Annotated in this window: 41 protein-coding genes, 5 pseudogenes and 1 riboswitch (1 of these 47 only partly in view); of the genes and pseudogenes, 12 read left to right on the top strand and 34 right to left on the bottom strand. The window is 36.3% G+C overall.

Features of this window, described 5'->3' with window-relative positions:
* Positions 1-89: 89 nt before the first annotated feature.
* From HCJ50_RS00520 to HCJ50_RS00475, 8 genes and pseudogenes are all read right to left on the bottom strand, one after another.
* Positions 90-818, bottom strand: a complete 729-nt coding sequence (locus HCJ50_RS00520) for an amino acid ABC transporter ATP-binding protein (RefSeq protein WP_185346948.1) — start codon at positions 816-818, stop codon at positions 90-92.
* Positions 811-2253 (bottom strand): amino acid ABC transporter substrate-binding protein/permease, encoded by a 1443-nt coding sequence (locus tag HCJ50_RS00515; RefSeq protein WP_185346950.1) that lies wholly within the window; start codon positions 2251-2253, stop codon positions 811-813. The genes HCJ50_RS00520 and HCJ50_RS00515 overlap by 8 nt, the downstream gene beginning before the upstream one ends.
* Positions 2254-3053: 800 nt before the next feature.
* Positions 3054-3155, bottom strand: a pseudogene (locus tag HCJ50_RS00510) (helix-turn-helix domain-containing protein); the annotation flags it as partial.
* A 147-nt stretch (positions 3156-3302) separates the two neighbouring features.
* Positions 3303-3752 (bottom strand): hypothetical protein, encoded by a 450-nt coding sequence (locus HCJ50_RS00505; protein ID WP_185346952.1) that lies wholly within the window; start codon positions 3750-3752, stop codon positions 3303-3305.
* 4 nt (positions 3753-3756) lie between these two features.
* Positions 3757-5286, bottom strand: a complete 1530-nt coding sequence (locus tag HCJ50_RS15670) for a T7SS effector LXG polymorphic toxin (protein WP_260443046.1) — start codon at positions 5284-5286, stop codon at positions 3757-3759.
* Between the two features lie 329 nt (positions 5287-5615).
* Positions 5616-6758 (bottom strand): excinuclease ABC subunit UvrC, encoded by a 1143-nt coding sequence (gene uvrC / locus HCJ50_RS00485; protein WP_376698126.1) that lies wholly within the window; start codon positions 6756-6758, stop codon positions 5616-5618.
* A 59-nt stretch (positions 6759-6817) separates the two neighbouring features.
* Complete coding sequence (locus tag HCJ50_RS00480; protein WP_185346956.1) at positions 6818-7921, bottom strand: 5-methyltetrahydropteroyltriglutamate--homocysteine S-methyltransferase; 1104 nt, start codon at positions 7919-7921, stop codon at positions 6818-6820.
* A gap of 94 nt (positions 7922-8015) precedes the next feature.
* Positions 8016-8113: riboswitch (SAM riboswitch) on the bottom strand.
* A gap of 63 nt (positions 8114-8176) precedes the next feature.
* On the bottom strand, positions 8177-8554 hold the full coding sequence (locus HCJ50_RS00475) for a RidA family protein (protein WP_185346958.1): 378 nt from the start codon (positions 8552-8554) through the stop codon (positions 8177-8179).
* 80 nt (positions 8555-8634) lie between these two features.
* On the opposite strand from HCJ50_RS00475, the gene HCJ50_RS00470 reads away from it, so the two are divergent.
* Positions 8635-8892, top strand: a complete 258-nt coding sequence (locus HCJ50_RS00470; RefSeq protein WP_185346960.1) for a DUF1294 domain-containing protein — start codon at positions 8635-8637, stop codon at positions 8890-8892.
* Between the two features lie 305 nt (positions 8893-9197).
* Here the strand turns inward: HCJ50_RS00470 and HCJ50_RS00465 are convergent, their stop codons facing one another.
* From HCJ50_RS00465 to HCJ50_RS00455, 3 genes are all read right to left on the bottom strand, one after another.
* Complete coding sequence (locus tag HCJ50_RS00465) at positions 9198-10010, bottom strand: Cof-type HAD-IIB family hydrolase (protein ID WP_185346962.1); 813 nt, start codon at positions 10008-10010, stop codon at positions 9198-9200.
* Positions 10011-10104: 94 nt separating this feature from the next.
* Entirely contained in the window at positions 10105-12753 is a 2649-nt protein-coding gene (locus HCJ50_RS00460; RefSeq protein WP_185346964.1) for a calcium-transporting ATPase, read from the bottom strand.
* A 162-nt stretch (positions 12754-12915) separates the two neighbouring features.
* Positions 12916-13881, bottom strand: coding sequence for a DMT family transporter (locus HCJ50_RS00455; protein ID WP_185346966.1), 966 nt, complete (start codon positions 13879-13881; stop codon positions 12916-12918).
* A 116-nt stretch (positions 13882-13997) separates the two neighbouring features.
* On the opposite strand from HCJ50_RS00455, the gene HCJ50_RS00450 reads away from it, so the two are divergent.
* From HCJ50_RS00450 to HCJ50_RS00440, 3 genes are all read left to right on the top strand, one after another.
* Entirely contained in the window at positions 13998-14876 is an 879-nt protein-coding gene (locus HCJ50_RS00450; RefSeq protein ID WP_185346968.1) for a LysR family transcriptional regulator, read from the top strand.
* A gap of 58 nt (positions 14877-14934) precedes the next feature.
* Positions 14935-15408 (top strand): MarR family winged helix-turn-helix transcriptional regulator, encoded by a 474-nt coding sequence (locus HCJ50_RS00445; protein ID WP_185346970.1) that lies wholly within the window; start codon positions 14935-14937, stop codon positions 15406-15408.
* Between the two features lie 239 nt (positions 15409-15647).
* Positions 15648-16874, top strand: a complete 1227-nt coding sequence (locus HCJ50_RS00440) for an MFS transporter (protein ID WP_185346972.1) — start codon at positions 15648-15650, stop codon at positions 16872-16874.
* A 94-nt stretch (positions 16875-16968) separates the two neighbouring features.
* Here the strand turns inward: HCJ50_RS00440 and HCJ50_RS00435 are convergent, their stop codons facing one another.
* Both HCJ50_RS00435 and HCJ50_RS00430 read right to left on the bottom strand, forming a co-directional pair.
* Positions 16969-17655 carry a hypothetical protein gene (locus HCJ50_RS00435; protein WP_185346974.1) on the bottom strand — a complete coding sequence of 229 codons (687 nt, stop codon included), beginning with the start codon at positions 17653-17655 and terminating at the stop codon, positions 16969-16971.
* Between the two features lie 438 nt (positions 17656-18093).
* Positions 18094-18450 (bottom strand): annotated as a pseudogene (locus tag HCJ50_RS00430) (ATP-binding cassette domain-containing protein); the annotation flags it as partial.
* Here HCJ50_RS00430 and HCJ50_RS00425 point away from each other — a divergent pair.
* Positions 18450-18574: pseudogene (locus tag HCJ50_RS00425) on the top strand (phosphate-starvation-inducible protein PsiE); the annotation flags it as partial. The pseudogenes HCJ50_RS00430 and HCJ50_RS00425 sit on opposite strands and share 1 nt — an antisense overlap.
* Positions 18575-18834: 260 nt before the next feature.
* Here HCJ50_RS00425 and HCJ50_RS00420 read toward each other — a convergent pair.
* Positions 18835-19806, bottom strand: a complete 972-nt coding sequence (locus HCJ50_RS00420) for a leucine-rich repeat domain-containing protein (protein WP_185346976.1) — start codon at positions 19804-19806, stop codon at positions 18835-18837.
* 173 nt (positions 19807-19979) lie between these two features.
* Between HCJ50_RS00420 and HCJ50_RS00415 the strand changes: the two genes are divergently transcribed.
* Together HCJ50_RS00415 and HCJ50_RS00410 are read left to right on the top strand one after the other, a co-directional pair.
* Positions 19980-20891 (top strand): AEC family transporter, encoded by a 912-nt coding sequence (locus HCJ50_RS00415; RefSeq protein ID WP_003719018.1) that lies wholly within the window; start codon positions 19980-19982, stop codon positions 20889-20891.
* Positions 20892-21002: 111 nt separating this feature from the next.
* Positions 21003-22964 carry a fructose-1,6-bisphosphatase gene (locus tag HCJ50_RS00410; protein ID WP_185346978.1) on the top strand — a complete coding sequence of 654 codons (1962 nt, stop codon included), beginning with the start codon at positions 21003-21005 and terminating at the stop codon, positions 22962-22964.
* Positions 22965-23216: 252 nt separating this feature from the next.
* On the opposite strand, the gene nifJ is transcribed toward HCJ50_RS00410, so the two are convergent.
* From nifJ to HCJ50_RS00395, 3 genes are all read right to left on the bottom strand, one after another.
* On the bottom strand, positions 23217-26867 hold the full coding sequence (gene nifJ, locus HCJ50_RS00405) for a pyruvate:ferredoxin (flavodoxin) oxidoreductase (protein ID WP_185346980.1): 3651 nt from the start codon (positions 26865-26867) through the stop codon (positions 23217-23219).
* A gap of 160 nt (positions 26868-27027) precedes the next feature.
* The gene (locus HCJ50_RS00400; RefSeq protein WP_185346982.1) at positions 27028-28662 is read right to left on the bottom strand and encodes a Na/Pi cotransporter family protein; all 1635 of its coding nucleotides are present in this window, start codon (positions 28660-28662) and stop codon (positions 27028-27030) included.
* Between the two features lie 298 nt (positions 28663-28960).
* Positions 28961-29380, bottom strand: a complete 420-nt coding sequence (locus tag HCJ50_RS00395) for a MerR family transcriptional regulator (protein ID WP_185346984.1) — start codon at positions 29378-29380, stop codon at positions 28961-28963.
* A 195-nt stretch (positions 29381-29575) separates the two neighbouring features.
* On the opposite strand from HCJ50_RS00395, the gene HCJ50_RS00390 reads away from it, so the two are divergent.
* Entirely contained in the window at positions 29576-30433 is an 858-nt protein-coding gene (locus HCJ50_RS00390; RefSeq protein WP_185346986.1) for an aldo/keto reductase, read from the top strand.
* Positions 30434-30473: 40 nt separating this feature from the next.
* A complete protein-coding gene (locus HCJ50_RS00385) occupies positions 30474-31010 on the top strand; it encodes an acyltransferase (protein ID WP_203573204.1) in 537 nt (178 codons plus the stop codon).
* An 18-nt stretch (positions 31011-31028) separates the two neighbouring features.
* Here the strand turns inward: HCJ50_RS00385 and HCJ50_RS00380 are convergent, their stop codons facing one another.
* Positions 31029-31901: a LysR family transcriptional regulator gene (locus HCJ50_RS00380; protein WP_185346988.1), complete on the bottom strand. Its 873-nt coding sequence runs from the start codon at positions 31899-31901 to the stop codon at positions 31029-31031.
* A 117-nt stretch (positions 31902-32018) separates the two neighbouring features.
* On the opposite strand from HCJ50_RS00380, the gene HCJ50_RS00375 reads away from it, so the two are divergent.
* Positions 32019-32591, top strand: coding sequence for a DapH/DapD/GlmU-related protein (locus HCJ50_RS00375; protein ID WP_185346990.1), 573 nt, complete (start codon positions 32019-32021; stop codon positions 32589-32591).
* Between the two features lie 82 nt (positions 32592-32673).
* Here the strand turns inward: HCJ50_RS00375 and HCJ50_RS00370 are convergent, their stop codons facing one another.
* The 4 genes and pseudogenes from HCJ50_RS00370 to HCJ50_RS00355 all read right to left on the bottom strand — a co-directional run bounded on the left by HCJ50_RS00370 (position 32674) and on the right by HCJ50_RS00355 (position 36853).
* Complete coding sequence (locus HCJ50_RS00370) at positions 32674-33951, bottom strand: hydroxymethylglutaryl-CoA reductase, degradative (protein WP_185346992.1); 1278 nt, start codon at positions 33949-33951, stop codon at positions 32674-32676.
* 39 nt (positions 33952-33990) lie between these two features.
* Positions 33991-34959 carry a winged helix DNA-binding domain-containing protein gene (locus HCJ50_RS00365; protein WP_185346994.1) on the bottom strand — a complete coding sequence of 323 codons (969 nt, stop codon included), beginning with the start codon at positions 34957-34959 and terminating at the stop codon, positions 33991-33993.
* Positions 34960-35041: 82 nt separating this feature from the next.
* Positions 35042-35143: pseudogene (locus HCJ50_RS16050) on the bottom strand (LPXTG cell wall anchor domain-containing protein); the annotation flags it as partial.
* An 18-nt stretch (positions 35144-35161) separates the two neighbouring features.
* Complete coding sequence (locus HCJ50_RS00355) at positions 35162-36853, bottom strand: SpaA isopeptide-forming pilin-related protein (protein WP_185346996.1); 1692 nt, start codon at positions 36851-36853, stop codon at positions 35162-35164.
* Positions 36854-37565: 712 nt separating this feature from the next.
* Here HCJ50_RS00355 and HCJ50_RS00350 point away from each other — a divergent pair.
* The gene (locus HCJ50_RS00350; RefSeq protein WP_185346998.1) at positions 37566-42527 is read left to right on the top strand and encodes a LapB repeat-containing protein; all 4962 of its coding nucleotides are present in this window, start codon (positions 37566-37568) and stop codon (positions 42525-42527) included.
* Positions 42528-42590: 63 nt separating this feature from the next.
* Here the strand turns inward: HCJ50_RS00350 and HCJ50_RS00345 are convergent, their stop codons facing one another.
* The gene (locus HCJ50_RS00345; RefSeq protein ID WP_003719008.1) at positions 42591-43415 is read right to left on the bottom strand and encodes an aldo/keto reductase; all 825 of its coding nucleotides are present in this window, start codon (positions 43413-43415) and stop codon (positions 42591-42593) included.
* 119 nt (positions 43416-43534) lie between these two features.
* Between HCJ50_RS00345 and HCJ50_RS00340 the strand changes: the two genes are divergently transcribed.
* Positions 43535-43924 (top strand): MerR family transcriptional regulator, encoded by a 390-nt coding sequence (locus HCJ50_RS00340; protein WP_185395443.1) that lies wholly within the window; start codon positions 43535-43537, stop codon positions 43922-43924.
* Between the two features lie 13 nt (positions 43925-43937).
* Here the strand turns inward: HCJ50_RS00340 and HCJ50_RS00335 are convergent, their stop codons facing one another.
* The 11 genes and pseudogenes from HCJ50_RS00335 to HCJ50_RS00285 form a co-directional block, all read right to left on the bottom strand.
* Entirely contained in the window at positions 43938-44597 is a 660-nt protein-coding gene (locus HCJ50_RS00335) for a protein with hydrophobic anchor (protein ID WP_185347002.1), read from the bottom strand.
* Between the two features lie 17 nt (positions 44598-44614).
* Complete coding sequence (locus HCJ50_RS00330) at positions 44615-45172, bottom strand: GNAT family N-acetyltransferase (protein WP_185347004.1); 558 nt, start codon at positions 45170-45172, stop codon at positions 44615-44617.
* 110 nt (positions 45173-45282) lie between these two features.
* Positions 45283-46137 (bottom strand): hypothetical protein, encoded by an 855-nt coding sequence (locus HCJ50_RS00325; RefSeq protein WP_185347006.1) that lies wholly within the window; start codon positions 46135-46137, stop codon positions 45283-45285.
* A 15-nt stretch (positions 46138-46152) separates the two neighbouring features.
* Positions 46153-48782 (bottom strand): annotated as a pseudogene (locus tag HCJ50_RS00320) (cation-translocating P-type ATPase).
* Between the two features lie 392 nt (positions 48783-49174).
* Positions 49175-49561, bottom strand: a complete 387-nt coding sequence (locus HCJ50_RS00315; protein WP_185347008.1) for a hypothetical protein — start codon at positions 49559-49561, stop codon at positions 49175-49177.
* Between the two features lie 241 nt (positions 49562-49802).
* Entirely contained in the window at positions 49803-50732 is a 930-nt protein-coding gene (gene fabK, locus HCJ50_RS00310) for an enoyl-[acyl-carrier-protein] reductase FabK (RefSeq protein WP_185347016.1), read from the bottom strand.
* Positions 50733-51204: 472 nt separating this feature from the next.
* Complete coding sequence (locus HCJ50_RS00305; RefSeq protein ID WP_185347018.1) at positions 51205-52929, bottom strand: MucBP domain-containing protein; 1725 nt, start codon at positions 52927-52929, stop codon at positions 51205-51207.
* A gap of 340 nt (positions 52930-53269) precedes the next feature.
* Positions 53270-54298, bottom strand: coding sequence for a DUF389 domain-containing protein (locus HCJ50_RS00300; RefSeq protein ID WP_185347020.1), 1029 nt, complete (start codon positions 54296-54298; stop codon positions 53270-53272).
* A 51-nt stretch (positions 54299-54349) separates the two neighbouring features.
* A complete protein-coding gene (locus tag HCJ50_RS00295; protein WP_185347022.1) occupies positions 54350-55048 on the bottom strand; it encodes a hypothetical protein in 699 nt (232 codons plus the stop codon).
* A gap of 106 nt (positions 55049-55154) precedes the next feature.
* The gene (locus HCJ50_RS00290) at positions 55155-55595 is read right to left on the bottom strand and encodes a hypothetical protein (protein ID WP_185347024.1); all 441 of its coding nucleotides are present in this window, start codon (positions 55593-55595) and stop codon (positions 55155-55157) included.
* A gap of 764 nt (positions 55596-56359) precedes the next feature.
* On the bottom strand, positions 56360-57671 hold the 3' portion of the coding sequence (locus HCJ50_RS00285; RefSeq protein ID WP_185347026.1) for a sialate O-acetylesterase. Its footprint extends 113 nt past the window's final position; only the last 1312 of its 1425 coding nucleotides appear in the window; the start codon falls outside the window, past its right edge; its stop codon occupies positions 56360-56362.

Here is a 57671-nt window from a genome sequence, read left to right as displayed (position 1 = left end):
TTTTTTCTAGATGTACTGTTTCAGACCAAAAAAAACAGAAATTCTCTATTGGTTACTAAAGAGAATTTCTGTTTTTAGTGATTATTTTTTTACAAAACTTTATCTAAAAAGCTAATCGTTCTTTGATTTGTTGGATGGTCAAATATATCTGCTGGTTTACCTTCTTCAACGATATAGCCACCATCCATAAAGATAACCCGATCGCCAACTTCACGAGCAAATCCCATTTCGTGCGTTACAATCATCATTGTCATCCCGCCTTTAGCCAGCTCTTTCATAACGGCTAGTACTTCTCCGACCATTTCTGGATCGAGTGCAGAGGTTGGTTCATCGAATAGCATAATATCTGGATCCATTGCAAGAGCTCTAGCAATCGCAACCCGCTGTTTTTGCCCCCCAGAAAGTTGACTTGGGTATTCATCTGCTTTTTCTTTTAGACCCACTTGTTCTAATAAACGAAGCGCATTACTTTTCGCCGCTTCTTTATCCATTTTTTTCAGTTCTACCGGAGCAAGCGTGATATTTTCTAAGACGGATAAATGTGGGAATAGGTTAAAATGTTGAAACACCATTCCGATATTTTCGCGTACTTTGTTAATATCTACTTTTTTATCAGTAATGTTAAAATCATCGACAATGATTTCTCCGGCTGTAATTTCTTCTAAGTTGTTCATGCAGCGAAGGAAGGTGCTTTTTCCGGAACCAGATGGCCCAATTACGCAAACCACTTCGCCTTCTTTCACTTCGATATCAATGCCTTTTAGCACTTCATTCGCGCCAAAACTTTTTTTAAGTCCGGTTACTTTGAGTTTAGTCATTTCGTACCCTCCTTTCTAAACGATCCGACACTTTTGTTAAAATGGTAATTACAATCAGGTACATGATTCCAATGATAAGCCATGTCCATGTACTTTCAAAGGTACGCGCCATGATAATTTTTCCAGATTGTGTTAATTCAACTAGTCCGATTGCCGACATAATCGAGGTATCTTTTAAAGTGATAACGAACTGATTAATAAAGGATGGAATCATCATTCGAATAGCTTGTGGTAAAACGACTTTTAACATCGCTTTTTTATGTGGTAAACCTAGACTTCTAGCTGCTTCCATTTGGCCCTTGTCGACCGATTGAATTCCGCCACGTACAATTTCAACCATATAGGCTCCCGCGTTTAAGCTAAGCGCAATCACCCCGGCTAGAAATACTGGCATCCTAAAATCAAGTGCTGCTGGAATACCAAAATAAAAGAAGAATGCTTGTACAATTAGCGGCGTTCCGCGGAAAATATCCACATAAACAGTAGCAATTCCACGTAATATTTTGCTGTTACTAACTTTCATAAAGCCAAAAGTAATACCAATAATAAAGGCAATAATTAATGAAACAACTGCTAAGCGAATTGTTAACCACATTCCAGCTAAAAGCGCTGGCCAGGAAGATTTAATAATTCCCATAAAACCTTTTTCTGTGGTGTTTTCTTTTACAGCATCTTTACCTAAATAACTTTTAAGAATATCATCATATTCACCGCTTGCTTTGATATTTACTAAACCAGCATTGAATTTTTCTAGTAGTTCTTTGTTTTTGCCTTTATTAACAGCAAATCCATAAGAATTACCTTTTTCTTTTTTAGTAACAATTTTTAAGCCGTTTCCTGTTTGAACGCCATAAGCTAGTACAGGATAATCATCGAAACATGCCACGGAATTTCTTGTTTTAACATCATCATACATTTGGGCTGAATCATCAAAAACAACAATATCAAAATCATATTTATCTTTAATTTTTTCTGCAAAGGCATAACCTTCTGTACCTGTTTTAACAGCTACTTTTTTCCCTTTAAGGTCATCATAACTTTTGATTTCGTCGTTATCTTTTAAAATTCCCATAACAACTCCGGAATCAAAGTATGGATCAGAGAAATCAAATTTTTGTTTTCGCTCATCGGTAATACTCATTCCAGCAATAACACCGTCTACTTGATTGGCTTCAAGCGCTTGAACTGCTGCATTGAATCCCATTGCTTTAATCTCGTATTCAAAATTTTGATCTTTGGCGATGGCTTTAAGGATATCCATATCAATCCCTACTTGCTCACCGTTTTTCTCAAATTCAAAAGGGGCAAAGGTTGTATCAGTTCCAATTAAGTATGTTTCTTCGGCCGCTTTTGCATTTACCCCGTTTCCTGTGAAAATGAACATGGCAACACATGCAATCGCCATTATAAGTATGAAGCGTGAAAATTTCTTCATAGTTTGTCCTCCCTCTATGTTTCTTTTGCTTTGATTTCTGTATTTTATGTAGCATTAAATTTTTTCCGTACTCGTAAGATTTTACCATAAGGCAAGGTTATTGACCATAGTTAATTATGATAAGATTTTCAATATCTCAAACAAAAGAAGCCAATGGAAAACCGTTATCTTAGTAGGAAAGTACGGTATGAAATGGACTAATTATCTCGGACTTTCGAAAATAACACTGCTTACTTTTGCAACCATAAGCCTGAAAAAGATGACTAATTGGCTATGTAAAAGGCTGTACCTTTGTCTATAATAAGGAAAAAAAGAAAGTTCTCATTGTTTAACCTTTGAGAACTGAGGTGCTCGATGCGTGGCTTTAAATTTGTATTTTTCATGTTTTTTTATGGGTTTTAAAGCCAAAATGGGCATACAAAATTTGAATTCAAATAAAAGAACAAACCAAATTTAAGTGGTTTGTTCTTCTAAATTTGGGTTCGCCCCTGCTATCCTAGCAATTATCATTTATTACTAGCCTGATGATAAAGCACCTTTTCATTTAATTTACTTTATGTTTAACAATTTCTTAGCTATGTCAAGCTCGTTATCTCTAAAAAACAAATCTTCTCCAAACGATTCTACAAAAATCAACTTTAAGGTGTTAGCTAGATTTCCCTCATTTAGTAATGATTATCCTTACTGAATGTTTTTATAAAAAAAGGAAAGCACTCAAAACGTGTGCCTTCTCATTATTTTTCCATATTAACCGTGTCGTAAGGGATATTATCTTTATCTCTTATGTCCCTTTCTCTATTTCATTGGTAAAAACATTTTAAATCGCACATTAAAATTTCGCTTAAAATAACGGCATTTTGATGTGAAAGTCTTACTGTTCCTTTTTCTATGTTACTGTACCCGCCAAGTGTACTTGTCAAGAACCCTATAATTTTATGATACGAGTGGCTGCATTTAGACAATCAAAATACGCCCCAAAGTTAGATTTTTTTGTCTAACTTTTGGGACGCACCACAATCAGATAGTAAAGTGCCTTTTTATTTTATTGATTATTCGTGATTTTGTTCTGTTGTTTTTTTCATGTAATCATGGTAAGGATCTTCTACATTATCTCCTACCTCTTCAATAGTATCTTCTATTTCTTCAAGTATTTCTGAAGATATATTTGAAGTGTCTTTAATGGATTCTTTCATTTTGTTATAAGTCTTTTTCAATCCCAGATTTATTAATAATGATGTAATTATATCCACATCATCATAATTTTCTGTATTCCATAAGCTGCATAAAACATCGTCTAATTCACTTCTTAGAGGTTCTTTCAAATTTTCGTAAGTATCCCCTTGTCTCATCATCAATTCATCTAAAATATCAAAAAATTCTTTCTTAGTTAATTTTTCATTTTTAAAGTCCATAATAGCTTGTTCAAATAACAAATAAAGTTTATCTACAGACATCCATGGCATTTCAGAGTAATCCTCTTTTTTCATGACTTTTTCCATTCTATTACCTCCCTTGAATTGGAACATGAACTTCATTCGAATTTTGTTTTTTCGTCCATAATCCATCAACAGTTACTTGTTTATTCCCTATCTTAATTTGAGCAGTCCAACTTGAGCCTGATGCTGAGTTAGGAAATTTCGCTGCTGCAATAGGGTCTGGTTCATGCCATCTAATAATAGCCTTCTGACCATCAGATAATTGGAATTCATATTTCGCCCCATTTTTTATAGCATCTGTAGGTTTAAATGTATTTGGGGTTCCTTCTGGCACCATATTTTGTAAATCTTTTAAACTTATTTCTCCATTGTCTAAAAGATTTTCAACTACTGTCCTAGCTTGGTCTCTATTTAAAGTTTCTACAGAATATTTCCCAATCTCTGTTCCAGCCCCACTAGCTTTCTTCGTACTCTTTTCTGCCTCTTTCACCTTGTCTGCTTTTTTATGAATCTTATTTGCGTCTTCTATGCCTTCGTAAACAAATTTAAACCCTTTGCTCCCATATTTGCCTACTTTCGCAAGTGGAATGATAAATAACAAGGAGAGTCCTCGTTCGCCCCATGACAGCTTGTCTCCGGTTATCGGGTCTTCTCCTGTCACCACTCTAGCACCGTCTCCTATTGGTGTAAAGAGGTCGGCTATTTCTTTTATTGCTTTCACTGGGTCAAAGTCTTTTGCTTCGGCTTTCATTGCTTCTGCTTGGGCTAGCATTTTTCCTAAGCCACCATCTTTTCCTGCCCATTTATCATGTTTTACGGTGAATTGAATATCGTCTTGGGTCAGTGTACGGCCATCTTTGGACCATGCCCATATGTATGTCCCGTTTCCTAAGTCTATTCGTGTATAGGTTCGGCCCGTCGTATCTGGTTCTTCTTGCGCCTCTTTTTTCTGTTGAAAAGCTCGAATGGTATTGGCCCACCCTAGTTTTTCTTGACTTGGAATCATAAAGGTACCCGTTGTCGGATTCCATGCGGTCTTTGTTTGGGCTAGCCCTTGATCAATCGCCTGTTTCAAACTCGCAATTTCGGAAAAAATACTGGGCGAACTTGCGTGAAAGGCGATTAATTTTTGAAGCTTTTCTTCTAGTTCTTGTTTGCTTGTTTGATACGCTTCCAGTAAGGCTTGATTAAGTTGCAGCTGGATTTGCTGATCTGTTTCAGATAATGGGGATTGCCTCACTTGGTTCTCTAGGTCATTCGCTTGGTGGATGAGTTCATTGACTCGTCGTATTTGTTCTTCTAGTTCGGACTGTTTGAGATCCCCACTGTCCACTTCACTTTGGTACCGTTCTGGAAATTTTTTGACGGCCTCCTCGGTCGCTTCGGTTAACAAAATCCCTCCCTGCACGAGGGGATAGAGCACGGTGCTATAATAAGCTTTGGCCGAATCATATGCTTTTCCTTTTAAAAAAGGCTCGAGGGTGAACTGACTGATTGCTTGTTGGATTGCTTCATAGCCTTCTAAATGTTGCTGGCAAACTTGGCTGGTACTCGTCGCTTGGGCTTTGGATTTTGATACGTACATATCGATACTCATAGTTTTTCCTCCCGTTGCATGTATTCGTATCCTCTCTTCTTTTGTTAGGAGTCCATTCTCCTGTTCTTATTATATCATTCACAAATGGGAATGCTAGAAAAAACATGGAGCAAGACGCCTAAAAACATTTATGATTGACGTATTTTTTTGCATAAAAAAAGACCTAACAGTGACGTTAGGGGCTCAAAGTAAATGAGAAATTGCTATTAATTTAATGGAAGCTTCCAGGAATCGCCAATTAGGTAATAGAAAATCTCACCAGCACTGTCATTGTAGTCAATTCCCAAACATTTTTCTACAATCTGAGCCAATGAATAACCCGTTAGCTTCTAAGTATTTTTTAATTGATTTTCAAAATCGTATTCTTTCATTTTAGTATATGCAATATATGTGCTCTTCGCATTTTCGACTGCTAAATCTATTTGCTTCTTTTTTCCGCCTTTTTGTGGAAATGAACTTGCTTTTTGAAGATTGGTTGATAAAGAATTTTTATTTAGTTTTTCTGCAATTAATAGCTCTTTAGGCCAGATGTTATTCGGATCTTGATAAAATTGATTGATAAAATCCGCTAAATCTTCTTGTAGTGATTTTTGAATTTGAAAAACGTGCCACTTAGTCCCGTTAATTGCACCATTACGAACAAAAAAGACAAAAACGCTTAAATAATTATCTTCTGTGTAGCAACCGATAATATCACGATTTTTTAAACCCGGAAAAATAATATGCTGCTTTTCAATTGTTTCATTAATAGCGTGAATAGTATCTCGTAGTTCTGCCGCTCGTTCAAATTGTAATTTTTCTGTCGCGATTTGCATATCTTCTGTTAATTTTGCTTTGATATCTTTAACATCACCTTCTAAAAATCGCGAAATTTTTTGAATTTGAGCTTGATATACAGCCGGTTCAATTTCTGCTTGGCATGGGCCTAAGCATAATCCTAAATGATAATATAAACAAGGACGGCCTGGTTTTCCTTCACATCTACATAATGGGAAAAGTTTTTCTAATAATGCCACCGTTTGCCTTACAGAATAACGGCCTGGATAAGGACCAAAATAGTGTGCACCATCTGCTTTTGTTTCTACCACTACTTCAATATGCGGATTTTTTTCATTTGTAATTTTAATATATGGGTAGCTCGGACCTTCCTTTAACATAACATTAAAGGGCGGCTGGTATTTTTGAATTAAAATCATTTCTAGTAGCAATGCTTCTTTTTCTGTCGTTGTAATAATAAGCTCTAAATCGCTAATTTGCCGGACAAGTCGAGCTGTTTTACCAATTTGCTTACCAGTAAAATAAGACTTTACACGGTTTTTTAGACATTTAGATTTGCCGATATAGAGAATTTCTTGCTTTTCATCTTTATATATATAACAACCTGGTGAATCAGGTAATAAAGTTAGTTTTTGTTGTAATTGAATATTCAAAGGAAATACCTCCTCTAGAACACTTATTCTAGCGCTATCCATACCATTTGTAAAGATAAAAAAGAACTAGCTGAAAATTTCCAACTAGTTCTTTTGCTTATTTAATCTCCCCATACCTCGTTTGCTAATTTAACTATATAACGTAATTTATTCCATTGCTCTTCTTCTGTTAAAATATTGCCTTCTTCGGTGGAAGCAAACCCGCACTGTGGGCTAAGTCGTAATTGGGTGAGCGGAACTATTTTACTAGCTTCTTCAATACGCGCCTTAATTGTTGCCGCCTCCTCTAACTCACCTGTTTTAGAGGTAACTAAACCGAGAACAATTTTAAGATCCGGTCGGTTAACATATTGTAAAGGAGCAAAATCCCCAGAACGTTCATTATCATACTCTAAAAAGAAACCGTCTATATGTAACTGGCTAAATAAAGTTTCAGCTACAGGTCCATAGCCGCCCGAAGCAATCCAAGTCGAACGGAAATTTCCACGGCAAATATGCATCGTAATGACCATATCAGCTGGCTTATATTTCACAGCTTCATTTATTAAGGTTTTATATGTTTCCTGTAATGTATCTGGGTCAAAACCTCGCTTCCGAACCACTTCTCGCTGTTCATCAGAGCATAAATAACTCCATGAAGTATCGTCTAGTTGTAAATACCTGCAACCCGCATCATAAAAGGCTTGTATCGCTTTTTGATATGCTACTGCTAAATCGCTAGCAAATTTTGTAGCATCGTCTAAATATGGCTGATATTCAATATCTCCGCGGTAATGGAGCATCGCTGGACTTGGAATCGTTTGCTTAGCTACATGGTTTTCGCCAACTTGCTCTTTTAAAAACTGAAAATCAGCTATAAAAGGATGGGTTGTAAAGTCGATTGGACCTGTAATTTTTACTGAATGTGATTTAGTTTGCACCTGGCTAAACTGAATACCACCTTCCGCATCGTACCCTTCTACACCATCTAAATTCTCTAAGAAGTCAAAATGCCACCACGCCCGGCGGAATTCGCCATCTGTAATTGCTTTTAAGCCAACATCTTTCTGCTTCTCCACAATATATTTTATTTCTGTGTTTTCAACTGTACGAAGTTCTTCGGTTGAAATTTCACCCACTTCAAATTTCTTTCTCGCTTCTTTAATCGCCTTTGTTCGTAAAATACTCCCAACGTGATCTGCATAAAATGGTGCTACTTGCTTCATTTTCTTCGCCTCAATTCTAGTTATTTTTATGTACAAAAAAACTTCCCCTTAAAAGACAGCTTTTGAGGGAAAGAGAAATTCACCTGATTCGCATGCCTTATCTGTCAGTATTACCTGCTGGATTTGGCACCGTGAAAACTCCGGTTGCCAAGGTTTCATTGGGCCAGAACCCTCCACCTTTCTTGATAAGTTGCTATGTAATTGATTATTATTATATCGTTTCGTCTAATTGATTGTCAAATTTTTTCTGAATATTTATGCTTCTGCGATAACTTCGATTTCAATTTCAGCATCGAGGGGTAATTTCGCTACTTGGAAAGCACTTCTAGCTGGGAAATCATTGGAAAAGAATGTCGCATATACTTCATTAACTGCTGTAAATTGGTTTAAATCTTTGAAAAAAACCGTGGCCTTGGTAATTTTATCTAATCCTGATCCCGCTTCTTCTAATACAGCGGAAAGATTTTGAAAGGCTTGTTCTGCTTGTTTAACCGCTCCCTCAGCTAATTCTCCTGTTTCCGGATTAATTCCAAGCTGTCCAGATGTAAAAATAAAATTATTTACTTTTACCGCTTGTGAATAAGGTCCGAGTGCTTTTGGCGCATTATTTGTTTGAATAATTTCCTTTGCCATTTTATCCCTGCTTTCTTTTGTGGTATGCTTTTATTCTAATCAATAAAGTTTATTTTAGCAATTTAAAGGGGGAGTTCCTAATGGTTTTAACTATTTATTTAATCGCGATAACCGTTATTTCATTTCTAATGTTCGCTATTGATAAACGAAAAGCAATCAAGCATGCCTACCGTATCCCAGAATCTGCTCTTCTTCTTACAGCGTTTCTCGGCGGAGCATTCGGCAGTTGGATGTCGATGCAACTTTTTCATCATAAAACACAAAAAACAAAGTTCCGGATTCTTGTTCCGCTAGCGATGGTTTGGACAGTTGGTGTAGTTATTTGGTGGGTATATTAAAGGAGGACTATAGATGCGCCTCCGTTTTGTCCAGTTGCTATTATATGATAAAGCGATTGATTTACAGGCTAGTTCCCATCAGAAATAAGTAGCAACACATGATATTTTCTTGTCACTACGCTAGTTATTTTCTTTTATTATTAGAACCAAAAGAACGCAACCATTCTTTCCATGGAGGTCTGCTTTTGGTTATATTTATATATTGGGTATTATAAAGGATTCACTAATAACCAGGGTGTTACTTCACTATAAATTTTCTCTTTTTGGCACAGTTCATTTTATTTACAATACAAACAAGTAGCTGCTTACTTTTCTTTTTCTGCATTTAAATAATATTCTATCGTTGTTAATACTCCTGCTTCCTTATTTGAAGGAGTCACATACTTAGCTCTTGCAAGCACTTCTTTGCTACTTTCCTTCATCGCGTAGCTAAGAGGGGTAAGCTCAAGCATTTCTAAATCATTATTTGCATCTCCAAAAGCAAGTAGCTTTTCACTACTCATGTTCCATTCTTTCAAAAGCTGCTTGATTGCACTTCCTTTTGTTACGCCTGGAATAATAATATCAATGCTACCATGTCCACTTGCTACTGCGCGAATATCGCCTTGAAATGTCTGATTCAGTTGTTCGACAATTTGCGCTGTTTGGTCAATTGCTACATCTAAAGCAAATTTAATAAAAGTGTCCTCTGGCAGCGTGACAAAAGATTCCACTTCTTTTAATTCAACATAATATTTTTTGGCAAATTCTTTAAAAGTAGGATTAGCTGCTTTAAGTAAATAGGCACTCTTCACCCCGCAAAGAATCACTTGTAAATCTTGGTATTCTTGAGTCAATGTATAGAGAATTTTTTCAACTAAATGTTTTGGAAATTGATTGACAGTTATTAACGCTTCATTGTGAAAAATCACAGCTCCATTTTCGGCAACATAATAAATCTCTCTATCTTTACCTGGAAAGAAAGATTTAAGTTGATAGTATTGATTGCCACTCGCCACGATAAACTTCATTTCTTTTTCTAACAAATTCGCATAAATTTTTTCAAAACGTCCACGATCATATTCACCATGCGCATCTAAAAAAGTGCCATCCATATCTACTGAAATAGCTTGAATCATTTTTTCTCTCCTTTATCGGCTTGTCTTTAACGCCATTATAGCATACTAAAAAAGCAGAAACCCCCTTGGTTCTAGCTGGGAATTTCTGCTTTTCTTATGCTTCTTTGAAAAATTTGTTTTGAATCACTTTGATAATCTCCATCATAATGACTGCTCCGAGTGCAAGTCCAGCTGCAATCGACCATTCGTGTAGCCCGAATGATGCCGGGATAGAGAAGATTTCGCGGGCTCCTGGTAAAACAGTAACTCCATATAATACGAAACAAAGTAATACTGCACCGATAACATATTTGTTGCTGAAAAATCCTGCGCCAAATGCAGTTTGGACATTGGAACGAGCAGCAAATGTTTGCAACGTACGAGCTAAGATAAGTGTCGTAAAGGCCATTGCCACGCTCATCTCTGGTGAAATTTGCATACCGATGTATTGTGAAATAATAACTGCAACACCAATTAACACTCCGCGACTAATGACCGCGCGCATCGTTCCGCCAGCAAAGATTCCTTCATTAATATCTCTCGGTTTGCGTTTCATCACATCAGGTTCCGCTTTCTCCATACCAAGGGCAATCGCTGGCAAGGAATCATTGACTAAATTGATAAATAGTAATTGTAATGCTGTAAATGGATTAATCCAATCTAGTACGAGCGCAAATAAAATCGCAATAATTGCTCCCAGGTTGCCTGCAAAAAGATACGCAATCGATTTTTTAATGTTGTCGAAAACAGTACGACCAACCCCAACTGCGTCCACAATCGATACAAAATTGTCATCCGTTAGAATCATTGCCGCCGAGTCTTTAGCAACGTCCGTTCCGCTCCCCATCGCCACGCCAATATCGGCTTGTTTCAGAGCGGGAGCATCGTTCACACCATCTCCGGTCATTGCAGTAATTTTTCCTCTTTTCTGCCAAGCTTTGACGATACGAATTTTATTTTCTGGAGAAACACGAGCATATACAGCGATATGTTCTAGTTTTTTATCCAGTTCTTCTTCAGGCATCGCGTCTAGCTCTTGACCAGTTAAAGCAATATCATCGGCATCCATTAAGCCAATATCGCGACCAATTGCTTGTGCCGTTGTTTTGTGATCTCCGGTAATCATGACAGTGCGAATTCCTGCTTTTTTCGACTCCTCAATCGAAGCATAAACCGCTTCCCGTGGTGGATCAATCATTGCTGTTAAGCCAACAAGAACAATATCTTGCTCATCTTCTAAGCTTAGCTCTGTTGAATCAGCTGTCATCCGTTTGTAACCATAAGCAAGAACTCGGAGCGCTTGATTCGAAAATTCTTCATTTGTTTCTTTTAGTTGCGTTAAAATTTCATCAGTCATTGGTTTTTCTTCTCCATCAAGGAAAACATAACTACAGCGAGCGAACATCACATCAGGTCCGCCTTTTGTCAACATGGCTTTATTTTCGCCGAATGTGTGGAGCGTTGACATCAGTTTTCTATCAGAGTCAAACGGAATTTCCCCTTCACGAATGAATTTTTCACGAATTTCATTATAATCTTGGTTATTTTTATTACTAAAAGCAATTAGTGCCACTTCTGTCGGATCACCGAGTTCTTTTCCTTCTGAATTAATATTCGAATCATTACAAAGAACAGCAATATGAATCAGTCGACGCTCTCCTTCTGACCATTTTTCGGGACTGTCAGGGAAGTTTTCTTTCGTTCCATCTGGTAAATAATAGTCAACCACCGTCATTTTATTTTGTGTTAATGTTCCGGTTTTATCAGTACAAATAACACTGGTGGAGCCAAGTGTTTCAACTGCCGGGAGCTTTCTAATAATCGCATGTTGTTTCGCCATCTTGTTCGTCCCAACGGCAAGTACAATCGTCACTATAGAAGAAAGTGCTTCTGGGATAGCAGCAACTGCCACTGCTACTGCAAACATGAAGGCATTTAATATCGATGTTGCCATATCCGCTGAATCATTACCAAGGAATACGCGTCCAGCTTCCACAGCGAAAATCAAAATACAGAGCGCTAGAATACCAAGCCCTAATTTTTTACTGAAGGATTCTAATTTTCTTTGTAAAGGTGTTTGCTTTGCTTCAGCTGTTTCTAAAAGACCAGCTATTTTACCAATTTCTGTTTCGCTAGCTGTTCCTGTTACGACAAACATACCACGACCATACACGACAAGTGAGCCACTAAATACCATGTTCACACGGTCGCCAAGCCCCACTTCCTCTGAAATCGTATCGATATATTTTTCAACAGCTTCCGATTCTCCTGTCAGCATACCTTCGTCAATTTTCAACGAACCACTTTCAAATAAGCGCCCGTCTGCTGGGACAAAATCACCTGCGTCGAGAAGAACGATATCGCCAGGAACAAGTTCACGCGCGTGGATACTCTGTTTACTGCCATCACGGATAACTTTTGCAACTGGTGCAGACATTTCTCTTAAAGCATCGAGTGAACTTTCTGCTTTTCTCGTTTGGACGACACTAATAATGGAATTGACAATCAGTACTAAAAAGATAATGAGCGATTCAACAACTTCTCCTAAGACTAACTGAACAAGTGCTGCAATGACCAGAACAATCACCATTGGATCTTTAAAGGTTTCTAGAAAAAGTTTCCAGACTGGATCTTTCTTTTTATTCTTCAGTTCGTTAAAACCGTATTTTTCTTGCCTTTTTGTAACCTCACTAGTTGTTAAACCTTTTTCAGTTGCTTCTAGTTGTTCCAATATTTCTGCCGCGCTTTTGCGGTATATCTCCAATCCATTCAGTCCCTTCCGAATATTATAAATTAAGTATAACAAATCTTTACATGGAAATAATATTGATAAGAATGATAATTTACATACTCTTAACAAAAAGCGCTTTCATTGCACGCAACTGTCATACTGCTGGCATTTTTCTCGCAAAAAAACCAAGAAGCTTTATCTTGGTTTTAGTGTTTCTTCATTTAAAAGAGTTATTTTCGGAATTTCTCTTGAAGCGATAAATGTAAGGAAGGAACCGATAAGAATGATGATAATACCAATCGCGGTATGGAAGTTAATGCTCTCACCAAGAATAATCCATGCGAATATCGGTGCTAACGCTGGTTTAATAAAAAAGACAAGTGAAGCAAGTGATACACCCACATTTTCCATTGCAAGAAAATAACTAGAAAAACCAATTCCTGTCACGCCAATACCTAAATAAAACAATAGTGGTAAAGACGCCCATCCAATCCCGCTAAAAACAGGAACATTCGCAAAAGCCGGTAAGCCGTTTGTCATAAAACTATTTGCAATCACTGGAATATGAGTGAATAGCATAATGACTAAAAGCTCTGCGCTACCAAAAATAAAAGAAAAACAAGTGATTAAAATGCCATTATAATGATATTTCTTTGTACCGAAACGACTGAAAACACTATAAATTGCAAAGGTAATCGCTGCTAAAACTGCTAGCAATATCCCAATTGGATCTACCACTTCAAAAGGATTAATAATGACCACAATACCAATTAGACTCACAATAATAGAAATAATCGTTAACCCAGCAAGTTTTTCCTTCAAAAAAAGAGCAGCAAATGTAAGCACAAAAACTGGATTACAACTAAAGATAATCGCAACCGTGGATGCCTTTGTATACCCGATTGCTAATTGGAATAAAATCATACTAATAACGACACAAAAAAAACCTGACCAACAAAAAAAGCGAATATCTTTCGCTGTAAGTTTAGCCTCTTTTTTTAATTTTTTTACGGCTAATGGTAATAAAAATAGCCCACCCAGCGCAAACCGTAAAAATGTAATTTGAATGGGGTTAAATGTTCCGTTCGTTAGTTTAATAGCAATCTCCATCGAACTAAATAGAATCGTTGCGATTGCAATATACAAGTAGCCTTTTTTCACTGGCTGACACCTTCATTTCTTTTTTGCACCTTTTATTATATAATGAGCATTAATAACAAACAAATCATTCATTCGATTGTTTCGATGCATTTTACACATAGAAAGAAGGATGAAAAGTGGATTTTAATCAATTACATTACTTTATTGTTACTGCTGAAACCGGTCACTTGACACAAGCTAGTGAGAAACTCGCACTATCACAATCTGCGCTTAGTCGCTCAATTGCTAATTTAGAGGCAGAACTTGGCTTACCTTTATTTGACCGAAAAAATCGAAGTATCCAGTTAAATAAAGTCGGCAAAGTCTTTTTAGCTGATGCAAAAGAATTGCAACTTAAGTGGCTGGCTGCACAAGAAAAAATCCACACCTTAGCAAATCCAGACTTTGGTGAAGTTTCAGTGTCCTTTGTTCCTACACTAGGATTGTCGTTTATGCCAGAGCTATTAAAAAAATTTCAATCAAACTATCCAACAAATGTTTTACGACTGAAAGAAGTCCCAGCCAAAGAAGTATTGAAGGATATCTTAACCAACAGGAGTGATATTGGAATTAGTACTGTAAGAGATAGACAAGAAGGACTTGAATATATCCCACTTTTCACAGAAAAATTTGTTCTGATTGTATCAAATAAAAATAAATTAGCTCAGAAGAAAAACTTAACTTTACAGGATATCACTGATGAGGAATTTATTCATTTCGCAGAGCATACTTATTCTCGAGAAGTCGTAGAAAATGCGCTTAAGCAAGCTAATATCGCTTTAAAAGTCCGCTATGACGGCTTAGAAATTGGTAGTATTCTCGGACTAGTAGAAGCAAATATGGGTGTTTCCATTGTTCCTAAAACGGCTATACTAGATTTTGAACGATTGCAAATTTTTACAGTCCCCACTTCTGGAATGGAGCGAACCATTTACCTTACTCATGCAGCTAATGGATACATTTCCAGCGCCGCAAAACGATTTATCCACTTTGCGCAAGAACATACGAATAGTTGAAAAGGACACAAAAAATAGCTATACTAATACTAGATACATCTAATTAGGAGGTCATGACATGGGTAAGGACGAAGAAGTCATGGTAGAAATACGAGAATTATTTAATAAACTTGCTTGGATTAATAAGGTGAAAATGGAAGAAGCTCTTAAAGGATATAAACCATCCGAGGTGCACTGCATTGAATATATCGCTAAAAATGAAGATCCTAATGTAACCAAGCTCGCCGAAGCCTTCTACATGACCAAAAGTGCTATTAGTAAATTAACCAAAAAATTAATGGAAAAAGGATTTATTGAAAGTTATCAAAAACCAGACAATAAAAAAGAAATCTATTTTCGTTTAACATCTAAGGGATCTGCCATCAATCAAGTCCATGATGAATTACATCAATCCTTTCGTAATCGAGACAAAGTTGTTTTTGAACACGTTACCGATGAACAATATGCTGCGGTTCTACAGTTTGTAGACAAATATAGTAAACACTTAGACAACGAGATTAAAAAAATGGGTTTAAATATCAAAGCAGAATAAAATACGGAGGCTGGGACATAACTAAAGCTCAGCACTAAAAGTTGAAAAATAGAAAAGCGGAAATCATTGTATAGAGCCATTTCTAAAAATGGAATAGACATGATTTCTGCTTGTTTTTTATTTCAGAGGCCCTTTTTCCCAGCCTCTTTTTATTTTTAGTTGACAAGGAAACAAAAAGGCGTTAAACTGTTGTTAAGTTTCCTAGGACACAAAATAACGTACATCGATTGGAGAATCACATGCTTTCATCTAAATCACACGATACAAACAACTTAGTCAACAAAAAGACTTTATTATTTGGACTTATATCCGTCTTTCTTTGCGGGATGGGCTTTAGTATTATCATGCCAGTTGTCCCATTTTTAGTTGCTCCTTATGTAAATAATGCAAGTGATCAGGCACTGATGGTCACGCTTTTGACCTCGGTTTATGCTTTTTGTGTTTTTTTCGCCGCACCTGGTCTCGGCGCTTTAAGCGATCGTTTTGGTCGCCGTCCCGTTTTACTTATTTGCCTATTTGGTTCAGCGATTGGCTACTTCACTTTCGGCCTTGGTGGTGCGCTTTGGGTACTATTTTCTGGTCGTATTATTGAAGGTATTACTGGTGGAAGTGTTAGTACCCTGTTTGCTTTCTTTGCTGATATTACCCCTCAAGAACAGCGCACAAAATACTTTGGTTGGGTTAGCGCTGTGGCTGGGACGGGTGCCGCTATTGGTCCTGCACTTGGCGGTCTGCTCGCACACTTCGGCTATGCTACTCCGCTTTTTTTCGGAGCAGTCATCACCTTAATCAATTTTGCATTCGGCTATTTCTACATGCCAGAAAGTCTTGCAAAACAAAATCGTTTGCAAAGCATCCCTTTGGTAAGACTTAATCCATTTTCACAACTATTCCATATTCTTTCCATTCAAAATTTAGGTCGCTTACTCGTATCCGCTTTCTTAATTTGGATTCCAAATGGCTCACTTCAGGCCATTATTTCTCAATTTACGATAGATAGTTTTAGTTGGAAACCAGCACTAATTGGTCTGATGTTCTCGATTATGGGAATTCAAGATATTCTCTCGCAAGCCTTTATTATGCCTAAACTACTACTTAAATTACGTGATAAACAGATTGCCATTTTGGGGATGTTCGCAGAGATTGTTGGTTATAGTCTAATTGCCGCTTCTGCGATATTTAGTCACGCTTCCTTGTTGATAATTGGCATGTTTATTTTCGGCTTTGGCGATTCTATTTTTGGGCCTGCATTCAACGGTATGGTTTCCAAATCAGCCGATGCCAGTGAACAAGGTCGTATCCAAGGTGGTAGCCAAGCCATTCAATCACTTGCCCGAATTATCGGTCCACTAATTGGTGGTCAAATTTATATAACATTTGGTCATGCTGCCCCTGCTTTTATGGGAGTCATCTTGATAACCGTAGCTATTTTTATCCTTTATAAAAAAGCTTCTGTAGTGAAATAACAAAGCATTTCTTACTCATATTTTTTCCATACAAAAAATTTATATGGACCTGTAAGTAAATCAAGCCTAATTTTTTGTTAGCTATACAACGATTTTAACTTATTTTACGAATAGTCCTCTCTTGTTTTAATGCGACAGGAATCATCATTAATCCTGCAATAATCAAAGCTGTAAATATAATCGTGAACGTAGCTCCCCAACCGTGCAAAGTATAACCAAATATATTCATACCTGATTTAGTTGGGTCTGTTATATAACCAAGGAATACTTTTGCAAAAGAATCTCCAAATAGATAAGCAAATGTTCCTGTTAAACCATTTGTTACAGCTAAAGCGCTCTTAGGAACAAATTCTATCACAGAAACTCCAATTAAAAGTTGAGGACCGAATACTAAGAAACCTAGAATAAATAAGATCCCTGTTGTGGCCTGTTTTGTAATTAATAAAATCCCAATAATAATCGAAATAATAGCGGAAACACCTAGTAGAAAACTCATTATTTTTTTCGCATTTCTACCGTCAATACCATAACCTAATATGGTTTTTCCAATTCCATATGCAACGGAAAAAGCTAAATCAATCATCCCTAATTCCGTCGTGCTGAAATTATTCTGTTCAATAAATAATGTCTGCGCAGCTTTAAAGTTATTTCTTAGAAGGTATACTGTTAAATAGCAAACAAATACAGCCATAAATGCAACAATAAAGTTCCTGAACCACTGCTGCCTTTGTATTTCTAATGGGATATGATAGTTCTTTCTTTTTAAACTGAATAATGACATTACTATTTTCCTTTCATGTTTAATCTTCATTCCAAGCTAAGTTTAGAATGTTGTGATAGGCATTGCCCTCTATATGATGAGTGCCTCCACTCGAGAGTTTATTAGTAAGTCCCAAATAATTAATCTTTCTAAATCATGGCCAATGATTTTTGTAAAAGTACCCTGAAAGTAATCTTCCTTTGCAAACGGTTTCATTGAAAGTTCACGTGATACTTCCTTCTACCACTTGCTACTAAAAAAGTTTTAATAACTGATTTTCTCTTTCATGCTGTTAAACACTATGTTTAAAATATAAACTAAATTAATTCTGCTCGTCATTAACACTTGTTAAACTCTAAGTGAAAACACAAAGAAAAACAGAAATTATCTTTACTATTTTCTAGATAATTCCTGTTTTCCAATAATATGAAAGCTCCTAGATAGGAAACCAATTTTTTATTAAATCGTATTAAATTGAGCATCGTATAATCTCTTATAGGCACCGGTCTCCCTAGCTAAAAGTTCGTCATGGGTGCCAGTTTCTGCAATTCCAGTTTCATTAACAACAATAATTCGATCCGCATGCTTAATTGTCGCTAAACGATGCGCAATGATCATGGTTGTTCTTCCCTCTGCTAGCTCTTCTAAAGATGCTTGAATAACTTGTTCTGACTCCGTATCTAAAGCAGAAGTTGCCTCATCTAAAATTAAAATAGGTGGATTTTTCAAAAACATTCTCGCAATTGCTAGGCGTTGTTTTTGTCCACCAGATAGTTTTACTCCGCGTTCTCCAATAATCGTATCGAGTCCATCCGGCAATTATTCGGTTTATTATTGTCGATCATTCGAGTGCGACTTCTACACTCATTTTATCTGAGCAATCTTACTTCTCGTTGCCGCACTATTTCTAGCTAATACGAAGATGTTGAAACGAGAATAAAAAACAGGAGCATTCGGTAATTTTTATAATTACTAAGTGCTCCTGTTTTTTGTTTTTCGATGTTTTTTTGTGGCATTGGAACACTAGCTTTTTTGTTTTAGAGTTCCTTCTCTAATCTATAGCGGTATCGCTTGATTTCTTTGGGACGAAACTGTCCCTTTTTCAACTGCAGTACTTATCCGTTACTTCTGCCTCCGCTTTCGATGAATCAAGCTGGATTTCTATACAAACCAGCCCCCTCATTCCCTAAATAGTTTTTTCTATTCTACAGTTACACTAATCGAATAATTAGCAGTTATATGACTACCATAATAATCTTGTACATATAGTTCGATACTATGAGTGCCTGTTGTTAAAGCTTCTGTTGGGATAGGGAGATAATAATCGGTTGGTGCTAATACGTTTATTTCCTGACTGGTTCCATCAATGAAAAATTCCCCTATAAGGCTAATTTCACCTTGTTCAGTGAACTGATTCACGATTGGTAAGTAGATGGAATAAGAATCACCTTGTTGAATAGTAATAGGTTCAAACGTGTAGGATTCATCTATAGCCGTAATTGGAAATCCCCATTCCGTGCTAAAAGTCACGCTCTCTGGAATTTCTGTTATATGATTTCCGCTCAAGTTAACCAGTCCTTCATTTTCGCCAAGATGTTCTAAGTGACTCCATGCATCAAGCGGAAGATTCGTAATATTACAATCAAATAAATTTATATTTTGCAATGCATCCATACCAATAAACATCGGAAAAGCATCGCTAAAATCATTTTGACTTAAATCCACATTGGTTAAACTTGGGTAATTAGCATCCGGAAAAGATGTAACATAGTCATCAACCAAAATCATTTGTTCAATGTTCGGAAAAGCTGTAAAAACTGGTAATGCTCCAATTCTTCCATCATCAATCGTTAATCCTTTCATATTTGGAAAAACCTCGTTATTGAAAACACTCAATTGTTCTCCTGTCAAATGAACGCCTTCCATTGTTAAATGTGTAATCCCGTCTAAATCATCTTGTGTAATCACATCATCCACACTATCTTTCCCAGTGGCTAGTGCAACCCAGCTAGCAATATCTTCATCTGGAAAGGCATCAATAATTGGTGCAGGTAATGGATACGTCTCTGTTACTTCACTGGCACTAACATCTAGCTTAAATCCACATAAGCAAACCGCAACAACAACCAACAACCATATTTTCATCCAATTTTTCTTCGCTGTTAACTCCATTAGTAATTCCTCCTTTTTTTTCTTATTAAAAAGTAACATGTTTCACAGAGATAAATGACTTTGCATCACATTTGAACAAATAAATGACACTAACTAAAAATACTAATTAAATTCTTATACTTTTTCGAATGTGGTACAATAAATCTACAATCCATATAGAAAAGAGTGATGCTATGCAATTTTTACTTATTTTACTTCCAGTTTTCGGGATTTTTGCAATTGGATTTATTGGCCAAAAGACATTAAAATTTGATATTCCAAACTTGTCTAAATTAACGCTTTACTTAATGTCCCCGTTTCTAGCATTTAATACTTTTTATACCAATCCACTTTCGATGGATTATCTTTATTTGGCGATTTACATTTTTGCCCTATGTTTAATTTTAATTTTACTAGTCAGTTTGATTAGTTTTTTACTCGGTTATAATTTGCAAGATCGTTGTGCACTAATCCTAGCTAGTGCATTTATGAATAACGGTAATTACGGGACACCCGTTGTACTTCTTGTTTTTGGTGCAGTTGGGCTTGATATTGCTGTCGTTTTAATGGTCTTGCAGCAACTCGCAATGAGCACGATTGGTATATATTTTGCTGCAAAAGGTAGTAAAGAATCCGATGGTATGAAAACAGTTATGAAAAAAGTTGTTCGGATGCCGATTGCTTACGGGGCGTTGCTCGGGTTAGCACTTCAATTGCTACATATTTCACTACCATCTGCTTTAATGACTTGCGTAAAACTCGTTGGAGATGCGGCGATTCCAACAATTATGATTGTTCTTGGTATGCAGCTGGCGGTCATTTCCTTTAGAAGAATCGAGCTTGGGAAAGTAGGTATTGCCCTAGTTTTAAAATTGCTGGTTGCCCCACTAATTGCACTTGGATTAACATTTATTCTTCCGGTTGATGAGATGACCAAGCAAATTATGATTCTGCTTGCGGCAATGCCAACAGCAGCAAACACTACCCTAATGGCAGTTCAGTTTGATACGAAACCTGACTTAGTTTCTAGTGCTACTTTTATTAGTACGGTATTAAGTATTATCACACTACCTATTGTTTTATATTTCCTTCATCCAGTATTCTAAGACGAGCCTATGCCCGTCTTTTTGTATATACCAATATCAAAACAGAACATTTGTATTACTTGTATTTAAGAAATATAATAGCTATACCAATTATAAAAGGGGTAGTGCCTCATGGAAGAAATTGACATGAAATATTTACGTTTACTTGCAAAACAATATCCTACTATTGCAAAAACTGCTACAGAAATCATTAATCTAGAGGCAATTATGAATTTGCCAAAAGGAACGGAGCATTTTTTAAGTGATGTACACGGGGAATACAGTGCTTTTGAACATGTTTTACGTAATGGCTCAGGGGTGGTAAAGCGGAAGATTCGTGACATTTTTGGCACCGAATTAGATGATGCAGAAATAAACTCGCTTAGCACGCTTGTTTACTATCCAGAAGAAAAAATGGATTTGATCGCGGAAGAATTAGTAGATATGGATGGTTGGTATCGCACGACGCTTCTTCGATTAATTGAATTTTGTCAATATGTTGCTTCTAAATACACCCGTTCCAAAGTACGAAAAGCAATGCCAGCAGATTTTGCTTACATATTAGAAGAGTTACTACAAGAAAACTACAATGACGATGATAAACGAATGTATTATGAAGAAATTATTCAACATATTATTTCGCTTGACCGTGCGGAGGAATTTATTAGTGCCTTGTCTCGCCTAATTCAGCAACTCGTCGTTGATCATTTGCACATTGTTGGAGATGTTTATGATCGTGGACCGTACCCGGATAAAATTATGGACACGCTAATGAATTACCATTCGCTTGATTTCCAGTGGGGTAATCACGATATTTTGTGGATGGGAGCGGCAAGTGGTTCCAAGGTTTGTGCAGCAAATGTGATTCGAATTTCCGCTCGTTATTTAAACTTAGATATTTTAGAAGATAGTTATGGTATTTCCCTTCGTCCACTCGCTCTTTTTGCTGATGCTATTTATCAAGATGATCCATGTACTTATTTCCAACCTAAGATTGAAGAGAATCTCGAGTATAGTAATGCCGAAATCACACAAATTGCACGGATGCATAAAGCTATAGCGATTATCCAATTTAAATTAGAAGGAGAAATTATTGTACGACATGACGAATTCCATATGAAACACCGTCTCCTTCTCGATTTTATTGATTATCAAAAAGGGACAATTCGTTTAAAAGGACAAGATTATGATTTACTTGATACACATTTTCCAACAATTGATCCGGAAAATCCGTACCAATTGACTCCTGCCGAACAAGCGCTTATTGAAAAAATTACTGCTTCTTTTAAAAATTGTCATCGCTTGCAAAAACATGTTCAATTTTTATATGCGAAAGGTAGCATGTTTTTAACTTATAATGGGAATTTGCTTTATCATGGTTGTATTCCCCTTCACGAGGATGGAACTTTTATGGCCATGGAGTTACGGAAGAAAAGTTATGCTGGTCGCCAACTTTTGGAACAATTTGAGATTCTTACACGAGAAGCTTATGTACACCCCGCAGGTACAGTTGAAAAGAAATATGCCAGCGATATTGTTTGGTATTTGTGGACTGGCGCCATCTCCTCTTTATTTGGAAAAAGCGAAATGACTACTTTCGAGCGATATTTTATTGCGGATAAAGCAACTCATACGGAAGAAAAAAATCCGTATTATAAGTTGCGTAATGAGGAAGCAATTTGCCAACAAATTTTAGAGGAGTTTGGACTTGATGCAAATTGTGGTCATATCATTAATGGGCATACTCCTGTAAAAGAAGGCAAGGGAGAAAGTCCAATTAAGGCGGATGGAAAAATGCTTGTTATTGATGGCGGCTTTGCAAAAGCGTACCATAAAAAGACTAAATTAGCGGGATATACGTTACTATTTAATAGTTATGGGCTACAACTAGTTAGCCACCAGCCTTTTACAACGAAAGAGGATGCTGTTAAAAATGAAACTGATATTCTTTCTACGAGGCAAGTAATTGAGATGGAAATTAATCGGAAGCGGGTTAAAGACACAGATATTGGTAAACAGCTCCATACACAAGCAGAAGATTTAAAAAAACTTTTAAACGCGTATCAAAATGGTTTACTTCACGAAAATCATTGATACAACAATAAAAAATTGTCATAAAACTTTCACATGTCGCAAATTGCCTTAACTGCAACGTGGTTTCGTATATTTGCCTGTTTTTATATCCTTTTTACTAGTGCAAGATTGCTCAAAAAAAGTTATATTAAAATAGTAGCTATTTCTTTATATTTTGCTCACTAAAGAATATCTATTCATTCCCACATGGTTTATGATTCCCACAAATCATAAACGAAAAAAGGATCCAGAAAAAATTTCTGGATCCTTTTTTTATTTCTCTTGTTCGCGCGCCAGTCTTCTAGCTTCTCTAGCTGCTTTTCTTGCAGCGCGTTCGTCATCAACTGGAGCTGTTCCACTTGTTTCAGCAACTTCTTTTTTCTTGAATATTTTTTCTAAATCTAATCCAGCCATTGTCGCATATCGTTTAAAACGTTTTTCAGCATCGGTTCGTGTTTTTTCCGATAGCTTACGGGCTACTTCTGGATTTGCTTTATATAAAGCTGAATAACGTGTTTCTCGTTTTAAGAAATCTTCAAATTGGTCAAAATCGACTTTTTTGAAGTCCATCGTCATTGGATTTTTCCCTTTTTCTTCTAGCGCTGGATTATAACGATATAAGCTCCAATAGCCGCATTCTACAGCTTTTTGCGTTTCGGTTAACATCGTTTTCATTCCACTTGAAATACCGTGATTAATACATGGCGTATAAGCAATAATAAGCGAAGGACCAGGATATGCTTCTGCTTCCTCGATTGCTTTTAAAGTTTGTCGCTTACTTGCTCCCATCGCAATTTGTGCTACATAGATATTACCATAACTCATCGCCATCACGCCGAGATCTTTTTTACCTACTGATTTTCCGCCAGAAGCGAATTTTGCAATAGCGGCTGTTGGTGTTGCTTTGGAAGACTGACCACCTGTATTAGAATAAACTTCATTATCCATTACAAAAATATTCACATCTTCTCCTGATGCTAAAACATGATCAATTCCACCAAAGCCAATATCATAAGCCCAACCATCACCACCAAGCATCCACTGTGAACGTTTAATAAATAGTTCTCGATCATTATAAATTGATTCTAATATTAAGTTGCCATCCATTTCACTTAATAGAGCAAGTTGTAACTGTTCAGCTCGTTCACGCGTATCTTCGCTAACATCCATCTTCGTTTGCCATGTAGTTAACACTTCACGTAAATTATCAGAAAGCACCTCTTCTGTTAGTGCTTTTGAAACCTTGTTACTTAAAGCTTTTCGCATGGTTTGATTGGCTAGATACATACCATATCCGTATTCTGCGTTATCTTCTAATAAGGAATTTCCCCACGCAGGTCCATGCCCTTTATCATTGACAGTGTAAGGCGTTGCAGGAGCTGATGCCCCCCAAATAGACGAACAACCAGTCGCATTAGCAATCATCATACGGTCACCAAACATTTGCGTTAATAATTTTACATAAGGTGTTTCACCACAACCAGCACAAGCACCCGAAAACTCAAGTAATGGCTGTTCAAACTGGCTTCCAGGAACAGTATTTTTCTTACTTGGATTTTTCTTAGGTTTTACATTGATAGCAAATGACCAATTCGGATTTTCTTTGGCAGCTACTTCTTCAAATGGTTTCATAACCAAAGCTTTATCCTTGGCTGGACAAGTTTCTGCACATAAATTACAGCCTGTACAATCCATTGGCGAAACTTGTATCCGATATTGAAGACCATCTTTCCCGCGCATTTCTCGAGTCATAAAACCTTCTGGAGCAGATGCTAATTCTTCTTCATCTGTTAAAATTGGACGAATTGCAGCATGAGGGCAAACAAATGCACATTCATTACACATCGTACAGTTTTCAGAAATCCATTCCGGAACTTCTAGTGCAATTCCGCGTTTTTCATAAGCTGCTGTTCCTGCTGGATACGCTCCACTCACCATACCATTTGAAATTAAATCTCCAACTGTTAAGGCATCACCTTCTAATCGATTAACTGGTTCCAGAATATTTTTAATATATGCTGGTCGATCAGTAGCCGCTTCTTTGGTTACCGCGGTTTCCCCATTAGCCCAGCTTTCAGGCACTTCTACTTTGTGTAAATTAGCTACAGTTTGATCCATCGCAATAATATTTTTCTCGGCTACTTGCATATCTTTTTTTCCATAAGTAGCAATAGCGGATTGTTTTAGATCTGCAAGTGCTTTTTCAAATGGTAAAATATCAGTTACACGGAAAAAGGCAGTTTGCATAACTGTATTAATTCTCCGTCCAAGCCCAGCATTACCAGCGATTTTCATTGCATTTAATGTATAAAACTGAATATTATTTTTTGCAATATAAGCACGCATGTTAGCTGGCAAATGGCGCTCTAGTTGTTCTCCTTCCCAAATGGTATTTAATAGAAATATACCACCTGGTTTTAAGCCTTTTAGCAAATCATAAGAACGTAAATAAGCAGATGTCGAACAAGAAACAAAGTCAGCTTGTTGAATTAAGTAGGCTGACCGAATGTTTTTTTCACCAAAACGCAAATGGGAAACAGTCAGTCCTCCCGATTTTTTGGAATCATAAGAAAAGTAGCCTTGTGCATACAAATCCGTATTATCCCCAATGATTTTAATGGCTGCTTTATTGGCACCAACTGTCCCATCTGATCCAAATCCCCAGAATTTACATTGGAACGTTTTTTCTGCGGTTAAATCACTTGGTCCGCTATTTAAAATGGAAAGATTTGTAATATCATCAGTAATACCAATCGTGAAGCGAGGTTTTGGTTTTTCTTCACTTAGGTGCGAATAAACACCAAGAATCTGGTCTGGTGTAACATCTTTTGAACCTAAGCCATATCTTCCTCCAATAACTAGTGGTCGCGTTTCACTATCATAAAGCACACTTTGAACATCAAGTAATAGTGGCTCACCGCCTGCCCCTGGTTCTTTCGTCCGGTCAAGTACAGCCACACGCTCTACTGTGTTTGGTAGTTTTGCTAAAAAGTTTTCTGCTGGAAATGGGCGATATAAGCGGATATTTAATAATCCAACTTTCTTACCTTGTTGCGTTAAATAATCAATTACTTGCTCAATGACAGGTGTGACAGATCCCATTGCCACAATGACATCCGTCGCATCGTCTGCTCCATAATAATTAACTAAATCATAATCCGTTCCACGTAGTTGATTAATTTCTTGCATGTAATTTTGGACAATACTAGGAATCTCTTCATAATAGCGGTTAACCGTTTCCCTTTGTTGGAAAAAAATATCTGGATTCTGGTTAGAACCAATTGTTTTGGGATTATTTGGTGTCATCGCTCGATCTCTAAATTGTTGCAAGGCAGCTTTATCAAGTAAATTTTCTAATTCACTATATTCAAGCACCTCAATTTTTTGTAATTCATGACTTGTTCTAAACCCATCAAAGAAATTTAAAAATGGTAAGCTTCCTTTTAAAGCGGCAAGGTGAGCAACTGCAGATAAATCCATTACTTCTTGGACAGATCCTTCTGCTAACATCGCAAAGCCAGTTTGTCTTGTTGCCATTACATCACTATGATCGCCAAAAATATTAAGGGATGCTGCCGAAATGGTTCTTGCAGATACATGGAAAACGGTTGGTAAAAGTTCTCCGGCAATTTTATACATGTTTGGAATCATCAGTAGTAAACCTTGGGAAGCGGTGTATGTACTAGTCAGTGCTCCTGCTTGAAGTGAGCCATGAACTGTTCCAGCTGCCCCTGCTTCTGATTGCATTTCTACTACTTTCACTGATTCATTAAATAAATTCTTTTTGTCTTTTGATGCCCATTCATCTACGAGTTCTGCCATTGTAGAGGACGGGGTAATTGGATAGATTGCTGCAACTTCTGTAAATGCGTAAGAAATATAGGCTGCAGCAGTGTTTCCATCCATTGTTTTTCTGTTTCGCATAAGACTAAACACTTCCAGTCATTCTAGTTTTATAATCATTCTTATTTTACACCACAATTTGGTTATACTCAATGCTTCACAAGGACTAATAAAAGTGTATATTTTTAACAAAAAAAGAAACTAGCGCCAAAATAACAGCTAGTTTCCTTTTAAAGCTTTTTTATTCATTTAATTCTAATACCGCTTCGGCAATGTTGTTCGCGTGATCGCCTATTCGCTCCAAGTCACTCACAATATCAATATATAAGATACCACTTACTACTTGGCATTTCCCTTCATTTAGGCGGCGAATATGATCTTTACGCAATTTCCGCTCTGCCTTATCTATATCTTTTTCGACAACAATGGTTTCTTCTGCCAGCGCTCGATCTTTTTTATGCATTGCTTTTACGGCACGTTCGAAATTTTTTGTTGTTAATTCAAACATGCTAATTAATTGATTGGATGCTTCTTCAGACATTTTAGCTTTATTTTTAATCAATTGGTCGATATTTTCAACGATATTTTCCATATGATCGCCAACTCGTTCAATATCACGAACGGTGTCGAGCATTAATGCATGTTCTTCTGTTTCATTATTCGTAAGAGCAACCGACGAAATTTTTGTTAGATATTCTGTAATTTTTCGATCTAAATTATTTACTGCTTCTTCGACTTGGATAGTCGACTCTGCATGCTTCGGCTCCCGATTTACCAAGTATTCGCGTGCTTCCTGTAAACCGAATTTCGCATAATCTGCCATTCGCAGTGTTTCTTCGCGCGCCATTTCTAGTGCAATCCCAGGAGACTGGTCAATTAAATTCGTATCAAGATGTTTAGTTTTATAATCAATTCTTGAATCGTCACCAGGAATTATTTTCGTCACTAGCCATGCAAATGCTCCAATAAACCAAAACTGGATAAAGGTATTCGTGATATTAAATGTTCCGTGGGCAACGGCAATTGTCATTTCTGGATTTAATCCAAATAGTTCTTGTAAATATGTTATTAAGGAAGAAAAAATCGGTAGGATGAGCATGAAAATTACAGCACCAATTAAATTGAAAATAACATGAGTTGCTGCTGCACGTTTCGCGGCAATGCTAGCACCAATTGCAGCAAGTATCGCAGTAATTGTTGTACCAATATTATCACCAAATAAAACAGGTAATGCTGCTTGTAAATCAATTGCTCCTTGACCATATAATTCTTGCAATATCCCGATAGTAGCACTAGACGACTGTACTACCGCTGTAAATATGGTTCCAATTAGTAAACCAAGGAATGGATTTGTACTCATTTGTGCGGTTAAATCGTGGAAAGTTTCCATACCAGCAAGTGGTTTCATTCCTTGCCCCATCAAATCCAGACCATAAAATAACGCACCAAATCCAAAGAAAACTTGGCCGATATTTTTTACTTTATGATTTTTAAAGAAGAATAAGAGTACTGCTCCAACAGCGATGATTGGTAAGGCATACTCGGATAATTTAATACCAATAATAAAGGCGGTAACAGTTGTTCCAATGTTCGCTCCCATGATAACACCAATTGCTTGTTTTAACGTCATAAATCCTGCACTTACTAAGCCAACCGTTAAAACAGTTGTACCAGAGCTACTTTGAATTAATACGGTAACTAAAATTCCAGCTAGTACACCCATGAAAGGATTGGTTGTGTACTTGTCCAAAATATCACGGAGTCTATCACCAGCTGCCATTTGCAACCCATCTCCCATGAATTTAATACCGAAAAGAAAAATTCCAAGTCCCCCGATAAATTGAAAAATCATTTGCTGAATATTTATGTCTTCCATGAAAGTCTCCTTTTTGTTTGTAATCTTGATTTTATCCTCTTTTTTCATCATAAAAGAAAGTAAATGTAAGGTAAATAGATTTTTTTATTTCTGTACAGCTGTACTAGATTAACAAAATGAAACTGATTGATATGACAGCATTCACAACGTTCCGAATGTATTGTTAAGTTTTTGTAAAGACGAGCGCTTAAAGCTTTAGTCTCAGCAGCGATAGTTAGCAACAAACAGTTTATGCAACAAAAAACCTCACCAACTTCATAACAATAAAGCTAGTTGAGGTATTTTTCTGCTACATCTCTTATAAACCTGCCGAAAGTTCTTCCAATGATATTTTTTTGACAAATTCTTCTGCCGGAATATCTAAAAACGTTGTCGCATAATACTCTATTTTACGATCAAGATAGTTAGCAGATTCTTGCAATTCCTTCATTTTCATGTGAATAATTTCTTTTTGCTTTAACAATATTCTAAATCGCTCTGCAATCGAAGCAACACCTTCATTATTTAGTTCAACATATCGTTTTATATCATGGATACTCATTCCACAATTTCTCATATATTTTACATTCAACAGCCATAACTTTGCTTCGTCATCAAATAAACGATTATTATTTTTGTCCCTTGTAACATGTGGAATAAGACCTTGGTCCGTATAGTATCGAATAGCATGTGTCGTAAGTTGTAACTCATTGGCCATTTCTTTCACTGTGTATTGCATATTCTCACTCCTTCTTTAGAGTTACTTTAGCACGAACTGTTTCCAAAATCAATATCAGCCTTTTATTTACACAAAAAAAAGTTTAAATTTTATCATTGACTTCGTGTAACACGAATCTGATAAAATAACTTTAGATGCTAGCTAGACCATTTCTATATCGATCCACTATCATCAAAAAAATTAGGAGGTAACAAAATGAATAATCAAACAACTATCACTTTAAACAATGGAACTAAAATCCCTCAATTTGGGCTTGGTGTATTTCAGATTGAAGGAAATGAAGCGACCAAAAAGGCTGTTTTAGAGGCTTTAGCGCAGGGATACCGTCATATTGACACGGCACATGCTTATCAAAATGAACGTGGAGTTGGAGCTGGCATTAAGGAAAGCGGCCTCGCTCGAGAAGAGGTTTGGATTACTTCAAAATTATGGCCAAGTGATTATGGTACAGCAAAAACCACGATTGCGATTGATAAAATGTTGCAGCGCTTAGATACAGATTATATTGATTTGCTATTACTTCATCAGCAATTTGGTGCCTACAAAGAGGCATGGAAAGAGATGGAACTTGCTGTTGCTAGCGGCAAAGTAAAAGCCATTGGTTTGAGCAATTTTGAATCTAATCGCCTAGAAGAAATACTCCAAATCGCTACCATTCAACCCGCTGTACTTCAAGTCGAATGTCATCCCTACTACCAACAAAGTGGACTAAAAAAACGAATAGAACCATTTGGAATTGCTTTGGAGAGCTGGTATCCACTCGGACATGCGAACGAAGATTTACTAAATGAACCTATTTTTCAACAACTAGCTAAGAAATATGCGAAGACAAATGCGCAAATTATTTTACGTTGGCATATTCAATCAGGAAATATTGTTTTCCCGCGCTCGACAAAACAAAATCATATTCAAGAAAATATTGATATATTTGACTTTGCTTTATCTAATGATGAAATGGCAGAAATCAATCAACTAGATCAAAACAAACGTTTTTTCACATTAAGCTTAGCAGAACAAGAAGCACAATTAAGTCAGTTTATTCCTGAGGATTAAACTTTTATTGACAATAATGCATTACGAAGGAGGAAATAAATTGGAAAAAGTTTTTAATCCCATTGACATGCGTGAAACAAGTTATCAACCCTATATGGATGAGATGATTCGATCTAGTAAGTTAAGTTTTAAAATCAATCAAACAGAACCCTTCACGGAAGCTGCAAGAAAACTTACTAATGATTTATTACAAGGCTCGCTTCTTAGTTCGAGTAATATTATAGGACCTCTACAAATTGACAATGGTGCAAATTTCAAACTTGCAAACAATGTTTTTATTAATCATAGTTTAACTGCAATGGCAATTGGTGGAATAGAGATTGAAAACAATGTAATGATTGGTCCTGAAGTAACTTTATTAACCGCAAATCATGATTTTGATGATCATCATATTCTGCTCATTAGCAAAATCCATGTGAAAGAAAATGCTTGGGTTGGTGCACGAGCTACAATTTTGCCAGGAGTCACTATAGGGAAAAATGCAGTAGTTGCGGGTGGCTCCGTGGTTACAAAGGACGTTCCAGATAACACTGTAGTTGGAGGAAATCCAGCAAAGATCCTAAAAAAATTAGATTGACACTAAAAAAGGCTATTTTTATTCCAAATCCTTTTGAATCAATCGTAAGAACGTTTTTGCAGCACTAGAAAATGTAGCATTTCTTTTCCAAACAATATTTATGCTCGCATTTATTGGTGGCCGGAGTGGGATAAATGTCAGATTGGTAGCTGTTGTATTCACTATCCCATCGATACATACAGCACTAGCGATATTCTCTTTCACTAGAAGGGATGCATTATACAGTAAATTATAGGAACCAATGATATTAAGCTGATCTAAGTCTCCTCCTAGCCACTCTGATAGCTGATTATCCACTAATGATTGACTAGAAATCATTAGTGGAATTTGCTTAATTTCATTAGGTTCAATAGATTGATTACTTGCCAAGTTATGAGAATTATTCACTAAAAGCCCCCATTTATCAACAAGTGGCAACCTTAGATACTGATATTTCTGTTTGTCTACTGGATCAATGACTAATCCAAAATCAAGTATGCCATGGTCAATCTTCTCGAGAACATCATCAGCATTACCGCTATAAATTTGAAAATTAATTTCTGGATAATTCGTTCTTATTTCATGTAAATGTTTTCCAACAAATTCAAATGCACTAGTTTCTCCTGCCCCAATTGCAATTTGACCGCTAATCGAATCCGTCACAAGTAGATTAGATGTGGTCAATTCCACTAAAGCTAAAATTTCCTTGCCCCGCTTTGCCAAATAAATTCCTTCTTCCGTTAAAGTAATAGAACGATTTCCACGGACAAATAGCTTCACTCCAAGTATTTCCTCTAATTCTTTTAATTGTTTGGATAAAGTCGGTTGCGTTAAGTGAAGGACCTCAGCTGCCCTGCTAATTGTTTTTTCTCTGGCAACCGTTAAAAAATAATTTAACACACGTAGTTCCATCAAACCCTCCCTTTCTATAGACAAAATGAATATTTAAGTATTTAGTATAGGTATTATTCAAGTATAACTTTTTTATGTATAATTATGATAGTAAAAACATAACCTAGGAGGAATTATATGGAAGAAGCTACTTTACTAAAAAGAATAGTTGGAAAAGATATTTTACCTGATTCCCCTCTCTTTAAAGAAATCCATTTAGTGAAACATGCTAATGAGCAACTGATTATCGAATTAAATACCCAGTACCATACGAAAGAAATGATTTTACATTATTTGCAAGAAATCACCGGAAAAATGATAAGTCCCACTGTAGAAGTTTCGCTACCATTTTACAGTGATTTTGGAAAACATATTACATTTGGGAAAAATATTTTCATCAATCAAAATGTCACCTTGGTAGATTTAGGTGGGATAGTGATTGAAGATGATGTATTAATCGGTCCCGGTGCCATGTTATTAACAGTCAATCACTTGATGGAGCCAGCAAAAAGACGTGGCATAAACGTGGCTCCCATTCATATTAAAAAAACAGCATGGATTGGTGCTAATGCTATTATTTTACCTGGAATAACTGTTGGTGAAAATGCGATTATTGCAGCAAATTCCACTGTCACAAAAGATGTCTCCGCTAACACTATTGTAGCTGGCAATCCCGCAAGACAAATTCGAAAAATCGATCATACTGATTAAGTTCTTCCAAAAAAGCAGCTCTTAGATTCGTTTTCACACAAATCTAAGAGCTGCTTTCTTTTTATATTTTTAATTTCATCGACTAATTTTGTCGAAGTTTTTCTATATATGCTTTCGCCGCTAGTACATTCATTTGCTTGCTTTCTTGTAAAAATGTTGCCACTGCCTCAATTTCTTCTGCCTCTGCTCCCGCTGTCATTGCTAGCGATTTGGCTTGAAGTGACATATGACCACGCTGAATACCTTCTGTAACGAGAGCTTTTAGGGCTGCTAGATTTTGAGTTAAACCAACTGCACAAACCAACATCGCTAACTCCTTTGCAGATTCTACTCGAGCAATTTTTTGGGAAAGTGTAGCTATTGGATGGACTCCGATTGAGCCTCCTACAAAGGCAACTGGCATTGGTAAAGTTAGTTCCCCGATTAAAAAACCATTTTCATCTTTGGACCATTTTGTCATTGGTTTATAACTCCCTGTACGAGCTACATAAGCATGACTAGCTGCTTCTACTGCGCGCCAATCGTTCCCAAATGCCATAACAACTGCATCAATTCCGTTCATAATTCCTTTATTATGAGTTGCTGCCCGATAGATATCTGCATCAGCAAAAGTATAAGCTGCAATAATTCGGTCGCGAACCCATTCACCTGTCTGTTCTTTTGTTGCCAGACTTTCTGGTGAAATCCGACATGAAACGGTAGCTGTAGCGTCGTCTACTAGATTAGATAAAATTCGCATATTGGCAATCCCGTCTGTCAATCTTTCTAATTCTGGAGCCAAAGTTTCAACCATAGTATTCACCATATTCGCTCCCATCGCTTCTCTTGTATCTACAAGCAAATGCACGATTAGCAATGTTTCTTCTTGTGTAGTATTTGCTGTTCGAACACGAAGATTAACTGCTCCACCACCGCGCCGCTTTAATGATGGATGAGCTTCATTAGCAATTAACAGTAATTTTTCTTGGTTGTTAGTTATTTTTTCTATGGCTAGCTGTATATCTGGAACAGCAATTAACTCTATTTGACCAATCATTTGGCGGTCTGTTGCCGTTCCCTTGATACCACCATTTTGAGCAATTAACTTCGCTCCTGAGCTTTGAGCAGCAACAACAGACGGCTCTTCCATTGCCATTGGAACAATATAGTTTTTATCATTTAATCGCATATTCATCGAAAGCCCTAGTGGTAGCGAATAAATTCCAATGGTATTTTCAATCATATGGTTCGCTTTTTCCAGTGAAAGTGCTCCAGTAGATGCCAAAAATGCTTGCTCTTCTTCCGTTAAATCTGCATACTCAGCCAAAATTGCTCTACGTTCTTCTAAAGTTTTTTTATAAAATTTATCAAAAGCGTTCATTACTTGCTCACCTCAAATTAAATATTCTCCTCTCAACAACTATAGCATATTACGAAATTGGATGTAACGGCCCCAGTAATCTTCTTTCATATCAGTAAGGTTTTTCGGCTTTCCCCACTTAGCAACCACTTTTCCAGCCGTAATGATAGCCGGTCTAAAAATACCGTTTTTCGTGATAATCTCCTCGTGCCATTCTTCATCTAATACAATAGAACGATTTCTGTAACCAATAATCCACTCATCAAACCCAGCGAGAGGTATCGTTTCAAGCGAAACTGTATTTTCTACTAAATCATTTATAAAATAATCTTCAAATTGTGCGAAATCTGCCAAAGCAATTTTTGCATCTGCCACAGTGAATCCTGACCAAAAGCAAAAATCTCTTAAAGTTGCTGGTGCATGACTTTGGAAATAACGCTTTGCTAATTCTTTGATTGCTTCTTCGCGCGTATAAACTTTCGTTACTACAGGAATATGTCGCGTGTCACGGTAAGTTTCATCCGGGCCAGAACAAATAATTTTTCGCGAGCTTAAGTAAACAAGTAGCTGTGCAAAAGTAATTCCAGCACTTGGTAATTCGTTTTCAGCCAAATGTTCAGCTAATTCTTTTCGCGTTCGATGGCTACCTGCTACAAAGGCATCCACTACTTTGCTAGCTTTATGAAGAACTTCATTGGAAAGCCCTAATTTAGTTCGATAAGGCTGGCAAATTTTATCTATCATTGGCGCCGTTAAATCAATCATCCAGTGATAATCGTCTGCTGAAAAAAGGTGAATGGTACCTCTTAGAAGCCATGTGCGGATAACTTTTCCTTCATTGATAGCAGCTTTCACAGTAGTTTCGCTTGGTGAGATTAATCTACTTCCAACTGCCCAAAGAGACTGTCCATAATTTTGAGCTTGTATCGCACCAAAGTGAGCTACTACTTCTTGAGGGGATTGGAGCCATTCAGTTGGAGCTAATTTTTGGTTAATATAGCGATTTTGAATAATTATACTTCTTTCCATTAGCAACCTCTTTTTTAGTTTATTGTAGCATAAATTGGCAAGAAAAATCCCCTACAGCTAGGAATACTGAAGGGGATAATGCTTAATTAGCTTTAGTAGTTTTCATTAATCGATAAGCAGAAAACAGCAATCCTACTCCTAAAAGAGCCAAAAATAATGTTTGGTTCTTTTCTCCTGTCTTTGGTAGTTTTTTGGATAATTTTTAGTTTTCTTCTTTGACAGAGATTTGGCTCTCATTTGAATTTTTTGGCGTTACTGGTTTGCTAGGTTCTGTTGGTGTCACTGGAGGTTGTGGCGCTTGTGGAACTGGCGCCGGTGGTGTTTTTACATTTCCCACTGTGATATTGGTTGTTTCGTCTGCTTTCACACTTACTGGAATCGGTGTTAAGTCTATTTCGTATCCTGCTGGTGCTTTTGTTTCAATTAGTTGGTATTCTCCTGGTGTAAGATTACTTAAATCTGCTTTTCCAGCTTTATTGGTTGTGACCGTTTGCACTACATTATTATTCTCATCTACTAAATTAAATTCAGCATCTGCTAAATAAATGGTTGCATCTGTACTATCTACTTTTGTGACTTCAACAGCTCCATTCATAGGTGGCAGTTGTTCGTTTTCGAAAGTATAGCTTGCTTTACTAGTACCGTTGATTGTTACTTTTACTGGATTACTATCAAGTTGGTATCCTGCTGGAGCTTTCGTTTCTGTTAAAGTATAGTCTCCCAGCGGTAAGTTATCTAATGATGCTTTACCAGATGTATTCGTTGTCAAATTATAGATAGTACCTGTAACATCTGACTTGAGAGTAAATTCAGCATCCGCCAAATTAACGGTATGATTATTTTTATCCACTTTTATTAATTCAAACGAGCCAAAATCTCCACCCGCTGTTCCACTGCCGCTCGATGTTTCGCTTTCGACATCTATGGAGTAAGGCTGAATATTGTCACCTGAAATGACAATGTTATTTGTGTAGACATCCAGCGAAGTATCTGTGATTTTTGTTTGATATGTTAATCGATAACTTTGAGTAATATTCCCCAAGTCTAATGTCATTTTCGTTGGGCTATCAAATGTTAACGTGTAATCCGATGTAGGCACAACTGATGATGGCGGAATATCAACTCCGTAAGCATCGAAAGCTTGTTTAGTGAGTACCACACTGTCTTGGATAAACTCTTGCCCTGGTCCAAGTGAATCTACTATTATTGCGTTATTAATCGGCTCATTAGCAAAATTTATCCGTGAGTTCCAATTAATAACACTTGGATCGTCTTTTGAAATTGCCCCACCTTTAATTAAAATTTCATCTGGATTAACTACTGGTGTTGGATTGACATCTACATCTATTGTTGTCGTAGATCCATTAAAGGTATATTCAAGTGGAACTACGGTTTCGCTTGTGATAGTCCTAATTTCAAAAGTATCCAGTAGCTGAATGGTACCTCTCACATTCGCTCTTCCTTCAACATAACTATTGAACGTTACTGTCATTGTTCGCGTTGCTACATTGACAACTGCTTCCCCTGCAACTTGATTATCTTCCGTCACCAACGGAAACGTTAGATTATTTGCTAAGTGGATATTACTACCAAATACTACTGTAAATGTATCTCCACTTTTCAAATTATTCGATTTTGCTGACCAAGTAAAATTTGTCGTAAATGATTCATAAAAATCATAATTACCTGTTTTCGAACCATCTGTATGTGTTACTTGTACTGAATCAATCACATTCATTAGTTCGGTAGCTTTTGCTTTTGTTCCTCCATGAAAAAATGGAGTAGTTAATGTAAAAATAAGTGTAAAGATAGTCATTAATTTTAACCCTTTTTTCAGCCCTATGTCGATTGCCTCCCAGAGAATATTTGAGTAATGTTCTACATTAGAATACATCCAAAATCTCTATCTGAGAATGGCTTTCCAACAAACTACAATACATGACACAATAACTTATGTAATGCGGAGATTTTGCTTATCTACATCGCTTTAATTTTTTATAAATAATTTAGATAGAATTTTATTAAAACAAAAGAAAAATGGGAAATAAAAGTTGTTCACTTTTCCATCACAATTCCAACAAAATCAGTACTACGAATGGATTTTTAAAGGTCGACTGGTGTGGTATTATAATATTACATGCCACTTTTCCTTCTATATTTTTACGTTTTAAATTCAATAGTTAAAATACCTTCTTTGAAAATATAACTCGTCTTATCCTTGCATCTGTCCCATTTCATATAGTGAATTTAACTAAAGAAAGTAAGTTAGCAAAAATGCCACTAAAGAAAAATAAGTATTTTCAGAGATTTCTAAGATACCTTATGCTTAAAATCATAGATTATCAAGTAGTTCTAGCTGTCATTTTAATAGACCAGTCTGTTCCATGGTTTATTATAATTGTTTTATTCGTTTTCATTTTAATGGCGTTACGTTCTAGAAGGAGTTCTTTACTCTCCATATATCACTAACAAGTATATTACACAAATCTGTTTGTTTTTGGCATATTCGGGAAATAGTATATAAGAATGAATCTATCCCTACTTTCTAACAGTACATAGTAGCACCCGATAAATTCTAAAAATCCCACATCCAAGGAGCTGTATTAATGAAAAAACTCTATTTATCTGTTGTGATAATATCCCTTGTTTTTAGTGCAATTATCCCTATCCCTGCGACTGTTTATGCAGAAACTACTACCGAAGAAGTTCCCCCTAATAGTATAGAAGAAAAAATGGCACCAGAAACTAAGATAGGTGAAAAGGAAGCGACTAACCCTGACACACTAAAAGAGGAAAACACAGATTCTATCGTTACACCCACTGAAGAAACTACTTCCGCTCAAAAAGAAAAGTCCTACAATCCAAATACCACGAATGTTAAAGAAAAAGCTCCTACAGCTCAAGTTTTTGCAGCTGGTGACACTTATTTACAAACATTCCCAGATGAAAATCTTGCTAAGGTCATTGCCCTGCAAATAACTGGAAGCGATGATACATCTCAAGTGGTTACACAAAATCAGCTTGATTCTGTAACTACTTTGAACGCCTCTGCAAAAAATATTGCCGATGCAACTGGAATAGGTGAGTTAACCAATCTTACTTCAATTAATTTAAGTCAGAATCAACTTACAAGTATTGCGCCAATTACTAATCTCTCTGCTTTAACCACCCTTGATGTATCTGATAATTTACTTAATACCATAAGTATTACTAGTGGGCAAAATATAGCTAACCTAAGCACACTCAACTTATCGAATAATCCATCAATAACCAGCTTAACTATCGAGGACTTACCGAATCTAACCAACATTAATACAACCATTGACGTCGGGCAAACATCCCTTTTAGAAGAATTGACTCTTTCCAATCTTCCTTTACTAACTACTGCTGGAAAAAATTCTTCCAATACGGTTAATTTTTCTAATTATTCTACGGCCCTCACTACCATCAAACTAGCATCACTACCTAAAATAACAACCATTGACTTTGATAGTAACCTTATTGCGGATGCAGATATTCAAAATATGGCTGTATTAAATTATATCGATTTGCATGGGAATAAATTAACAGACGCAAGTAAACTGATAAATCTTCCTGTACTAACCACTCTAGATTTAAGTTCTAATCAATTAACAACAACGGGTGTGTCAGGATTATTCCAATTAAACTCTTTACAAGTCCTCAATTTAGATACTAATTCGCTCAACAGTTTTGAATTAGATGCGAATAATGACTTACCTAATTTAAGTAATTTATCCTTAAGATACAATCCAACAATTACTAAACTACACATTGAAGATCAACCAAAATTAGTCATCATTTATACGACTCTCAACAGCAATCAAACTTCCCTTTTGGAAGAGCTGACGCTGTCAAATCTTCCTGCATTAACTAGTGCTGGAGCTGGTACTTCTAATACGATTAATTTCTCTGGCTATTCGGATGTTCTTCGTACGGTCAAACTAAATGCACTTCCAGAAATCCAGACTGCGGATTTAGATAGTAATTGGATAAACGATATAGATGTGCAAAACATGGCTGCACTGTCTTATCTAGATTTAAAATCTAATGAGTTAAGTGATATCACAAAATTGGCCAACTTACCTGTTTTAAATCACCTGGATGCAACTTCTAATCAACTAACTAACACTGGAATAGCAAACATCACACAGTTGGATGCCTTACAAACGTTAGAACTAGATTCCAACAAGTTAACTAGCTTTGTTTTAGATGCTGATAATGACTTGCCTAATTTGACTGCATTGTACCTAAGATATATGCCAACGATTACAAAAATAACTATGGCAGATCAACCCAATCTTGTTACAGTCCTTTTAACGCTTAATAGCAGCGATAATTCACTTTTGGAGGAATTAACACTTTCTAATCTGCCAAACTTAACTACTGCCGGCAATAATACTTCTAGTGGGATTAATTTTGCTGGCTATTCTGATCAACTTTCTGCAGTTAATTTAACTTCACTTCCAAAAGTTTCCCTAGTCAATCTTAGTGAAAACAGCCTCACAAATGTTAATATACAAGACATGGGAATTTTAAATTCTATAAATCTAGATTCCAATAATATAGCAGATATTAGTAATTTGGTGAATCTTCCTACGTTAAGCAACCTCCAAGTTAATAATAATCTGCTTGGAGTTTTACCAACAAACATAGAAACAGAAGCCCCCTCTCTTACAACTTTATTTGCTACTAATCAAACAATATCATTACCAAATAAAATTGTAACTGGGAATTTATCCATTGCTAATGAAATTAGTAACAATGGTGTTATTTCTACCCCAACAACTATCTCGAATAACGGTGAATATCAAGATGGTAATGTTAATTGGGAGTACGACAATATTAAAAATTTATCCAATGTGTCTTATAATTTTAGTGAGCCGGTTAAGTACTCCTCTGCATCAGGAACATTTTCAGGCACAGTTACTCAACCAATTACAGTTTCATTAGCACCAGTAATTACTGCTGATGACAGTATTTCTTATCCAAAATTTTCGGAAATTACAGAAGCAGAATTTCTAACCGATATTCAAGCAACGACCAGCGATGGCTCTTCTATCTCAAGCAATTTTGAAACTGTAGTGGATTTTTCAACAGCAGGAAACTACACCGTTACTTTAAATGCAGTGAACTCGGATGGCGTCGCTGCTGATCCAGTAACGGTCACTGTGACAGTTGAAAAAGCACCTGCGCCAATTATTACTGCCAATAGCGAAATTACCTACATGAAACACAGTACCATTAGTTCCGCGGAGTTTTTAACCGATATTCAAGCGACTACTAATGATGGTTCTCCGATTACAAGTGATTTTACAACGGTAGTGGATTTTGAAACAGCTGGAGATTATACAGTTACTTTAAATGCTTTGAACGTGGATGGTGTTGCTGCGAATCCCGTTAGTGTTACTGTTCATATCGCAAAAGATCCTGCACCAATCATTACCGCAGATAGCGAGATTTCTTATCCAAAAAACAGCTCTATAAATAGCCAACAATTTTACACCGATATCCATGCATCTACTAGTGATGGATCAGCTATTACCAGTGATTTTGATACTGCTACAGACTTTACTACAGCTGGAGATTACAATGTGACTTTGAATTCTGTGAACTCAGATGGGGTCGCTGCGAATCCAGTAACAGTCGTTGTCCACATTGATAAAGATCCAGCACCAATCATTACCGCAGATAGCGAGATTTCTTATCCAAAAAATAGCTCTATAAATAGCCAACAATTTTATACTGATATCCATGCATCTACCAACGATGGTTCACCGATTACCAGTGATTTTGATAATGTAGTAGACTTTTCCAGTGCTGGAGATTACACGGTCACTTTGAATTCTGTGAACTCAGATGGCGTCGCTGCGAATCCAGTAACGGTCACTGTGACAGTTGAAAAAGCACCTGCACCAATTATTACTGCCAATAGCGAAATTACCTACATGAAACACAGTACCATTAGTTCTGCGGAGTTTTTAACCGATATTCAAGCGACTACTAATGATGGTTCTCCGATTACAAGTGATTTTACAACGGTAGTGGATTTTGAAACAGCTGGAGATTATACAGTTACTTTAAATGCTTTGAACGTGGATGGTGTTGCTGCGAATCCCGTTAGTGTTACTGTTCATATCGCAAAAGATCCTGCACCTATCATTACCGCAGATAGCGAGATTTCTTATCCAAAAAATAGCTCTATTAATAGCCAACAATTTTACACTGATATCCATGCATCTACCAACGATGGTTCACCGATTACCAGTAATTTTGATAATGTAGTAGACTTTTCCAGTGCTGGAGATTACACGGTCACTTTGAATTCTGTGAATACAGATGGAGTCTCTGCTACGCCTGTTTTAGTGACAATACATGTTGAAAAAGCTCCAGCACCAGTAATTACGGCGGATAGTGAAATTTCTTATACAACAAATAGTACTATCACGCCTGAAAAATTCTATACAGATATCCACGCCACCACTAGCGATGGCTCTTCAATAACAAGTGATTTTTCAACTGTAGTCGATTTCCAAGTTGCTGGTGATTACACGGTTACACTTCAATCTGTTAATGTAGATGGGGTTCCTGCTGATCCTGTTTCAGTAACAGTGCATATCGTAAAGGCTGCGGCACCTATTATTACAGCGGATAGCAACATTTCTTACGCCAAAAACAGTACTATTGATAGCCAAGAATTTTATTCAGATATTCATGCTACCACGGATGACGGATCCCCAATTACCAGTGATTTTGATACGGTAGTTAATTTCCAAGTTGCTGGCGATTATACCGTGACACTTCAATCTGTTAATGAAGATGGTGTGGCCGCTAATCCTGTTTCCGTCATTGTTCATATCGATAAATCGCCTGCTCCAGTTATTTCCGCGGATAGCAAAGTATCCTATGCAGAAAAAAGTACAGTGAGTAGTCAACAATTTTATAAAGACATCCATGCAACGACAAACGATGGTTCTGTAATTACAAGCAATTTTGATACGGTTGTCAATTTCCAAGTTGCCGGCGATTACAAAGTTACACTTCGCGCAGTCAATGAAGATGGGGTTGCTGCTAATCCTGCTTTCGTTATCGTTCATATTGAAAAAGCACCTGCTCCAGTTATTTCAGCAGATAGCGATATTTCTTACAAAAAAAATAGTAAGATAACAATTCAGCAGTTTTATGATAGCATTCACGCAACGACAAGTGATGGTTCGCCAATTACAAGCGACTTTGAATCTGTTGTGAACTTCGCTGTAACCGGAGACTACACAGTTACATTGCAATCGATAAATAGCGATGGAGTCGTAGCTAGACCAGTTCAAGTCATTGTCCATATTACAGCAGATGAACCTACTCCCCCTGATAATACGGGAAATGATGGAAGTAATACTAACCAACCAAAACACCATGCAGAAAAAGGCCAACCAAACATTACTCTTCCTCACACTGGAGATACAAATAACAGCCTAATGGGGATAGTCTTCCTCTTTATTGCCTCTAGTATTTTATTTGTAATGAGTAAAAATAAAAAAGGGAGTAGAAAATAATAATAAAAGGGCGACAAAATCAGTTATTGATTTTGTCGCCCTTTTTCAACCTATTTTTAGCAATTAAAAATTAAAATTATCTGGATCTGGACCAGTTCTTTTATCTTTGTTTAAAGCGCTAATTTTCGCTACTTCTGCTTCTGTTAATTCAAAATCAAAAATATCTGCATTTTGGACAATACGTTCCTGGTGAACTGATTTTGGAATAGTCACTACGCCAATTTGTAAGTCCCAACGAAGAATAACTTGTGCTACTGATTTTTCATGCGTTTCTGCAATTGCTTTTATTTCAGCATTATCCAGTAATTTCCCGTTACCAAGTGGTGACCACGCTTCTACAACAATATTATGTTCCGCACAGTAGTTACGAAGTGGTTCCTGGGTTAATTCAGGATGTAATTCAATTTGGTTGACCATTGGAGTAATTTCCGCATCTTCCATTAATTCTTTTAAATGATGTTCGTGAAAATTACATACACCAATTGCACGTACACGTTTATCATTATAAAGTTTTTCAAACGCACGCCATGTATCTTTGAATTTCCCTTTAACGGGCCAGTGAATCAAATATAAATCAACATAATCCAGTTCTAATTTGCGTAAACTTTCATCAAATGCTGCTAATGTGGATTCGTAACCTTGCTCTGCGTTCCAAAGTTTTGTTGTCACAAACAAATCTTCTCTGTTAACGCCTGATTCTTTGATTGCTTGTCCCACACCTTCTTCATTTTTATAGGCAGCAGCTGTATCAATACTTACATAGCCAGCCTCTATTGCCCATTTTACCGAATTCACTGCTTCATCCCCATCTTTCACTTTCCAAACACCAAAGCCTAAACGTGGCATTTCTACACCATTTGAGAGTTTTACCGTATCTTTTAAGTTCAAAATATCCGCCTCCTAAAAATAGTCACAAGTTTACTATACACCTTAGAGTATACTCAAATGCAAACATTTGGCATTTCATATATCGCAATGCTATGATAAATAAAAAAGAGGTGCTTTTAATGCAACAAACAATTAAGGAAGCTGCTGCTCACACTGGGTTAAGTGTACATACTATTCGCTATTATGAACGAGAAGGACTAATCCCATTTCTTGCTCGAGATAAAAATAATAATCGAATATTCGACCAAGATGCCTTACACTGGTTGGAATTACTTACTTGTTTACGTATGACAGGGATGCCACTTGCCAAACAAAAAGAAATCGTTGAGCTCACAAAATGTGGTAATGATACTGTTTCTGAACGAATTTCCGTATTAAAGGCGCATCAGGAAGAAATGTATCGCCGTCAAGAAAAAATGAATCGAGCATTTCAAAAAATCGAGAAAAAACTCGCATATTATGAACAGTTAGAACAAATAACAAAAAGTAAAGAGGCTAAGCTTACATAGCTTAACCTCTTTTTTAGGCGGATTTTTTCTTTTTAGAATGCTTCCGAATCAAATAAATAATCAAAGCAATAATGGCTACTAAAATAATTCCGCTCACAATCGCAATATTTTTCACATTTGGAAGAGTTATATCAAAGTACATTTCTGATTTTTCCGCAAGTGGGACATCCCATGTTAGTTTTCCACCATCGACACTTTTAGCATTATTATCTCCAATTGTTGAAATGGGTAGATCTAAAATAAGGGTATAATCAATTTGCGCCAACACCTCTTTTGGAAACGGGACTCCGGTTACTTCTTGCTTCCATATTTTCTCCGGATCAATATTGGCATCTATTCGTACTTTCTGTGTAAAAAAGCTTTTAGTATTAGTAATTTTTACACCAAAATCTTCTGGCTTTAGATCACTTTTTGTAGTATTTTTCTCTAATTTCTTTTCAATATGATAGCTGGTATTTGATTTTTTATCTACTTTAAATCCAGCTTCTTCTAATTGAGTGAGTACTTCATCAGAATAACTAGATGCAAAAATCCCTGCTACAGATGAAATATCAATATCAAAAGAAATGGTCGCATCGCCTTTTTTATCTACTTTCACAGTATTTGTCACATCTGCACATCCTGAGAGAAGTAAAATAAAGCTTAGAGCCACTGTGAAAATTATCTTTTTCATCCAATCGACCTCATTTCTTATTTTTGCATATGCTCATATATATGCCCACTAAGTACTATTTCTCCTGTTACATGAAAACCAATTCGCTCATATAAACGTTTTGCATGTGGATTTCCTTTATCACAGTTTAGTCCAACCACTTTTTCTCCATCTTTTGCTGCTATTTCTGTTAATTTATTTAATAAAGCTGTACCAACCCCAAAACCGCGATATTTTTTATTGGTAACAATAGAATCTAAATACCATTCTCCCGCAAACGTTTCCTTATCTTTAAAAATCGGCTCTTTAAAGGTAATACCGTGTTTTTTAGCAATATTGTTCCAAGGAGCATCAATTTCCGGCTCTAGTTTTCCAGGATAACCGGCAAGCACCCCGGCAATATCGTCCTCTTTTTCGTATACATGAAGATGTCTATAACTATAACGATATGTCTCTGTTTGTATTGCTTCAATGAGTGCCTTTACAATGACTTCTTCCTTTTCTGTTTCTAAAATCGGTAACTCCATATCTTTCCAAATAATTAATAACAGCGGCGCAATTTTTGGCGCATCCGTTTTTTTAGCTTGTCGTATCAATTTTTATATCCTCATTTCTTTTTCATTGTATCATTTTACTATCTTTCTGTTGTTATTTGCAAAAATAAAATGCCATTTAGATGCACTTCCTACTAAATAGCACTCTATTTTTAGGCTTTGGATACTTTTTGCAAAAAATCTATAGTGTTACTTGTTAAATCTGTATCTTCCATGATTTTCGGCTCTTCTTTTGTGAGTAATTTAGTTAATTGTTTCGTTTCGCTTACTGTTAAATCTAGTTGCTCCAAATTTTTAAGGCTATGAGCAATTGGTAAAACAGCCGTTGTGTAATTTTTTAGCGCTTCTAAATTTAGATTTTCTGTTAAAATTCCTTGTCGTAAAAGAAGTCGTACCTTTATTTGTAAGTCAGCATCTAAACTAACATCATACGCTAAATGTTGCTGCTCTGTCTCGTGATTATCAAGAAAATGTACCTCCATCGCAATTCGGCTTACTTCATAAACACGTAATCGAATTCGCATATCTGATTCAAAAACTAATTTTACCCGAAAACTAGCATTAAGTTGGTTGTTTAGTTGTTGCACTGTCGTTAAAAGCCACTGATGATATGCCAGCATTTTTTGTCTAGCATTATTTTGTTTAATATGTTCTAAAACATAGGGCAAGGCAATTTTGTTTGCTTGATCTGTCCAATAAATTGGTAAATCGCGCCAATATTTCTCTGTATTCTCGCTAGTCCCATCCACCAAAAGTAATGGATAAGGATAGGAACTCAAATCGCAAAATTGATTTTTTTGAAGCTCATATAAAAATGGAATTGTCTTCTTCACTGTTTTACTATCTATTCCAAGTGTTGTTACTAAGGGAGCAATGACGGTGGCAATTTCCTCAATAACCTCTTCTGAACGTTTTTGCGCTTGCTTACTTCCTTTATAGCGAATACTAATTTCTTGACCAAAATTTCGTTCTAATATGGTGGTAACTAAGTTTTTAGTGTCCGTCATGTTCTTTCCTCCTTTTTATGCGTTTGCTTTTTTACGCTGAATGAATTTTTGAATTTCAACAAATACCAGTGGCAGCATTGAAAGTACAAATGCAAGAACCCAGTGTATAAGACTCATTTTCACTAAGAAAAACAAATTTGCAAGTGGTGGAATAATTGCTAGACCTAGAATAATCATCATCGAACAAATTGCACTAAAGAACAACCCTCGATTAGATAAAAAACCAATTGTAAAGATCGATTTATCACTTCTTACATTAAAAATATGTGTAACTGACGACCAAGCAAGAATAATAAACGCCATTGTCATTCCTACTTCATAACTTGCACCGATGGACGGATGAATTGTTACAAATTGTCCGATATAGAAACCAGCTAGCGTTACAATCGTAAAGACAACTGCTTGGGTTGCCATTTTCTTCCCAAGTCCTCCCGCAAATATTCCGGCATTTTTCGGTATTGGTTGACGGTTCATTATCGAATCATCCGCTTTTTCTCGGCTTAGGAAGAAACCAGGAATTCCATCGGACACAACGTTGATTAATAGCAATTGAACTGCAACAACTGGTGCTCCCCATCCTAAAATAATCGCAATCAGCATAATAAAAATTTGAGAAAAGTTAGTACTCAATAAGAAATAAATGGTTTTTCGAATATTTTCATAAGCTGTCCGACCTTCTTTTACCGCATCAACAATTGTTGCAAAGTTATCATCGGTAATAACCATATCTGCTGCATTTTTAGATACGTCGGTTCCAGTAATCCCCATTGCCGCACCTACATCCGCTGCTTTTAGGGCTGGAGCATCATTTACTCCATCACCAGTCATTGTTACAATTTCGCCATTTTTCTGCCAAGCTTTTACAATTCGAATCTTATCTTCTGGACTAACACGAGCATATACTGCATACTCTCTAATATTTTTCTCTAAGTCTTGTTCTGACATTTCTGCAAGTTCTGCTCCAGTTATCGCTTTGTCATTATCTGTTAAAATACCAATTTCTTTTGCAATAGCCGATGCTGTCACAATGTGGTCACCAGTAATCATTACTGTTTTTATACCCGCTTTTTTTGCTGCTAACACGGCGGATTTACTTTCTGGTCGTGGAGGATCTATCATTCCAACCATTCCCGCGAAAGTTAGATTTGTCTCTAATGCTTTACTCGAAAGATCCGTTGGCATTTTTTCGTATTTTTTATAAGCGACAACAAGCACTCGTAAAGCATCTTCAGCAAAACTATCATGTACACTCTCTGCTTTTGCCAAAAACTCATCAGAAAAAGCAACAGGAATTCGGTCAAATGCTCCTTTTGTGATGGAAAGGAAGCCATTTTCTGTTTAGTGAATGGTTGTCATTAATTTCCTATCGGAGTCAAATGGGAGTTCAATAACACGAGGATATTTTTCTTCAAGGACATTCTTTTTCGTCCCTTTTTCTTCTAGCAAACGAATAATCGCGCTTTCAGTTGGGTCCCCAATGATGATTTCTTCACCATCTGCTACTTCAATCGTTGCGTTACTAGCAAGACTTAGCATTTCTAAAACATTTGCTTCTGCTGTTCCAAAATTTGCTGTTGCCTTCATTGGAGCATGCTCTGTTGCCCAAATTTGTTGAATAATCATTTTTTGTGTGTGAGTGTGCCTGTTTTATCAGAACAAATGACAGAAGTATTCCCAATCGTTTCAATGGCAGGAATTCGGCGGATAATCGTGTTTTTCCGCACCATATTTTGAACCCCATATGCAAGGGTCAATGTTACAATCACAGGTAATGTCTCTGGTACTGCTGCTACCGCAAGAGAAATCGCAATCATCAGTGTTTCAATAATCGTTTCCCCATACACATACACATCAATAATAAATATTAATATTCCTGCTAAAAGTGCGACAATGCTAAGACGTTTTGCTAATTCTTTTAAGCGATGTTGTAAGGGTGTCATTAATTTTGACGTATTATTTAATAATCCAGCAATTTTCCCCATCTCGGTCGCCATACCAATTTCTACTACTACCGCTGTTGCACGTCCATTCGTTACAAGACAGCCAGAATAAAGCATATTAAGTCGATCTCCAATAGGTGCTTTTTCGGAAATTTCAGCTGTTGCATCTTTTTCTACTGGTACACTCTCCACGGTAAGTGCAGACTCCTCGACTTGCAAACTACTGCTAGAAATTATCCGCGCATCGGCTGGAATCATATCTCCTGCAACTATTTCGATAATGTCTCCCGGTACTAATTCTGCTACGTCCACTTGAGTTCGAACTCCATCGCGAAGTACCGTTGTTAAATGAGCGTTCATATTTTGAAGTGCAGCGAGTGCTTTCTCTGCGCTGCTTTCTTGATAAATACCAAGAACCATATTTAATATAACAATTCCTAAAATAACAACTACTTTTGCCCAACCATATCCAGTTGTAATTGCTAAATAAGCTGAAATAGCAGCTGCAACAAGTAAAACAACCGTTGTAATTTCTAATAAATGATGACTTACTTTTTGAAGAAGTGACTCTTTTTTTCCTTCTTCAAACTCGTTTCTACCAAATTCCAAATGTTTTTGCTTTACTTGTTCTTTTGTTAATCCTGTGTCTAAATTTGTGTGTAGTTTACTGAGAAGCTGCTCGATTGACTCTTTTAACCAAAGCATACATCTACCTCCTACGCACCCGCTCTTAAATAAAGCAAGTACTTAGTTTTTTTCTGAATCTAACTTTATATCTAAGAATAGCAAACTCCGAAGCTACTTTTCAGCTTCGGAGCACTTAATATTTTTGTTGCTTTTATAGCTTTAAGCACATGAGGGATGTGATATAGATGGTTCTACTTTCGATCCATATTTAGGAGGGATTTCAGATACTCCCTTTTCCATTAATTCTCTCATAATTTGCGAGGCAGTTGAAACGGGGCATTTAGCTAGTTTTGCAAGAACGTTCACTCTTAACCATTTGGGAAAATCGGGGTTTTCTACGGGGTCTATTTTATAGTGGTTTATAATCAGTGCTAAGACAATATTTGCACGTTCTTCTGGACTAACAGACCTTAATTTTTTATCCCGTTCAAGGTCGCGTTCGAGATCTTCAGCAATTTGTAAAAAAAGTTTGATAATAAGCCACTGGCATCTAATTGGGAAAATAATTTTTCTGTTGGTATTATACTATATGTCGATGTTTCTAGTGCCGTAAGCTGAAAACTATCTTGAATGGTAAAAATAATACGATGATCCGCAAAGACACGATGAATCATCGGCTTTTTCCCGTCACTTTCTTGTACCAACAGACCTTTTTCCATTATTATTACTTCTTCTTTGTTTACGGTAATCTTTTCACTTGCTTCTATTTTTTTACGAGAAAGGTAAAATTTATCTGTTATCCATGAATACATCAATGAGTCTTTTTTCACATATTGATGAAATTCTAAAAAGGTCATTTTTCCCTACTTCCTTTCCTAACATTCACTTATCCATTACTTCTTTCTAAGTATATTTATAGTATACTTCCTCCAAATGAAAATAGTGTTAGCAATTTTTTCATTAAATTATTATTTTTGTTTTCTAGGAAATAAGGTGTTTTTATAACAAAAAGATAGGATATGCTTAAATCTCACATATCCTATCTTTTCTTTATTATTTATCTGGTAGAACTTTTTTTAGCTTTTTTGTAATATAAAATTAGTTTATTTTTAAGTTTGTAATAACTGATTTCGTATCAGCCATCATTTCCTCTATTACCTCTTTACAAGGTTTGATTTCTTTAATTAGACCAGCAATTTGTCCAGCCATAACAGAACCATTGTCTGTATCGCCTTCTTGCACTGCTTTTCTTAACGAGCCGAGTGTTAGCTCCTCTAATGTATCACGATCAGCATTTTCCTCTTCTAGACGGATATACTCTTTAATCATTTTGTTTTTAATGGAACGAACCGGTGCTCCGGCTTTACGTCCAGTGACCATTGTATCGCGGTCAGAAGCTTTAATAACCGCTGTTTTAAAATCAGGGTGAACCGGGCATTCTTCTGTCGCTAGAAAACGCGTGCCAATTTGAACACCTTTTGCACCTAGAGCAAATGCAGCAGCAATTCCACGACCATCTGCAATTCCGCCAGCACCAATAACTGGGATAGTAACGGCATCAACAATTTGTGGTAATAAAGCCATGGTAGTTGTTTCTCCAACATGTCCGCCAGCTTCTGTTCCTTCCGCAATCACTGCGTCTGCACCCATCTTTTCCATACGTTTCGCAATCATAACAGATGGAACAACGGGAATAACTATAATTCCAGCTTCTTTCCATATTGGCATAAACGTTTTTGGTGTTCCTGCCCCAGTTGTCACAATACCGATTTTCTCTTCTATAATAACTTCTGTTAATTCGGCAATATTTGTCATCATTAACATTAAATTAACACCAAATGGTTTATCTGTTAGCCTTTTTGTTTTTTGGATTTCTTTTCGAAGCATATCCGCACTCATTCCCCCAGAAGCGATAATTCCAAGTCCGCCTGCATTTGAAACAGCTGCAACAAGTGGAGCTTTCGCAATTTGCGCCATTGCACCTTGGATAATGGGGTATTTAATATTTAATAAATTTGTAATTGACATCTTTTTTTCCTCCTGCGTCCTTTGTTTGTTTTATCACAATTTAGTATATCAAAAAAACATTGGTTAAACTAGCCACTGGTTTATTCGTAGCGAAATAATCTCTTGTTGTGCGCAAATTTCCGATTACTGACTTTACAAAAAAACGCTAATTATTTCCCCATTAACTTTGATAGATTGTTTACGTCTAATTAGATTTTAAGTGCGCTCCTAGATTCTGCAATTATTGCTTCAGAAGTGCTTTTGAGAACAGTCACTATCAGTTTTGTTCTCATTTCCAAGTTGATTTGTACTACCTATGAAATGTTTTTCTGCCTATAAGCGTATCATTTTCATTAATCCAACGTTACGCCTTTTTTGAAGAAACTCAAAAAAACACTCCTTACCAAATTTAATTCCAATTTGATAAGAAGTGTTTTTTAATAATTAGGCAGCTCGTTATCTGTTGAGCCTTTAATTAACATTTTTTTAAGGTTTATTTTGCTTTTCTAGTTTTACGCAAGAAGACGAAAAGTCCACCAAGTAAAACTGCTCCTAGTCCGACTAATAAACCACTTTGCAAAGCGTTATCTCCTGTTTTTGGTAGGGAGTTTTTCGCTATTGTCGTTGTGTTAGCTGGAGTACCTGTTTGTGTTTTCGCAGTAGCTGCATTGTCACTAACTTGCGGAGTTGTTGCACTTTCTTTTACATCGCTGGCATTGCTGCTTTTGCTGTCACTATTACTTTTAACTGCGTCCTTATCAGTTGGGCTATCTGCACTGTTATCAGAAGAATCAGTTGCACTATTGTCAGAAGGAATGTTTGAGCTATCATCAGATTGAGTATCTGGATCATCTGTTGAATTATTGTTATCATCTGGATCAACAGGTGTTGGTGTTACATTGTCATCGGTATTTTTTTCATACACATAAGTGACGGTTTGCGCTTGGTCTGTAAAAGTACCAGTTGCGTTTGCTGGAGTTTCTTTTAGTGTCCAGCCATCAATTGTTTTTGCTTCTGAAGTATAGCTTTCATCTACGTTGCCGCTTAATGTTTCTGCCGCTGCTAATTCATTGCCATCTGCATCCACATATTTTACGGATACATCTGCACCAGCTTGAACTTCTGCAATTTTCTTGAATGGTACTTGTAAATTAACACTACCACCATTTTGTTCAAAGGTTACCATTTTATCTAAGTTTGCTTGATAAGCTGCTTCATCAAATTCATAGCCTTCAAAGTTTTCTGCGATAAAATCCAAATCGAAGGAAGCTACAGATCCACCAACCGCTGCTTCAAATTGTGCAGCATCGATATCGCCATTCATGTAAGCAACGGTATTTTCCAGTACCTCATTCCACGAAATTTCCGTTGGTAATGTACCTGGTCTTAAGTCATTATAGCTTGCTCCATTTGCTAAATCACCAAATGTGACTGTATCCGACGGCACGCCATCTGGATATGCATAAGATAAGTCTAATGATGTTACAAGTTCTTGACGCTCACCATCTTCTGCATAGAATGAAATGCCTACTGTTCCTTTGTTGACTTCACTTTCATTTTTAGTGTAAGTGTAAGTTACTGTTTGGTTCGTTTCACCAAATTGTCCATTTTGGTTACTTGGAAGTTTGGTTTCATCAACGGTGTAGCCATCAATTGTTTTCGGTTCTGTTGTATAAGCTGTGTTTAAGTCTCCAGCTTGTACAGTGTCCTCTGCAATTTTGTTCCCATCTTGATCTACATATTTCACCGTTGTAGTTGATTGTGTGTTGACAGTATATGATCTTTCGCCACCATTTCCAGCGCCATCATAATATTCAAGGCTGAAGCTCCCAGTTCCTGCCTTTGTCGGTGTTCCTGAAAAAGTCACATCTGCATATTGATAATGTGTTCCATCTGCACTTTTTGGGCCGTATACGATGTTATAATTCATGCCATCCATGTTTGTTAAAACTACTTTCACGTCAGAAATATTACTTCCATATTCAAGATCACCAATTGGTTGGTCTTGAACGCGAATTGTTTGGGTTGCTTGTTTCCCGATAGTTAACTCCAAATCGCTTGTTGCCGTTAATGCTTTGCCGTTCATATATGTCGTTGGTGCAGCTACTTCTGTTTTATTTTGATCAACAGTATCATTACTAGCTGCATACACTTGAAATGGTGCCTGTACAATTAATGTGGTTCCTAATAATAAAGCTCCAATTTTGCTTGATTTCATTTATTCATACTCCTTAATTTTTATTTGCCAATCATACAGATAAGTTGCAAAAAGCATTGGTATGACTTGACTTCTAAAGTATAGCACCCTTGTTTTTTTTTACGTGTAAAAAATTTTACACCAAACCTCTAATTTTATGTCCATTTTTAGGATGGAACTATTTCATCAAAAAAAGCTGCAGATTTAGTGATTATTCACCTAATCTACAGCCTTAAAAAGTAGAAACTATTTACTTAAAGTCTTTCTAATTCTAATTGCAATGTTTTTCGAGAAAATTGGATATATAAAGCTAAAAGTCATCATAAAAAAACAGCCTCTGGTTAAGGCTGCTTTTGTTATACTATTCAGCGTGAGTTTCTACATTTTTACTATCTTCTTCATCAAGCTTTTTCTTAATGTATTGATCGATATATTTAGTTACCTCGCTCCCTTTTAGTTCAGTAAAATCAGGCACTTGATCAATATCTAATGTAACCTTATCTAATCCGTAATCTGGTAAATCTTGCTGGATACTTTGAACCTTGCTCTTTGGCATTGGAGATCCAGATATTGTCACGGTAAGCAGCTGTTTTTCTTCGTTATAGCTTTGATTTAATACCACATAATCCGCAAATTCATCGGTTACAAATTGGTTGATGGAAGATTTTTGGATACTCTCTTGAACTAAAATCGAAGCAGAAAAAATGCTCGGAACAACAATTAATAAAGATAACACCATCGTAAAGATAATAATCCGTCTATTTTCTTTCTTCGTTTTGGTCATATGAAGTGGAAATCTCATAAAACGAATACCAATAAAAGTGGCAATCGTTATAAAAGCACAATTAATAATGAATAAGTAAGAAGCACCGATAAAATAAGAAAAATTAAGTGTCGCAATAGCATAACCAATCGTACAAACTGGTGGCATTAGTGCTGTTGCAATTGCGACCCCAGGAACAATATTGGTACTCGTCTTTTTTGTAGCTCCAATAATTCCGGCAATCCCACCCCCAAAGGCTATTATCACGTCCCATATGGTTGGAGAAGTTCTGGCAATAATCTCATTGCTCGCGTAGGTAATTGGCGAAATAGTGAAGTAAAGTGTTGCCACGACAAGACTCACCACAACTTCTACCAAAAGTAATTTTGCGGCCCTTTTTACAATATAAAAATCAAAGACAGAAAGCCCGTAACCAACACCTAAAATAGGGGTCATTAATGGTGAAATTAACATCGCGCCGATAATAACAGGAATCGAATTCATATTTAATCCTATGGAAGCAATCAAAATTGCACACATCAAAATGACAGAATCACTTGTTTTAATTTTCAAATCAGCAATAATTTTTTCTCTGAATTCTAATGCATCATAATTTGTGTTAGCCATAAATTCTCCTTGTGTGAAAAATTATATTTTTTGAAATAAACAGCTGTTAGCCTAATTTTGCGGTTTTTTCCACAAACCGTATAATTCGGAAATATGCGCAATAAGAATTAATAGGAAGGAAATCACTGTTCCAATAATAAGTAGGTTTTCATAATTTTTAACTTTATCAAACCATTCAGAAAGCAAGGTGAAAATACCTGTGTGTTTATCTAGTTTACTGGAGATTTCTTTGAATTTTTGAATAGACTTCTGCGGATCATCCAGAATAGTAGCAACGGCCTCTTCCACTTCTTGTGAGTTATGAGATAAAACAATTTTTTTAGCTGTAACAACATTTTCATGGATATTTTGGTAAGTATGTAAAGATTGAACACTAAATAAAAGCATAAAAGAAATGAGCGAGATGAGCAGTAGGCTATATCCACTTGTAATCGCAATACTTGATTTTGTCCAACCTTCTTTCTTTTTTGCACGAAACATAATTACGATGATAAAAACAGGAACAGCAATAATAAATAACAACTCAATAATAATAAGAATAACCGTGCTCTTTAATGCAGCAACAGTCTGATGTAAAAAGAAAGTAACTAAATCTTTCCCTGCTAAAAGATTAATTATATTGGAAACAGAAAAATCAAAGTGCCCCGAAACCATATTCCAAATAATTTCTCGCTCAAAAAGTAAAACTAAAAAAACAATTGCAATAAAAAACAAACTAGTAATAAGTACAATTTTTCTTTCTTTAATCAATTTAAATCCCCCTTTTTATTTATGCTATTTCCTTTTATTCCCTGAATTAATAATAAATAATCACAAATCACCCTGATCTTATAAGTTTTTTATTAATGAAGCTACCTTATTTGCTCTCACTTGGAAAATATAAGTATTTCCTTAGTTTTAGTGTAGCGCGTACTATCATAAAAATAGCTACCGCAAATATGATAGTCCAAATAGCTATTCCCGTTATAGCAATTATCGTGTGTTGGAACAAAATATCGTGCCTTGTATCAAACTGTGAAAGCATAGCTGTTTCAAGTGCGAACATGGCCACCAATGCGACCACAAGATTAATTACTTTGGAAGCAGATAGAACTGGACTACCTTGTTTTCTAAACCTAATCACATTGATAATCGAGATAATGACAGAGTAAAAAGCATAAATTGCCATTACATAAATAAGCATACCAATATATTCAAAACCTTTATTTTGTTGTAAAACTAATATAATAACACCAACTAGTACAATATTCATCAGTAACAGCATAATACCGCAAAATCGATAATATCTCCATTCCAAGAAAATATTTTCTCCAAATGTACTTTTATTTGCATATCGAAGTAATAAAAATCGCATGACAGCCAAAAAACAATAATAAAAAGCAAGTGTGATAAACCATACCGATTTAGAATACCATCCTGTACCTAAGTTAACCGTCATGAAAAAAAAATTTATTGCAAGTGACAAGTATAATGAAAGGTGTGACCTGAAAGACAAATCAAATATGTACCGCTTAGCAAACTTATTTTTAGAAGCAATCTGTAAAAAATGCTTTTTTAAATATCCCCAAAGCTGTACACTAATAATGATGAATGAATACGCAGAGATTAAGTAAGAGATATAAGCAAATGTCCCCTTCTCTTGTGGCATAACAATGAAAACCTCTAACATTAAAAAAAGCGTTACTAGCACACTAGCTAGCACAATATACTTATGTGGTTTGAAAACATGATGCACTATTTGTCTGAAGCCTTTCAAGCTATCACTCCTGCTTTATTATAAGATTTTTAGCTTTATCGGTATTTTATTTCCTTTGCCAAGAAACATTTTACCATTAAAAGAAGCGGATTCCTACCATATATTTTTTATCTGATTTTTCAAAATATTTATATGCTAAAATAACAAGAGGCTGGGACATAAAGATCTTTAAAATGAAAAACAAGCAGAAATCATGTCTATTCCATTTTTAGAAATGGCTCTATACAATGATTTCTGCTTTTCTATTTTTCGATTTTTATTTCTGAGTTTTAGTTATGTCCCAGCCCCTTGTCAGCTTTGTCTTCTTAACTAGGCAAATCTACTTGGAACGGGGAAACTGGGATCCCGTATTCATTAACTAAATAACCCCTCGGAAAGTTTTCAAAAGCGTATTGAAAAACAGGCTCACTTGCTGTAGGTATAATAAGTGTTGCCCCCTTGATTTCTACACCCGGTAAGTTAAAAGGATACTCGCCAATAACCGTTAATTGTTTCGCGTTTTCTATTACTATAGTAGATTGATTCAATTGACCTATTATCGGCGTTACATCCTCGACAGCTTGATTTAGCACCTTATTAACGGTAAAGGCTGTTCGTTCTCCTATAACTCGTTTGGAAGGGGGATGAATATCATAAGCTTCTCCTGTATCAATCGTTGTAATCAAATAAGCTCCCAAAGTTTCCTTAGCTACTTGCTCTTGAATTTCTCTAATAATCGGCCAACTACCATCTGGTGCATTGGCATATCTTGGAAGTTGCACGATAAAAAATGGTAATTCATCCTGCCCGAAGATTTGTCGCCACTGTTTAATAAGCTTTTCAAGTAGTAATTGGTAGACTGCACCAAACTGGACATCTTCCTCTCCTTGATACCATATAATTGCTCGAAACTTCATCCCGATAATGGTTTGTAGCATCGTATGAAATAATCCAGAAGGTCTACCATAACTTTTTGGTGTCATTGGTGGCGGCCAAGGAGAATGTCCCAGTATTTGTTTAACTTCCATTAAGGTCATCTCTGGGTGTTCAGCAATAAATGCTTCCTTCTTCCGAGCAAATGATTGGCTTTTTGCTTCGAAAGCTTCTCGTTCCGCCTCTAATTCCGCCTCATTTTTATTTAAAACTGCTCGTTCAAATGGCTCAAGATAGGTTTGTTTTAACGCCTCACTTTCTGCCAGCACCTCTTCAGAAACCCAACACGAAGCCGATGTACCACCTTTATAGCAACCAATAATCCCAATCGGAACCACTGGATTTTCTATAAATAATTTTACTGCAAAATAATATGCTACTGCTGACATATTTTCATTTGCCTTTTCCCAGTTCATCATACTTATCTCATGACCTGGATATTCCATTTGCGGTACATTATAAAAACGAATTTTCGACCAATCCATTTTTTCTTGTGCTAATTCTATGTCATTTTTCAGTTGGAATTCCATGTTAGATTGTCCAGCAACTAAGTAGACATCTCCAAATAAAATATTTTCAAGCATTATGTGCTGCCCCTCCGAGATAAATTCGCATGATACAGTCTCATTTGCTGAAAATGGGGGAACTTCTATTTGAAATTGTCCAGTTTCATTGGCGATTGTTTCTAAGGCAAGATTTGGCAAA

Origin of the sequence: Listeria immobilis (genome assembly GCF_014322765.1) — a bacterium.
In the GTDB taxonomy this organism is placed as follows: Bacteria; Bacillota; Bacilli; order Lactobacillales; family Listeriaceae; genus Listeria; species Listeria immobilis.
Note: the sequence above shows the minus strand (reverse complement) of the source record. Positions and strands in the feature narration are given on the sequence as shown.

Coding starts and splice junctions, on each gene's coding strand:
- HCJ50_RS00520 (WP_185346948.1), bottom strand. CDS start 818: ATGACTAAACTCAAAGTAACCGGACTTAAAAAAAGTTTTGGCGCGAAT.
- HCJ50_RS00515 (WP_185346950.1), bottom strand. CDS start 2,253: ATGAAGAAATTTTCACGCTTCATACTTATAATGGCGATTGCATGTGTT.
- HCJ50_RS00505 (WP_185346952.1), bottom strand. CDS start 3,752: ATGGAAAAAGTCATGAAAAAAGAGGATTACTCTGAAATGCCATGGATG.
- HCJ50_RS15670 (WP_260443046.1), bottom strand. CDS start 5,286: ATGAGTATCGATATGTACGTATCAAAATCCAAAGCCCAAGCGACGAGT.
- uvrC (WP_376698126.1), bottom strand. CDS start 6,758: ATGGATAGCGCTAGAATAAGTGTTCTAGAGGAGGTATTTCCTTTGAAT.
- HCJ50_RS00480 (WP_185346956.1), bottom strand. CDS start 7,921: ATGAAGCAAGTAGCACCATTTTATGCAGATCACGTTGGGAGTATTTTA.
- HCJ50_RS00475 (WP_185346958.1), bottom strand. CDS start 8,554: ATGGCAAAGGAAATTATTCAAACAAATAATGCGCCAAAAGCACTCGGA.
- HCJ50_RS00470 (WP_185346960.1), top strand. CDS start 8,635: ATGGTTTTAACTATTTATTTAATCGCGATAACCGTTATTTCATTTCTA.
- HCJ50_RS00465 (WP_185346962.1), bottom strand. CDS start 10,010: ATGATTCAAGCTATTTCAGTAGATATGGATGGCACTTTTTTAGATGCG.
- HCJ50_RS00445 (WP_185346970.1), top strand. CDS start 14,935: ATGGGTAAGGACGAAGAAGTCATGGTAGAAATACGAGAATTATTTAAT.
- HCJ50_RS00440 (WP_185346972.1), top strand. CDS start 15,648: ATGCTTTCATCTAAATCACACGATACAAACAACTTAGTCAACAAAAAG.
- HCJ50_RS00435 (WP_185346974.1), bottom strand. CDS start 17,655: ATGTCATTATTCAGTTTAAAAAGAAAGAACTATCATATCCCATTAGAA.
- HCJ50_RS00420 (WP_185346976.1), bottom strand. CDS start 19,806: ATGGAGTTAACAGCGAAGAAAAATTGGATGAAAATATGGTTGTTGGTT.
- HCJ50_RS00415 (WP_003719018.1), top strand. CDS start 19,980: ATGCAATTTTTACTTATTTTACTTCCAGTTTTCGGGATTTTTGCAATT.
- HCJ50_RS00410 (WP_185346978.1), top strand. CDS start 21,003: ATGGAAGAAATTGACATGAAATATTTACGTTTACTTGCAAAACAATAT.
- nifJ (WP_185346980.1), bottom strand. CDS start 26,867: ATGCGAAACAGAAAAACAATGGATGGAAACACTGCTGCAGCCTATATT.
- HCJ50_RS00400 (WP_185346982.1), bottom strand. CDS start 28,662: ATGGAAGACATAAATATTCAGCAAATGATTTTTCAATTTATCGGGGGA.
- HCJ50_RS00395 (WP_185346984.1), bottom strand. CDS start 29,380: ATGCAATACACAGTGAAAGAAATGGCCAATGAGTTACAACTTACGACA.
- HCJ50_RS00390 (WP_185346986.1), top strand. CDS start 29,576: ATGAATAATCAAACAACTATCACTTTAAACAATGGAACTAAAATCCCT.
- HCJ50_RS00380 (WP_185346988.1), bottom strand. CDS start 31,901: ATGGAACTACGTGTGTTAAATTATTTTTTAACGGTTGCCAGAGAAAAA.
- HCJ50_RS00375 (WP_185346990.1), top strand. CDS start 32,019: ATGGAAGAAGCTACTTTACTAAAAAGAATAGTTGGAAAAGATATTTTA.
- HCJ50_RS00370 (WP_185346992.1), bottom strand. CDS start 33,951: ATGAACGCTTTTGATAAATTTTATAAAAAAACTTTAGAAGAACGTAGA.
- HCJ50_RS00365 (WP_185346994.1), bottom strand. CDS start 34,959: ATGGAAAGAAGTATAATTATTCAAAATCGCTATATTAACCAAAAATTA.
- HCJ50_RS00355 (WP_185346996.1), bottom strand. CDS start 36,853: ATGTATTCTAATGTAGAACATTACTCAAATATTCTCTGGGAGGCAATC.
- HCJ50_RS00350 (WP_185346998.1), top strand. CDS start 37,566: ATGAAAAAACTCTATTTATCTGTTGTGATAATATCCCTTGTTTTTAGT.
- HCJ50_RS00340 (WP_185395443.1), top strand. CDS start 43,535: ATGCAACAAACAATTAAGGAAGCTGCTGCTCACACTGGGTTAAGTGTA.
- HCJ50_RS00335 (WP_185347002.1), bottom strand. CDS start 44,597: ATGAAAAAGATAATTTTCACAGTGGCTCTAAGCTTTATTTTACTTCTC.
- HCJ50_RS00325 (WP_185347006.1), bottom strand. CDS start 46,137: ATGACGGACACTAAAAACTTAGTTACCACCATATTAGAACGAAATTTT.
- HCJ50_RS00315 (WP_185347008.1), bottom strand. CDS start 49,561: ATGACCTTTTTAGAATTTCATCAATATGTGAAAAAAGACTCATTGATG.
- fabK (WP_185347016.1), bottom strand. CDS start 50,732: ATGTCAATTACAAATTTATTAAATATTAAATACCCCATTATCCAAGGT.
- HCJ50_RS00305 (WP_185347018.1), bottom strand. CDS start 52,929: ATGAAATCAAGCAAAATTGGAGCTTTATTATTAGGAACCACATTAATT.
- HCJ50_RS00300 (WP_185347020.1), bottom strand. CDS start 54,298: ATGGCTAACACAAATTATGATGCATTAGAATTCAGAGAAAAAATTATT.